We start from the raw sequence: 55119 nt of genomic DNA, 5'->3' as shown, positions 1-55119 counted from the left end.
AGGTTGAAGCCGTTCTTTTCCTGCCGCAGGTAGTACGAGACATCCACATCACGCAGCAGCGGCAGCTTGGCACCGCTTTGCTTGGTCCATGCTTCGATCTCGGGGATTTCATCGGTCAGCAGGTACTGGTGGCTCATGACCATTGCCGGAACGGTGCGGCCACCGAAGGGCTTGAACCATTCGCCCACGCGCTGCGCATAGTACCCGGCTGCGTTCACAACATAGTCACAGGCTATATCGCCTTTGTCCGTGTGCACGGTCCAGGTGCCGTCATCATGCTGCGTCACGCCAGTCGCCGGGCAGAAACGGATGATCTTCTGCCCCATATCGCGCGCGCCTTTGGCCAGCGCCTGGGTCAGCTGCGCCGGATCGATGTCGCCATCCGTCGGATCGTAGAGAACACCTTCAAGGTCATGCGTTTCCAGGAAGGGATAACGCTCTTTCGCTTCTTCCGGGGTCCACATTTCCATCGGAATCCCCTGATAGCGGCCCATCGCCATGGCGCGCTCGAATTCCTGCACACGTTCTTTCGAATGCGCCAGTCGGATCGAACCGGTCTGGTGGTAGTTCATCGGGTAATCGACTTCCTCGCCCAGACGCGCATACAGCTCGGTCGAGTAGCGCTGCATGTTCATGATCGCCCATGAGGTCGAAAAGGTCGGAACGTTCCCTGCCGCATGCCAGGTCGACCCGGCAGTCAGTTCGTTCTTTTCCAGCAGAACACAATCGGTCCAGCCTTTCTTGGCAAGGTGATACAGCGAGGAAGCCCCCACCACACCGCCACCGATTATGACCACGCGGGCTTTTGTTGGAAAATCACTCATGCGTTTTTGATCCTTGTTACTGTGCCTCTTGAGGCAGATCGTCCGTGATGTCGTAGTAGTCGCCCTTGTCAGCCACAAAGATGTGCTTCGAGAGCGAAAGACCTGTGGGTGCGTCCAGCGCGCCCATGGAAATCGAAATCGTGTCTTCCTGGTTGTGTTGCCAGAAGAGGAACGAGCCACATTTGCTGCAAAATCCGCGCCGGGCGATGTCAGACGCGCAATACCAGCTGAGTGTGTCACTGGCCGAGAAACTCAGGTTGTCCTTATGGGTCGAAGTCGAAGCCCAGACATGGCCCGACTGTCTGCGGCACTGTCCGCAATGGCAGACCGAAGGTGGCGACAGGTCTCCGTCGATCGTGAACGCGACCGAGCCGCAAAGGCAGGATCCTTTGTGCATCTGACTACCCCCTTATTGCGGGTGTGGTGCTGGTCCCCAACAACACACCGTAGATGACAAAACAGGCCGCCATGATCCGGCGCACCCAGATATTGAACACCGCGCCCAGCGCTGCCCTGCCCATCAAGGCACCCAGCGCCGTAAAGCCGGTGTAGCTGAGTGTGGTGATGACCAGCGCGGTCGGCATGATAACCCCCATCTGCTGCCAGATCGGAACCTCGGGCTGAACGAACTGCGAAAACGCGGCCAGGTATCCGGCGACGCTTTTGGGATTGATCGTGGCCACCGCAAGCGCGTGCAGATAGACATGTCGCGCCGGACGCTCGGAGGCTGGTGCGGGTCTTGTCGCATTCATCCAGCCGCGAATCCCCAACCAGATTAAAAATCCCGCGCCAATCAACTTGGCGACAAAGAACCCGGTCGGCGATGCAGCGATCAGGGCGGTCACACCCAGCGCAGACAGGATCAGAAAGGCGCTGGCCTGCGTGAGAATAGCCAATACGCCTAGCATTGCCCTTGGAAACGGAAGGCTCATCCCGTTCGAGATGCAATTGACCGCGTTCGGACCCGGGGTGGTCACGAAAACCACCCAGAACAACGCGAATATGGTCCAGGCCTCGAACGACATCAATAAACCGGCGGGGCGATAACCCAGATGGCTACAGCGGGCTCATCATAAGGGTTGGCCCATTGATAGGGTTCATGTCGGAATCGAAAGCTGTCACCCGGCCCAACCGTGAACGCGCGTCCCCCGATTGTCAGGTCCAGCTTGCCCGAGATCATGTATCCGACTTCCTGTGTCGGGCGATTGGCCGGTGTCTGCATCTGCGAGTTGGGTTTGAAGGTGGAATGCACCATTTCAAAATCATCGGTCAGATCCGGCGAGAGCAGCTCTTCGATCAACCCTTCCTCGCCCGACCCCATGGGGCGGCGCGAGCCGGCACGCACGACATATCCCTGCTCGTCCGCCGGTGCCGCCGAATGCGCAAACAACATCGACATGGGGACGCCAAGGCATTCGGCGATCTGCCTCAGGTCCGAGATCGACGGCTCGGACATGTCACGCTCAACCTGGCTGAGCCAGCCCACAGACCTGTCCAACCGGATCGCGATATCACTCAGCGTCAATCCTCGCGCCTTGCGCAGCGCGCGGATATCAGCACCGAGTGTCGCACTTTGCGGGGCCTGACTGTTCAAGGATAGCTCCAACGCTCGTGAAAATTTCACCTCTTTTTTCACGATGACTCGATTCCATGAAATTTCCAAGCATTTTTTCACGTGGATCCATATTCCGGATTGGCTATGCCCTGACGGCTCGGTCACTCAGCTAATATGGTAAACATAAATATCGGCGGTGTCCGAGGCGCGCTCCGGCCAAAGCGTAAAGCCTGTTTTTTCCAGAACGCGGGCTGAACCTGGATTGTCACGCCCGACCCCGGCAATGAGACGCACGGCAGGCCCAGGCGTCAATGCGTCCTGCAAGCCTTGCAGCAACTCGGGGGCGTAACCATTCCCCCAAGCGGTTTGAGCAATCAAATAGCCGATGTGAAGGCTTGGAATTGCCTCGGTGTCAGAACTCATGGCCAACACCATGAGGCCGATCAGGTGGTTACCGCGGCTTTGGCGCGCAAGCAGAATATCGCTTTCAGCACGTCTTTCATCAATCCAGTTCGAAATCTCCCGGCCCTGCAACTGCATCGGGGGCGGCAGGTGTTTCAGGACCTCAGGGGTCAGAAGCGTGACAAGATCATCTTCAAGCCGAACCCGCAATCGCGGATCGGCGAGTTCAACCTTCCAGTTGCGAACCGAGAGGCGCGGAGTTCGGAAATGGCCTGGGACCATGGTTAATCCAATACGGTTCGGGCTTTCCTGTTTTATCAAACCCCGAGCGAAATCGAAAAGAGGAAACCGGTAGACGCACCTTGTACAGACCGAAAATCAATCAGGCTTGCGCGAAGGTCTTTGACAGGATCGCGGACAGGTTATCCGCGTCTTCGGTTGAGAACGCGTCGGGTTGATTGCTGTCGATGTCGAAAACTGCAATCAGCTCGCCCGATGCGTTCCGGACCGGCAGAACCAGTTCGGATCGGGTGGACGAGGCGCAGGCGATGTGACCCGGAAACGCGTCCACGTCGGGCACCAGTTGCACTTCGCCGGTGCGCGCTGCCGCCCCGCAGACGCCGCGTTCGAACGGGATGACGAGGCAGCCATGGCCACCTTGATACGGGCCAATTTTAAGCAAGCCCGGTTCTGTCACCCGGTAAAACCCGGTCCAGTCGAAACGGTCGTCGGAATAGTGGACCTCGCAAGCAACGGTAGCCATCAGGGCAACCTGATCGGTTTCGCCTTCGGTCAATGCTGCAATTGTACTTGCCAGCGCGCTGTAATCGACGGTCATAGGTCCCGAACCCCTTGGAAAACTCGGGGGCGCCGCCCCCGAACCCCCGGAGTATTTCGAAAAAGATGAAGGGTCAAATGCGTTCGATCGCGATAGCTGTTCCTTCACCGCCGCCGATACAGATTGCAGCAACCCCCCGCTTGAGATTTCGTTTCTCGAGCGCGTTCAACAAAGTGACCATAATACGGGCGCCAGATGCGCCAATAGGATGGCCTAAGGCGCAGGCCCCGCCATTTACGTTTACCTTGTCGCGCGGCAATCCCATTTCGTGCATGAAAGCCATCGGCACAACTGCGAAGGCTTCGTTGACCTCCCACAGGTCGACATCATCCTTGTTCCAACCGATGCGGGACAGAAGCTTTTGCGCCGCCGGAACCGGTGCAGTCGTGAAAAGTCCGGGCGCTTGAGCATGGCTGGCATGTCCCAGAATCCGGGCCCGAATTGTCAATCCTTGCGCTTCTGCCACCTCAGCCGATGCCAGAACAAGCGCCGCCGCGCCGTCGGATATTGACGAGGAATTGGCGGCGGTCACTGTCCCGTCCTTGCGGAAAGCCGGTTTCAGTGTCGGAATTTTCTCGGGACGGGCGGATTTGGGTTGCTCATCAGTGACCTGTACGACCTCACCCTTACGCGTGCGCACTGTGACGGGGACGATCTCGCCCTCGAAAGCACCGCTTTCTTGCGCGGAAAGTGCGTTGGACAAGGATTTCAAGGCATATTCATCCTGCGCTTCGCGGGTGAACTGATACGCCTCGGCGCAGTCTTCGGCAAAGGTTCCCATCAGGCGGCCCTTGTCATAGGCGTCTTCCAGCCCGTCAAGGAACATGTGGTCGATCACCTGACCATGACCGATGCGCGCACCGCCCCGCATTTTCGGCAGCAGGTAGGGCGCGTTGGTCATGCTCTCCATCCCTCCGGCGACCATTGTGTCCGCAAGACCCAATGCGATCTGGTCGAAGGCCATCATCGCCGCCTTCATCCCGGAACCACACATCTTGTTCAGCGTGGTGGCAGGAACCTCCTCGCCTAAACCCGCCGCGAAACCCGCCTGGCGCGCCGGTGCCTGCCCCTGACCTGCGGGCAGGACACATCCCATCAACACCTCGTCAACCGTCTGCGCCCCTGCCTGCTTTAACGCGGCACGAATCGCTGCGCCGCCAAGCTCGGATGCTGCGACACCGTCGAACATGCCCTGAAAACCACCCATTGGTGTTCTGGCAGCACCTGCAATAACAACATCTCTCATCCGGATAATCCTCCTGTCGTCCGGCCCTTGAATACCGAATGGTAAGAATTCGCGTCTAGCGTATTTCTACGACTCATTTTCAGATTGGAGGCAGCCGGACCATGGGGCTGACCAGCACATCAGACGGAACGACACAGATTATCACGGTTCACTCTGACCGGATCGACGCTGCGATGGCCATTCAGTTCAAAGAAGACATGCGCGCAGAGACCGAGGCCTGCGCCGATCGGGTTGTCCTGGACCTTTCAGGCGTCGAGTTCATCGATTCAAGCGGACTGGGCGCAATCGTAGCGTCCATGAAACAACTGGGGCTGAACCGAAGGCTTGATCTGGCAGGCCCGCAGCCCGTGGTGGAAAAGGTCTTTCGCCTGACGCGCATGGATACCGTGTTCAGGTTGTTTGCAACACTGGATGACGCCCTGTCGGAACCAGACAGGTGACAACAGCAGGAGTGCGACAACGTGGAGCCCATTTGTAACGCGACCTGCCTGGAATTGAGCTTTCCCGCAACGGAAACAGAAGCCAGTGCGGGGATTGCGAAACTCAGCGCCGGACTGGCGAAACGAGGGTTGCCGCCGCACAAGGCGGACGATGTCAAGATCGCACTGGCAGAAGCAATCAACAACGTTGTGGAACATGCCTATATGGACGTGGCCCCGGCCGGGGTTCAGGTGACATGCCGATTGGACAGAAACCGGCTGGACATTCTGATTTCGGACACGGGCCATCCATTGCCCGGCTACGAACCACCAGACGGAACGCCGGCACCACTGGGAACCCGCATTCAGGATTTGCCCGAAGGCGGGTTCGGCTGGTTCCTGATTCATCAACTGACCAGCGACATCTGTTATGAGCGTCGCGACGGGTGCAATCGGCTATCCCTGCGATTTAACTTTGACAAGAACGGGTAATCAGCCGCAATTGGCCACAATAACGCCATTTTCGAAACATTGTCGCGCCGCAAATCGCCGCCATACAGTGACTCGTAGCTCAGATAGCTTCCCTCGGCGCCAATTATCACAGCCCCCACCCAGTGAACGGCGCCGAGGATCTCCCCCCAAACTTGAATTGACTGGACAACCGGCAATCAGAGAATAGCTTTCCCCTGTTTGAAGGAGAAAGAACCCACCATGCGTGATCTGCACAAACCTGGCCGGTCGGAAGTTTTTGCAACGCGGGGGATGTGCGCAACGTCGCACCCGCTAGCCGCCAAAGTGGCAATCGATATTCTTGAGCGCGGCGGCAACGCCATGGACGCCGCGATAGCAGGTGCGGTTCTGCTTGGCATCTGCGAACCGCAGATGACCGGGTTGGGGGGCGATTGTTTCGTTTTGTTCAGCCGTGCGGGCGAAAACCGGATACGCGCATTGAACGGATCGGGTCGCGCACCGGCCGCCGCGCGGGCGCAGCCCTTGCGGGACAAAGGCCTGTCGTCTGTACCGTTGAGCGGTCCGGATGCGGTGACTGTTCCCGGTGCCGTGGACGCCTTCTGTCACCTTGCAGAAACCGAAGGGCGATTGGGGCTGGACGCGATTCTGGAACCCGCAATCCACTATGCCGAGGCTGGCGTTCCGGTGGCCCCCCGGGTTGCGTTTGACTGGAAAACCGGGGCGGCCACATTACAGGGTGCTGCGCGTGACCATTATCTGATCAAAGGGCAGATACCAGCTATCGGTCAGATCTTTCGCGCCCCCGGTCAGGCTGAGGTCTTGCGCAGGATCGCCAGTCAGGGACGCGACGCATTTTATTCAGGAGACATTGCCGAGGATATGATCCGGGCCCTGTCTGCACGCGGAGGTGTCCACACCGCCGAAGACTTTCACTGCACCAAGTGCACTGAAACGCAGCCCATGCGCGGAGCCTACAAGGGTGTTGATCTGGTCGAACACCCGCCAAACGGCCAAGGCGCGACCGCGATCCTGTTGCTGAACATTCTAAAACAATTCGATCTGGCCAGTATGGATCCATTTGGAGCAGAACGGGTTCATATCGAGGCTGAAGCCACCAAGCTGGCTTATGACGCGCGCAACCGGTTCATTGCGGATCCCGATCATGTCGCACGGGCCGAGCGGTTTCTTGATTTGGATGTTGCGGTCCGGCTGGCTGCATTGATTGACCCAAAAGGCGCAATGCCCGCAGCAGCACCTTTGACGGAAGCCATTCACAGGGACACGGTCTATATCACGGTGGTCGATCGCGACCTTATGGCTGTGTCGCTGATCTATTCGATCTTTCATAGCTTTGGATCAGGGATCGCATCCGAGAAATACGGTATCTTGCTTCAGAACAGGGGCGCGGGGTTCACGCTTCAGCCGGGTCACCCCAATGAACTGGCTGGCGGCAAGCGCCCGATGCACACGATCATACCGGGGATGTTGACCGAGAATGACCGTGTCACGATGCCATTCGGCGTCATGGGCGGTGCTTATCAACCGACCGGGCACGCGCGTTTCGTTTCGAACCTTAGGGACTTTGGGCTGGAGCTACAGGAAAGCATCAACGCGCCGCGTGCCTTTTTCGATGGGAATGTCCTGAAGCTGGAGCGGGGCTATTCCGAAGAGGTAGCGAAACAATTGTCTGAAATTGGACACAATATTGAAATTCCAGAAACGCCGCTTGGAGGAGCGCAAGCGATCCGAATCCGAAAAGACGGTGTTTTGGAAGGTGCCAGCGACCCGCGCAAAGATGGGTGCGCCCTTGGATACTGATCAGCGGCAGTGCAATGCCGACCGGTTCGCCAAACCTAGTTCAGGTGGAAATGCAGAGGGTAAGCACCGTCTTCAAACGGGCCGAACATGTTGGAGATATCCGGGTGCTCGACCGGCTCTCCAGAATAGTCTGCAACCAGATTTTGTTCTGAAACATAAGCAACATAGAAGGATTGGTCGTTCTCTGCCAGCAGGTGGTAGAACGGCTGTTCTTTCCGTGGACGGCTGTCTTCCGGAATGGCCTGGTACCATTCTTCTGTGTTCGAAAATTCCGGGTCCACGTCAAAAATCACCCCTCGAAAAGGGTGTTTCTTGTGACGGACCACCTGGCCCAATCCGTATTTCGCGCGTGTCTTTAACATTGTTTCGGCCCCCACCGCATTTACTAACGGTTTTTGGCCCGAAATGCCAATCATTGATGTGAAATTCAGGGAAACAGTCTGTGAACCTAATACTGACAGTGTTCGAAATCGTGGCCCCGGTTTTTCTCTTGGCGGCCATTGGCTTTACGTGGGTCAAACTGGGGTTCGAATACCGGCTGCAATTTGTGACACGCTTTGCAACGACGCTGGCAATGCCCAGTCTGATCTTTGTTGCACTCATGCAAACCGACATTCCGGGCGGAGATTTGTCGCGTTTCACGTCGGCAACTCTGGTCGCAAATCTTCTGCTGGCTGGGGTGTTCTGGTTGATTGTTCGCGGATTGAAACTGGATCAGCGCACGTACCTGTCACCGCTGATTTTCGGCAATACCGGCAATCTTGGCCTGCCGCTATGTATCTTTGCGTTCGGGCAGATTGGTTTGGGTTACGCGGTCATCTTTCTGTCTGTAACCGCGCTGTTTTCTTTCACCTATGGGATCTACCTAGTCGCCGGAAAAGGCGCATGGGGACAGGTCTTACGCCAGCCGATGGCATGGGCGACCATTCTGGGTGCGGTGTTTTTGTGGCAGGGGTGGCAAACTCCGACATTTCTAACCAACACGTTAGAGCTTTTGGGGCAAATGGCTGTTCCGCTGATGTTAGTCACGGTGGGTGTTGCAATCGCCCGCCTGACCTCGCGTAGTCTGGGGCAAGCGCTCTGGCTGTCAGTCCTGAAACTTATCGTCTGCTTTGCGTTGGGCTGGGGGATTGGGGTGTTGTTTGATCTGGACACTGTCGCCTTTGGCGTTCTGGTATTGCAAATTTGTACACCGGTCGCTGTGACCTCATATTTGTTGGCAGAACGATTTGAAGCCGATTCCGATGCCGTTGCCGGCATGGTCATGGTGTCCACTGTGCTGTCCGTGGCGGCGTTACCGGTAATTCTTGCCATTGTTTTATAGCGATTGTGATTTCCTCAGAGCTCAATCTGCGCTAGAATAAACAAAAAAGGCATGAGGCACATGAGCAGAATTCTTATCGTACTCTTCGGGGTGCTGCTTTTGGCATCCTGTGGCGGCGGGTCAAAACAACCGCCCAGCAAGCTGAACGACGCGTGCAGCATTGCGCACGAACGACCGGATTTTATCAAGGCTTTCAAAAGCACCGAGCAGAAATGGGGTGTTCCGGTTCACGTTCAGATGGCCACGATTTATCAGGAAAGCCGATATCGCCACGACGCGCGTACCCCGCACCGTTACGTGCTGGGCGTGATCCCGATGGGGCGGCAAAGCAGCGCCTATGGGTTCAGCCAGGCACTGGACGGCACCTGGGATCAATATCAGCGCGAAACCGGCAAGCGCCGGGCCAAGCGGGATCGCATCCGCGATGCCTCGGACTTCATCGGCTGGTATATGAACAAAAGCTATGAGCGCAACGGCATCCACCCCGGCGACACACGCAATCAATACCTGGCCTATCACGAAGGTCACACGGGGTACGCTCGCGGCACCCACAACAGCAAGTCGTGGTTGTTGAGCGTGGCCAATGACGTGGACGCGCGCGCGCAACTGTATCAGGCACAGTTGGCGAACTGCCGGTATTGACCAGCAAAAAGCGGGTCAGCGATTGACTGACCCGCGTCTTTCCTTGTTCGAGAAAAGACCCTGATCAAGACCATTGCTTTCGGTCAACGCACCCAAAAGAACGGTGGTCTGGCTGCCGGCGTTGTCATGGATCACCCATTTGCGCAGCTCAACCGGATTATCGGTGAACATCAGTTCAATCCGGCCTGCTTCAGGGTTCTTGGGGTCTTGCGCGGTGACCACTGTGGCCGTGCCGTCAAAGCTGTGGCCGACAACCATATTGGCCTGATCAAGATTCACGTTGCGTGCCAGCACAATGGATAGAGGCGTGCGCTTCAGCGGGTATTGCTCGGGTGGCTGGTTCGATTTCGGATCGAAGATCTGAACACTGCCTGATCGCGCCAGCACCACAGCGCTGTTGGGCGGGTCATATTCGAACCGCATCTTGCCCGGGCGCTGCATCCACAGCTGTCCGGTGCTCAACGAGCCATCATCGTTCACCTGCGTGAACGTTGTCTGAACCGTTTTCAATCCGTTCAGGTAATTGGAAATCTGCGAAAGCGGCAGTTTTTCCGCCGCCCATGCGGCGGGTGCGGCCAGTGTCAAAGCAAGGGCAAAAGCAATCTGTTTCATGCTGTACAGATAGGCTGTCTGCCCTTGTTATTAAATATCCTATTGCTCGGGAACGAGGATTTCGCGTTTCCCGACATGATTTGCTGACGAAACAACACCTTCGTCTTCCATTTGTTCAACAAGACGCGCCGCCTTGTTGTACCCGATGGCGAGTTTTCGCTGAATATAAGAGGTCGAGCATTTGCGATCCTTGATCACAATTGCCACCGCCTGATCGTACAGCGCGTCCTCTCCGTTCGTGTTGCCGCCAGTATTCAGCCCCAGAACGGCGTCAATGTTGTCGACCTTGTCCTCGGCCGGGCCATCCAGAACGCTGCCCACGTAATCGGGCGGACCGTATTGTTTGAGGTGGTTGACGATCTCCTCTACCTCTTCATCCGACACAAACGGTCCGTGGCAACGGGTGATTTTGGCGCCACCGGCCATGTAAAGCATGTCGCCCTGCCCCAGCAGTTGTTCGGCGCCCATCTCGCCCAGAATGGTGCGGCTGTCGACTTTCGACGTCACTTGGAACGAAATCCGCGTAGGGAAGTTGGCCTTGATTGTGCCGGTAATCACGTCAACTGAGGGGCGCTGTGTGGCCATGATCAGGTGAATGCCCGAGGCCCGTGCCATTTGCGCCAGACGCTGGATACAGGCTTCGATTTCCTTGCCCGCGACCATCATCAGATCGGCCATCTCATCGACGATGACGACGATATAGGGCATCGCTTCGGGCGCGAATTGTTCCGTCTCGAACGTTGGTTCACCGGTTTCATCGTCAAACCCGGTCTGCACCGTGCGGCTGAACAACTCGCCCTTGGCCAGCGCGTCCTTCACCCGGCCGTTGTAGCCCGCAATGTTGCGCACGCCCATCTTGGACATCTTGCGATAGCGGTCTTCCATTTCGCCCACGACCCATTTCAGGGCGACGACCGCCTTCTTTGGATCGGTCACAACGGGTGACAGCAGATGCGGGATGCCATCGTAAACCGAAAGTTCCAGCATCTTGGGGTCGATCATGATCAGACGGCATTCATCCGGCGTAAGCTTGTAAAGCAGCGACAGGATCATCGTGTTGATCGCCACCGATTTACCCGAACCCGTGGTCCCGGCGATAAGCAGGTGAGGCATCTTGGCCAGGTTCGCCACAACGGATTCACCGCCGATATCTTTGCCCAGCGCCAGCGGCAGCGCCTGATTGCCATCGCCAAAATCGCGGCTGGCCAGGATTTCCCGCAGCACGACCATCTCGCGGTTTTCGTTGGGCAATTCGATACCGATCACCGAACGCCCCGGCAGGGTCGAAACCCGCGCCGACAGCGCCGACATCGAGCGGGCAATATCGTCTGCCAAACCGATCACACGGCTCGCCTTGAGGCCCGGAGCGGGCTCCAGCTCGTACATGGTCACGACCGGGCCGGGGCGTACGCTGACGATCTCACCCTTGACGCCGTAATCGTCCAGAACGTTTTCCAGCATCCGTGCATTTTCTTCCAAGGCTTCATCGCTCAGGTGATGGCGTTGGATACTGGCGGGGTTGGACAACAAGCCCAGAGGCGGCAGTTCGAAGTCAGAGTGCCGTTCCTCGAAGGACAATGCCGGTTGCGCTTCGGCCTGCGCACGACGAGACGGCAACGGTGTCCGACGCACGGGCTGCGCCACCACAGGCTTGCGCGGTTCAGCTACCGGGATTTTCATCGCGGGGCGCTGCTGCGGCGCGGCGTCAGTGACATCCTCGAAAACCGACTCATCATCGATATCCAATTCGGATGCGTAATCGTATTGTTCTGTCCCGGCCTCATAACCGAACACAGCGGGTTCTTGCGCCTCTGGCGTGTCACCAGCGGACACCTGCGGCTCGGGGCGCAGACCATACGCCGTCATCGGCGGTTCGGGTGGCAGTTCGGACGAGGTATGCTGGTTCAGGATTAGCGGATCGGGACCGCGTCCACGACCCTTGGTCAACGGCAGGTTGGGATCCGGCTCGGGTGTCATTTCACCCACGGCTACCTTGCGATTTCGCACGGCGGCCGAGATTTTGGAGCGGATGCGATCTTCTCCGGGCATGTCGTCAAAGCCGGCGATCGGTTCAGGATCCACCAACTCAGGCTCGGGCATTGGATCGGGGCGCCGGATAAGTGACGGCATTCGCGCCAACAGGCCTGATTTGACCGGAGGTTCAGGACGTCCCAATTCAGGTTCTTCAAAAACAGGATCGGCATAGACCAGTTCGTCGTCAAACATCGCCTCAGCCGCTTCAGCGCGGGCAAGCTTGCGTTCTTCCCACTGCGCCCGGCGATCCCGCGCGGCTTGCGCGGCCGAGGCCGCACCACGCCCCATCAGCGTCATCAGCATGTCATAAGACATTACAAGGCCCAGGATGAAGGCGCGGAAGCCGCGTTTCACGTCGGCCTTGGTGAAGCCCAGCACAAAAACACCCAGAGTGGTCATGCCGACGGCCATGGCCAGCGACATCAGTTTGACCAGAAAATGCGAAGAGATCGGCACCAGCGTCAGCAACGCGCCCATGACCGTGTCGCCGAACAAACCGCCCAAACCGTAGCTATGCGTTGCACGCCACTCGGCACCGGGAACAAGGGTAGCGGCATAGACCGAGGCTACAGCGATCCAGATCGGGGCAAAGATCAGGCGGGCAATGGCCCGGTCTTCACCGAAATGGCCAGCAAAACGCAGACCCCATCCAACCAGAACAAGCGCGATGCCCCAGCTTCCCCAGCCCACGATCATGAACAAGGGGGCTGCAATAGACGCGCCGACCCGTCCCATCCAGTTCTGCACCGGCGCGTCGGTCGAAACCATCCAATTAGGATCATCGGGCGTATAGGACCAGATCATCGCAGCCGCGGCCAAGCCCATCAGGATCAGCGCGATACCGATCAGTTCCTTACTGCGTCGCTCCAGGGCTGCCTGTGTTGTGCTGTCCAGTAATGGGTCGCGGTTTCGCGCGTTATATGATGCCATTTTGCCCTCGTAACTCACGTATAGATGCAGTCGCGGAGTGTAATCAAACCACGCTGCAACTCTGTTTTTGGGGCTACCAATGCAACCCGGATAAAGCCTTCGCCCGGGTTATTTCCCGGATCACCTTGTGAAAGATATGCGCCCGGAAGAACCCGAACCCCGGTTTCCTTCCAAACCTTCAATGCCGCGTCCTCGCCATTCTCGACCGGTAACCACAAAAAGAACCCGGCCTCGGGCGACATGTAGCCCTGCACGCCCGCAAACACCTTATCCGCTATGGCGTATTTCTCCTGATAGAGCGCGCGGTTTTGCTCGACATGTGTCTCATCCGCCCAGACACGGGCCGCAGCAGCCTGCAAGGGCAAAGGCAGTGGGGATCCGGCATAGGTGCGCAGCTTTTTCACCTGGCTGATGGACTTTGGTCCACCTGCAATCAGGCCCGAGCGCAAACCGGCCAGATTCGAGCGTTTGGACAGTGAATTAAACAGCGTGATCCGTTCGGGATCAGCCCCTAGTTCCTGCGCGACAGTCAGAACCCCCGTCGGGGCTTGGTCACGGTAAATCTCGGAATAGCATTCGTCGGCAAAGATCCGGAAATCATATGCCTCGGCCAGACGGATCAGGTCAGCCCAATAGTCGCGCGACGCGACTGCACCCTGCGGGTTGGCCGGGGAACAGATATAAGCCACCGCGGTTCGTTTCAGCACATCTTCGGGCAGGCCGGAATAATCCGGCAGATGACCTGTCGCGGCGGTTGCAGGAACAAAATAGGGTTGTGCACCCACCGAAATCGACGCGACCATGTAGACCTGATAAAACGGGTTCGGGCACAGGATGATTGGTTGTTTGCCGTTCTTCTGTTCCGGGCACAGCGCCATGGCCGCATTATACAGCCCCTCACGTGTGCCATTCAGCGCCATGACGTTGGCGTCAGGGTCCATTTCGACCCCGTAGCGCCGCTTGATCCAGCCCGAGATTGCACCGCGCAGGTCTTCCGAGCCTTCGTTCGGCGGATAGCCCTGAAACCCGGCCGCGTTTTCCATGATGACATCCGTCACCCAAGCCGGAAAATCATGCGTGGGCGCGCCAATCGTCATATGAACGACGTCACCGCCCGGTTGATGGTGATCCAACAGGGCGCGCAAACGCGGGAATGCATATTCCGGTAGGTTCGAAAACCGCTCGGGAAAATCCATGTTACTGCCTCAATATCGGGGTCGTTTGCGCCCCGTTTTTTTGGCAGATTACAGTCCGCATACCTCTTCGTCCAGACAAAGAGGTTCCGAATCAGTGGATTGTGGCATTCAGGCCAATGCCGATTCTGCCGCTGACCCCAGCCTCAACAGGGCCTCTTCCGAGTTCGGATACCCCATCATCATCAGCCCGCAACTGGGCGTTCCGGTGGGCAGGGTCAGCGCCGCAAGCCCCATCAGGTTGCCGATCCGCGTATTGCGAAGGGCCAGCAGGTTCTCAGTCACGTAATAGTCGTGATCGGTCATCAACCGGTCCAGATTGGGCGGCAAAATCGGTGCTGTGGGTGCCAGAACCGCATCGAACCCGGCAGTTGCCGCATCCCAGGCACTGCGGCACGCCTTGAGCCTGGCCCAGGCCGCTACATAATCGGGGCCGGAATATCCCATACCAATGCGAAACCGTTCCAGGATTTCGGGATACATTGCCCCTGGGTTGGCCTCGATCACATCCCGCCACAACCCATAGGCCTCGGTCGTGTAGACGACGCTGGACAGTGGCATCGCCTCGTTCAGTTCGGGCACGTCCAAGGGAACAATCTCAGCGCCTGCATCTGCAAGTTTCTCGATGGCCTCGTCATAAGCTTTTCGCGGTGCATCGCGCAGGTCGTCCTTGGCAATGTTCTGCAAATCGGCAAAGCGACGGCCTTTCAGCGAAGCACCCCTCAGGTCCGCAGGTGCCCCGCCTTCCAACAAGGCCAGCATATGTGCTGCATCTTCAACAGATCGCGCCAGTGGCCCAACAGTGTCAAACCGCAGACAGAGCGGCACCACACCTTCAAGGCTCAGCCGCCCGGCCGTGGTTTTCAACCCCACCAGATCATTCCATGCCGCTGGAATTCGCACCGAACCGCCGGTATCGGAACCGATCCCGCAGGCTGCCAGCCCCCAGGCAACCGACGCGCCCGCACCAGAGGAAGACCCGCCCGGCACCGCCGTTTCATCATGGATACAAGGGGGCGTTTCGGTGATCGGGTTCAATCCAAGGCCGGAAAAGGCCAGTTCGCTCATATGCGTCTTACCCAGACAGACCGTCCCCATCTGCGTTGCGGTGCGCACCACAAGCGCATCCGCATCCGGCACCCGGTCTTTCAGAAGCGCCGACCCGGCCTCGGTCGCGGTGCCGGCAGTGTCGAACAGGTCTTTCCAGCTGATCGGAACCCCATCCAGCAACGATCGCCGCAATCCCATTTTCGCACGTTGCTGCGCGGCTTCGGCCTCGGCGCGGGCGCGGTCATGGGTGACGCGGGCATAGATGCGGTCGCGGTGCGGATGGGCGTCTATTGCGGACAGGTAGGTTTCCGTCAATTCAACCGGATCGATCTGGCCCATCCCAATGCCACGGCCCAAATCACACGCCGTCATGGTCAACCAATCCTGCATCCCGCCCCCTCCTGCTTTTTGGCTTGAAAGAACGGTAGCGACAGGACTGCACATGGACAATCCCGAAAGGGCGCGCATATTGCAGGGCATGACACAGGCATCTGACATTCTGATCGTGGGCGGCGGGTTGAACGGCCCGGCTTTGGCATTGGCTCTGGCACAAACCGGACATTCGGTCACAGTGATTGATGCGCTTGATGTGAAGGTCCGCAAGAATGCAGCGTTCGACGGGCGAGCCTATGCGCTGGCCTTGGCATCACAGCGCTTGCTGGCTGCCATCGGCGTGTGGGGCCGTGTTGCGGAACACGCCCAACCGATGCTGGAAATCAAGGTCACGGACGGCCACGCAGGTACAGGCCCGTCACCGTTTTTCATGCATTTCGACCATGCCGAAATAGAAGAAGGTCCGATGGGGTTTATGGTCGAAGACCGTCACCTGCGCCGCGCCTTTCTGGACGCTATGGCCGAAGAGCCCCGCATCACTCAGCTGAGTGGCAAGACTGTTGTGTCGCAACAAGCCGGCACCACTGGAGTGACCGTGACGCTGGACGATGGTTCGACGATGAACAGCAGACTGCTGATCGGGTGCGACGGTCGCCGCAGCGGCACTGCGGACCGCGCAGGTATCAAGCGCACCGGTTGGGATTATGGCCAGACCGCACTGGTCTGCGCCATTGAACACGAGTTGCCGCATCACGGCATTGCCCATCAGTTCTTTATGCCACCGGGCCCCTTGGCGATTCTGCCGCTGACCGGCAATCGCAGTTCCATTGTATGGAGCGAACGCACCGAGGCCGCGCAGCAGATCAACGCCCTGCCTGAGGATGAGTATCTGCAAGTGCTACGCCCGCGGTTTGGCGATTTCCTCGGTGACATCCACCTGGCTGGTGATCGTTTCACCTATCCTTTGAACCTGACCATCGCCAATTCCTTTATCGCTGATCGTCTGGCACTGGTCGGGGATGCTGCCCACGGGATGCACCCGATTGCCGGTCAGGGCCTGAACGCCGGTTTGCGTGACGTCGGCGCGTTGGCAGAGGTTCTGACCTTGGCAGGACGGCGCGGCGAAGACATCGGATCGCTTATGGTGCTGGAACGCTACCAGGAATGGCGCAGGTTCGACACCGCTGCTCTTGCGATGGCAACGGATGTCTTCAACAAACTGTTCTCAAACGACAACCCGTTGCTGCGCATTGGGCGCGACGTTGGTATGGGAATTGTCGGCGCACTGCCGGGGTTGCGGCGCGGTTTCGTGCGCGAAGCCGCCGGTTTGACCGGAGATTTGCCCAAGCTGCTGCAAGGGCAACCAATTTAGTCCAGCTGGCGTGCCTCGTCGACCAACATGACCGGAATGCCGTTGCGGATGGGAAAAGCCAGACCAGCAGCCTGTGACACAAGCTCCTGCCTTTCGGCGTCATAGCGCAGGGTCGTTTGCGTCTGCGGGCAGACCAGAGCTTCGAGCATACGGCGATCAAAGGCGTGTTCAGGGTCAGTCATTGCAGTTTTTCCTCATTCGATCCGCCTCGCATTGCGAATTCTATCAATGTCATCAGCGTCTCGCGCCGTGTGCGTAGGCAAGGGGCCTCTAAGAGGGCCTGTTTATCTTCCGGGTCAAAGTCCAACAGCATGGACAGTGAGTTTACCAGCAATTCATCCTCGGCATCTTTCAGCGAATCCCAGTCAGTGGACAATTGCCGTGACGAAAAGAAACGTTCCAGCAAAGCCAGGAACTTGGTGCGATTGAACCTGTCGTCGTGTTCGGCCTTGCCAAGATCCCTGTCAAAGCCGTCCCACGAGACTTCGCATCGCCGATATGGCGTGAAAGCGTCCAGCTCTGACACCACCCGGAACCGGGACACACCGGTCAGCGTGATCAGATACCGACCATCTTCCGTTTCGGAAAACTGGGTCACGCGCCCGACACACCCGATGCGGTGCAGTTTGTTCTCATCATGGGCCGAAGGATTTGGCTGGACCATCGCGATCAGCCGTTCCTTGGTCTTGAGGGCATCGTCCAGCATCTGCAAATAGCGGGGCTCGAAGATGTGAAGCGGCAAGCGCGAGCGGGGCAACAACAGCGCCCCGGGCAAGGGGAAAACGGATACGGTGTCCGGCAAGTCGGCGGGATGCATCATGTCCCAATTCTAGCTCTGATCAGAAATTAGGCAAATATCATCGAGCTGAGTTTGCGGCGACCATTCAGAACGATCGGGTCATTGGGCTTGAGCGCGTCAAAGATCGTGAAAAGCTGGGTCTTGGCGGCCCCGTCATCCCACTCACGATCCCGACGGAACAATTCCAGCAATTGCGCCACGGCTTCTTCCACTTCGCCGTTCGCGTGCAAGGCCTGTGCCAGATCAAACCGGGCCTGAAGATTTTCGGGGTCTGCTTCAACGACCGCTGTCAGATCCGCCACCGGACCTGCATCAGCCGCCTGCTTGGCCAGCTGCAATTGCGCATGCGCAGCCTCGACCTCGGCCGAGTTGGATATTTCGGCGGGTGCACCGTTCAGGATGGCCTCGGCATGTTCCAGATCGCCAGTGGCGATATGTGCCCGCACCAGCCCGCCATATGCTGCCGCGTGGTTCGGGTCTTCGCCAAGAATGGCGGCAAAAGTCTGCGCAGCATCTGCCGCTGCGCCGTCGCTCAGCATTTCTTCGGCGGCTATTACGGCGTCATCCAATTGGCCGCCCGGGCTTTCCCCACCTGACGCCTCGATCACGCGATCCACGAAAGCCTTGATCTCGGACCCCGGCAGCGCGCCCTGAAAACCGTCGACGGGTTGCCCTTTAAAAAACGCGTAGACCGTTGGAATCGACTGGATGCGCATCTGCGAGGCGATCATCTGTGCCTCGTCCACGTTGATCTTGACCATCTTCACCGCGCCTTTGGCGGCGGTAACCGCGTCTTCCAGCATCGGGCCCAGCGTCTTGCACGGGCCGCACCAGGGTGCCCAGAAGTCAACGATAACAGGCGTTTCCTGCGAGGCTTCGATCACATCGACCATGAAAGTGGCCTCGGTCCCGTCCTTGATCAAATCGGTGGCTGGGGCGGCTGCGCCGTTCAGGATGTCCATGGCAATCACTCTTTCGTTCGAACTTGCGCTCTATATGCAATCGCTTGTCGCAGAAACCAAGGGCAGAGTTTCAGTTCAAATGTCGAAAGTCGCAAAGACCGGCGCATGATCACTGGGCTTTTCCCACCCACGCGCGCCGCGCAGAATGCGGCTGGAATGGCCCGCGTTTGAAATATCGGGCGTGGCCCAGACATGATCCAGCCGCCGCCCCTTGTCTGCCGCATCCCAGTCGCGGGCCCGGTAGGACCACCAGCTGAAAAGCTGCCCTTCGGGAATATCCTGCCGGGTGATATCTACCCAACCACCTGCGTCCTGGGTCTCGGCCAGATGTTCCACTTCGATCGGAGTGTGCGAGACGACCTTGAGCAATTGTTTGTGCGACCAGACGTCATCCTCACGCGGGGCAATGTTCAGATCGCCGACGAGGATGGATTTTTCCGGCTTTTCCGCGTGGAACCAATCGCGCATGTCCGTCAGATAGTCGAGCTTTTGGCCAAATTTCTCATTCACTTCACGATCCGGCACATCACCGCCCGCGGGGACATAGAAGTTGTGGATCGTGACACCATTCTCCAGCCGCCCGGCTATGTGGCGCGCGTGGCCGAGATCAGCGAAATCCTTGTCGCCCACCTCTTCTATCGGCAGGCGGGACAGGATGGCGACGCCATTATATCCTTTCTGGCCACGGGCAATCATGTGGGTATAGCCCAGCGCCGCGAACCCTTCGGTCGGAATCTTTTCAACCGGAGACTTGCATTCCTGCAAACACAGAACATCCGGCGCCTCTTCTTCCAACAGTTTCAGCACGATTGGTTCGCGCAGTCGGACCGAGTTGATGTTCCAGGTGGCAAGGGTGAAGGGCATGGTCAGGGAATCCTCTGTCGCGGTTGGGCGGAGGTTAACGCGGTGGGGGATGGGGTACCATCAGAAAAGAAAATCTAGGACGGGTGGCTTTCATTTTGGGGGGCATCATCGCAAATCTCGTACCAGTCCGGTTTTTCCGAAACAAATTCGTGAAACTGAACTTTCTGCTCTAACCCGGTATCCAGTGCATTTGCTGCGATTGGAAAACTATCTGCTTCTGAAATGATTTCGCCCAAAGATGTCCCGCATTTCGTGCAGAAACACCTGCCGTATTTGTAGGGCGGATCGGGCTGGTGCAGCGTTACGTTTTCCCTGCCCCGAACCCACACCAAGTCTTCTTTGTTGACAAATACGACTGTGCTGGCCCCGGCTTTTCTGCATCTTGAGCAGTGGCAGGTTCCCATCACGGATGGTTGAGACTTCAGGTTAAACTTCACCGCCCCGCACAAACAGCTTCCTTCAATCATCACGCGCTCCTCCAACCTTTCGCGAGAAATAGAACATTACAGGAACATTCAGGGTTTCGCAACGCCTGTGACGGTACAGGCGGCACATGATTTCGTCCTTCGGAAAAGAAAAAAGCCGGGCCATTCGGCCCGGCAGTCCAACAGGGAGGTGCATGTCATAACCCGGACATGCGCGGGTTGGGAGTAACCTAATTATGAGTACAGGGTATCACTTTGATCCAAGTCAATCCACACCCAGTTAAGACACTAGCCTATATCCACCGGATTCTGTGACCAAAAGGCGCGCATTTGACGGATCGGGCTCAATCTTCTGACGCAGGCGGTAGATGTGGGTTTCCAGCGTATGCGTTGTAACACCAGCATTATATCCCCAAACTTCGTGAAGCAGCACATCCCGCGCCACCACGCCGTCGGTCGAGCGGTACAGGAATTTGAGGATGTTGGTTTCCTTCTCGGTCAGGCGGATTTTTCTGTCCTCTTCCGTGATCAGCATCTTCATCGCCGGTTTGAACGTATAGGGGCCAAGTACAAATACTGCGTCCTCGGATTGTTCATGCTGGCGAAGCTGCGCACGGATACGTGCCAGAAGCACCGGGAACTTGAATGGTTTCGAAACATAGTCATTCGCGCCGGCATCCAGGCCCAGGATCGTATCGGCATCGCTGTCATGACCGGTCAGCATCAGGATCGGGCTTTTGACACCCTGTTTGCGCATGAGGCGGCACAGTTCGCGCCCGTCGGTATCCGGCAGACCCACATCAAGAATGACCAGGTCATAGATCGCTTCGCGCGCGCGCTCCATGGCAGAGTGACCGTCTGACGCCTCAAACACGTCAAAGTCTTCGGTCATGACAAGTTGCTCGCTGAGCGCCTCGCGCAGGTCCTCGTCATCGTCCACCAGCAGGATTTTCTTGAGTTGAGCCATTTCCCGGTCCTCCAAACGCTTTTCCATCACTTGCGCGTGGAATATGCAATCAACAAGATTTGCTGCAACCGTTTCACGCCTTCGTGTCAGAGTTCGCGGAAATGTTTCACATTTCCTTTCGAAAGGGCTAGGAGAAAGATTGAGCGTTATAGGGTAACATTGATGAGTCTCATCCCCGATATCACGGAACTTCTCGCCCGGGCCCGGGCCGATCTGCGCATGGGCGTTCCCGTTGCGCTGACCGATGACAGTGGCTTCAGCGTGCTTGCGGTTTCTGCCGAAACGCTCAGCCCGCAGCGTCTGGCCGACCTGAAAAAACTAGGGAATCCGGTGGTGGCCATAACTGGGCGACGCGCTGAAACCCTGAAAGCGCGGGCATACGACGGGGATCTGGCGCGGGTTTCGATCCCGGCGGATGCAGATATCGCATGGGTACAGGCGGTTGCTGATCCTTCCGACGATCTGAACGCGCCCATGAAGGGCCCGTTGATGACCGAGCGGCACGGCAATGCCAATCTGCACCGTATCGCAATAGCATTGGCCAAATCCGCGCGCATCCTTCCCGCTGTGGTCGTGGTGCCTGTCGAGGACGGCAGGGCATTTGCCGCTTCGCTCGGTTTGACCTGCATTGATCACACGCGCGCCACGCCTCATCTGGCGGATCGCAGTACTTTGCACGAAGTCGTCGCGGCCCGTCTTCCGATGGAGGTGTCCGAAGCCGGTCGGTTACACGTCTTCCGACCTGAAGACGGTGGTGAAGAGCACTACGCCGTCGAGATCGGGCGCCCGGACCGCGACAAGCCTGTGCTAGCCCGATTGCATTCTGCCTGTTTCACCGGCGATCTGATGGGAAGCCTGAAATGTGACTGCGGCCCGCAACTCCGCGGTGCCCTGGCACAGATGGGGGCAGAAGGTGCAGGCGTTCTTCTGTATCTGAATCAGGAAGGGCGCGGTATCGGTCTGGCGAACAAGATGCGCGCTTATTTCCTTCAGGATCAGGGTTTTGACACCGTTGAGGCGAACCACAGGCTGGGTTTTGAGGATGATGAGCGTGATTTTCGGCTTGGGTCGGACATATTGAAGTCGCTGGGTTTCAACTCTGTCCGCTTGCTGACCAACAACCCGGCCAAAATCGCCATGATGGAACGGACAGGTATCGCAGTAACCGAGCGTGTCCCTCTGAAGGTTGGCGAAACCTCCCACAACCGGGGATACCTGGCGACCAAGGCCAAGAAGTCAGGGCATCTGCTTTGACCCCAAACGATCTTGTTCTAACCCCACGAGGCATCCGGTTTCTTGGCAGGGTGTTTCCCTGTTCCGTGGGCAAAGGCGGGTTGAGCAACGCAAAACGCGAAGGCGATGGCGCGACCCCCACCGGATATCATCGAATCGTCGGCATGCTATACCGGGCCGACCGAATGGCCGCCCCCAGCAAATGGGCCCGTGCCATTGGCCCACGAGACTTGTGGTCTGACGACGTGTCTGAAAGCAGATACAACCACATGGTCAGCGCACCCTATGCATTCAGCCATGAAAAGCTGCGCCGCGCCGACCCGTTATATGACCTGATTCTGTTAACCGACTGGAACTGGCCAAACGCCGTTCCGGGCAGAGGGTCAGCGATTTTTCTGCACCAATGGCGCAGACCCGGTTATCCTACAGAAGGCTGCGTTGCCTTTCGCCGAGACCATCTGCACTGGATATCACAGCGCATTGCCCCCGGATCATGGCTGATCATTCCTGAGGTTTAACCCGTTCGCCAAAGATGGCCGAGCCAACACGGACGTGGGTTGCGCCCAAAGCGATGGCCTGTTCGAAATCGTGACTCATCCCCATAGACAATCCATCAAGCCCGTTACGTGCAGCGATTTTGGCCAATAGCGCAAAGTGCAAAGCAGGCTCTTCATCGACCGGAGGAATGCACATCAATCCACGCACGGGCAGATCCAACGACCTGCACTCGGCAATGAAACTGTCCGCGTCCGCAGGAAGGATACCGGCCTTTTGGTCTTCCTCACCGGTGTTGACCTGAATGAACAGGTTCGGGCAGTTTCCCATTTCCTGTGCCAAACGCGCCAGTGTGTTGGCCAGTTTGGGTCGATCTACCGAATGGATCGCATTGCACAGTTCCATTGCGTGACGAGCCTTGTTGGTCTGCAACGGGCCAATGAGGTGCAGATCAATACCCTCGAACTGTTCTTTGAAAGCGGGCCACTTGCTTGCCGCCTCCTGCACGCGATTCTCGCCAAAACATCTGTGCCCTTGCTCTAGAACTGCCTGCACCCTGTCATTCGGCTGCACTTTGGACACAGCAATCAGTTTGACGGAACCTGCCGGTCGGTTCGACTTGGCTTCGGCTTTGGCGATACGTGCGGTGACGTCTTGCAACGACATGGGACCCTCATCCTGTTTTGCGCAGAAAAACACCAAGTCGACACAAAAGAAAAGGGCGAGTCCGAAGACCCGCCCTTAAACCTTGCGGTTCAGATCAGCTTAGAAGTTGAACTGAGCACCGAAGTCAGCAACGAAGGTCGAGTCTGTGCAGCTGTCACAGTCGTTGACACCGATACCACCGCGCAGCGATGCACCGCCGCCCAGGTCGTAGATCGCGCCAAGAGCAACCTGCTGAGTATCAGCAGATGCGTTACCGTCGCCGTAAGCGAAGATCAGGGTTGTTGCGGCGCCAACGTTGTAGGTTGCCGACAGACCCCATGCGGTGCCGTCAGTTGCTGCAACCTGAGTTGCGTCGTCTGCAACAAACAGAGTACCGCCGAAGTCACCCCATTCACCACCCAGGGTCAGAACGGTCAGGCTCGGATCGCTTACACCAGCAACACCAGCGTCGGTCTGGCCGTAGGCCAAAGCAGCTGTGATGTTGTTGAAGGTGTAGGTTGCGCTGATGTCCCAACGGTCTGCGTCCATAGGCACGCCGTTCAGAGCTACAGTCGCTTGGTCGTACGATGCACCAAACGAGAAGTCACCAACCGAGTACTGGAAGAACACGGCGTTCGAACCCGAACCGGTCGAAGTGTAGCCCAGGAAGTTGTAGTTAACACCCGAGTACTGACCTGCGAACAGCTCAAGACCAACTTCGTTGCCGTAGTAGTTTGCCAGGTTGTCGAAGGCACCTGCAACGTTACCGGCGTCAACACGCAGGCCACCGTAGATGACCGAGAAGCGTGCACCGTTCAGACCAGCGCGGTTTGCTTCGCCGTTGCCGCTGTTTTCGTCAGCTTGCAGACGAACGCGGCCTTCGAAACGAACGCCACCGTCGGTTTCTGCAGAACCGTCGATGTTCAGACGGAAGCGCGAAACCAAGATCGCGTCGTCAGTTTGAACAACAGCCGTACCAACGCCTGGCGCGGTACCGGTTGTCTGGACGTTTACAACGGTACCGCTACGATCTTCAACGTAACCAATACCAAAGCGGCCATAACCGCTGAAGTTAACTTCAGCTGCTGCAACGCCTGCGGTCGCAATCAGCGCCGTCGATGCGAAGAGAACTTTTTTCATCTTGTTTCCCTCGGTTTCAAAAGAGTTATCTACTCGACATATGCCTCGGCACATGTCTCAGCACGGACACCGTTTCGCTCTTTTTGCCCCCTTTGCGCAAGCTTGGCATAAAGACGTCGGCGTCATTGAGGTCAAATTGGTGCAAGGATGCCACAGTCAGTTTTCGCCCCGATGCAGCTGATACACTTACATTTCAGAAGAATGGGCTTGTTGCAGCGGGGGTCCTTGGCTAGGAGTATCCCCTGAATACTGTAGAACAAGTGAAACAGGACCTGTTTGCAATGCGCCTGCCGACGATTTTGGGAATGATCCTGCTGACCGCTGCTCTTTCGGCATGTGGGCAGAATCGAAACGCTTCGACAACATACTCCCCCAACATCGCTGGCGGCAATTCGGACGAACAAGAGCTGAATGACCCCGATCGGGCAACTATCTGGGATATCTTTGACCGCAGCACCGCCGAGCAGACCACAAACGTAAACCGGTATCTGTGGGCGGCTTCACTGGATGTACTGAGCTTCCTGCCCGTGCAGGAGGTTGATCCGTTTACCGGTGTAATCGTAACGGGTTACGGCACACCTCCGGGCGGTGGCCGATCCTACCGGGCTACTGTTCATATCAGCGATCCGGCGCTTGCCGCGCGCTCGTTGTCGGTAGCGCTTCAATCGAGCGGAGGGGCCCCGGTGAGTGCGGCAACATCCCGCGCAGTCGAGGATGCGATTCTGTCGCGCGCCCGACAGCTACGCATAGCGGACAACAAGTTCTAGCAACCCGCCGAAAATCACAATATTACCACGCCGGGTTCCTACCCGGCGTTTTCATTCACGAAGGACCGCAAAATGTCGCGCTACTCGGCCACCGAAATCGAAGCAAAATGGCAAGAGGCCTGGGACAAGGCCGGGATCTTCACCGCCAACCACAAGGCGGACAAGCCGAAATACTATGTGCTTGAGATGTTTCCCTACCCGTCTGGCCGAATCCATATGGGGCATGTGCGCAACTACACGATGGGTGACGTCATCGCGCGGCACAAATTGGCGACGGGTCACAACGTGCTGCACCCGATGGGCTGGGATGCATTCGGGATGCCTGCGGAAAATGCCGCGATGGCTATCGGGGGTCATCCGAAGGACTGGACCTACAGCAACATCGCAGACATGCGCGATCAGATGAAACCACTTGGCCTGTCCATCGACTGGTCACGTGAGTTCGCGACCTGCGACCCCGAGTATTACGGCCAACAACAGGCGCTGTTCCTCGATATGCTTGATGCCGGGCTGGTCTATCGCAAAAACGCTGTGGTGAACTGGGACCCGGTCGATATGACCGTTCTGGCCAACGAGCAGGTTGAAAATGGTCGTGGCTGGCGTTCGGGCGCATTGGTAGAGCGGCGCGAACTGACCCAGTGGTTCTTCAAGATCTCGGACTATTCCGAAGAATTGCTGGACGCGCTGGACACTTTGGACAACTGGCCCGCCAAGGTGCGCCTGATGCAGGAGAACTGGATCGGCAAGTCGCGCGGTCTGCAATTCGGCTTTGAACGCACTGATGGCGGAGAGCCGATCACCGTTTATACAACCCGCCCTGACACGCTGCTGGGCGCATCTTTCGTTGGCATCTCGCCCGATCACCCGATCGCAAAACAGCTTGAGGCCGAAAACCCCGAAGTGGCTGAATTCGTGGCCGAATGCCGCAAAGGCGGCACCACGGAAGAAGCCATAGAAACCGCAGAAAAGCTAGGTTTTGACACAGGCATCAAGGTCAAGCACCCGCTGGACCCGAGCTGGGAACTGCCGGTCTGGATCGCCAATTTCATCCTGATGGATTACGGCACTGGCGCAATCTTTGCCTGCCCTGCGCATGACCAGCGCGACCTCGACTTTTGCCGCAAATACGGCCTGCCTGTGGTCGACACATTCTTTGCACTGGATGACGGCACGCCGGTCGACAAAATTGCATTCGTTCCGCCGAAAACCGAGAAGGTTCGCTGGGTGAATCATTTTGCAGGTTTGACCGAGGCGACAGGCGAGGAAGCCATCAACGCCACCGTCGATTTTGCTGAAAAAGCCGGTTGGGGCGAGGGTGTCACAAAATACCGTTTGCGGGACTGGGGACTCAGCCGCCAGCGCTATTGGGGGTGTCCGATTCCCGTCGTGCATTGCGAAAGCTGCGGTGTGGTGCCCGAGAAGAAAGAAAACCTGCCGGTCCGCCTGCCCGACGATGTGGCATTCGACAAACCCGGCAACCCGCTGGACCGCCACCCGACCTGGCGCGATTGTTCCTGCCCCTACTGCGGTGCTCCGGCCAAGCGCGAGACCGACACGATGGACACGTTCGTCGATTCGTCGTGGTATTTCGCGCGCTTTACCGCTCCGCGCGCGGAAACGCCTACCGATCTGGCTGAGGCCGAGTATTGGATGAATGTCGACCAGTATATCGGCGGCATTGAACACGCGATTCTGCACCTGCTTTATTCCCGGTTCTTTGCGCGGGCGATGAACCTTACCGGCCACCTGCCAAAAAAGGCTATCGAGCCGTTCGATGCGCTGTTCACGCAAGGCATGGTGACGCATGAGATTTACCAGACGCGCGACGCCAACGGTCGGCCGGTCTATCACCTGCCCGAGGATGTGACCGACGGCAAACTGGCCGATGGTACTGAGGTCGAAATCATCCCTTCGGCCAAGATGTCGAAATCCAAGAAAAACGTGGTCGATCCAGTCAGCATCATTTCAGCCTTTGGGGCCGACACGGCCCGCTGGTTCGTGCTGTCCGATTCGCCACCCGAGAGAGACGTGGAATGGACGGCGGCAGGGGCCGAAGCCGCCTATAAGCATCTGAATCGCGTTTGGAACCTGTGTGACAGGATCGGTGCCATGGAGGCCAATGCAGCGGGCGAAGGCGATGAGGACCTGTTGCGCGAGATGCATAAAACCATCCGTGACGTGACATTGGGTGTTGAAAGCTTTGGCTTCAACGCCGCCATCGCCAAGCTTTACGCTTTCACTAATACGCTGGCAAAATCCAAGGCCGGTGCGGCGGCTCAGAAACAAGCGATCAAAACACTGGCCCAGTTGATGTCACCGATGACGCCACATCTGGCGGAAGATATCTGGGCGCATCAGGGCGGTGAGGGCCTAGTGGCTGTCGCCCCGTGGCCCGTCGCGGATGAGGCGATGCTGGTTGATGACACCGTCACCCTGCCGATCCAGATCAACGGGAAGCGTCGCGCGGAAATCAGCGTTCCGAAAAATATGGACAAAGCCGAGGTTGAAAATATCGCGCTTAGCACCGAAGCTGTCCAAAAGGCGCTGGATGGCAACGCGCCGAAGAAAGTTATCGTTGTTCCGGGCCGGATTGTGAATGTCGTTGTTTGATCGCAGAACATTGCTTGTGATGCCGCTGGTACTGGCTGCCTGCGGCTTTCAACCGGTTTATGCTCCGGGCGGGTCGGGTTCTGCCTTGTTCGGCCGGGTGGCGGTGTCTGCGCCAAATACCGTCGAAAGCTATCTTCTGGTTCAGAACCTTGAACAGCAACTGGGCCGCAGCGCGGGCTCTGTCAGCGATTACACTCTGGATGTTCAGGTCTCGACCGAAATCCGCGGCGCGGCCATAACCACGACGAACGAGACAACGCGGTACACGATTGATGGACGGGCGCAATACGCTTTGAAATCCAACCAAACCGGGCAAGTCACTGCGTCCGGCACCGTAACCGATTTTGTGGGCTATTCTGCTTCGGGTTCCACCGTGTCGACGCTGGCTGACGAACGCGATGCGAAAGAACGCCTGATGGTGATCCTGTCCGGGCATATCGTGAACCGCCTGTATTCAACACCGGGCTTGTCCAAATGAAGTTGAGCCCGCGCGAGGCTGACGGGTATTTCGCCAAGCCGGATGCGGACAAGACCGGGCTGCTGATCTATGGTGCGGATGCCATGCGGGTGGCGCTTAAGCGGCAACAGGTTCTGGCCGCACTGCTTGGTCCCGGCGCGGAAGAGGAAATGCGCCTGACCCGCCTGCCGGGTGGTGACTTGCGCGGCGATCCGGCGTCGCTGCTGGACGCGGTCAAGGCGGTTGGGTTTTTCCCCGGCCCGCGCGCGGTGTTTGTGGAAGACGCCACCGAAACCGCCGCGCCTGCGATTCTGGCCGCGCTTGAAGATTGGGTCCCCGGCGACGCTCAGATCATCGTGACGGCTGGTCAGCTGAAACCAAATTCGAAAATCCGCAAAGCGTTCGAAGGGCATCCCGCGGCCTATGCGATAGGTATTTATGACGACCCGCCATCGCGCGCAGAGGTCGAACGGGTTCTGGCCGAAGCACATCTGAATAACATCCCCCGCGATGTCATGTCTGCCATCAACGAACTGGCCAACAGTCTCAGCCCTGGTGACTTCACCCAAACCATTGAGAAACTGTCGCTTTACAAGCGCGGTGACAACTCTGAGTTGACCATGGAAGACATCGAAGCCTGCGCCCCGCGTTCGACCGAGGCGGCGCTTGACGACGTGCTGAACGTGGTTGCAGAAGGCCGCTCCGGTGAGATCGGGCCGCTGATCCGGCGGTTGCAGGCACAAGGCACCAACGGGGTAACCCTGTGTATTGGGGCAACCCGGCATTTCCGCACACTTTATGCCTGCGCCTCGGATCCCGGTGGTGCTGCGCAGGGTATCGGTAAGTTGCGTCCGCCAGTATACGGGAAACGCCGTGACCGTATTCTGCGTCAGGCACAGGGCTGGGGGGCGCCCAAGCTGCAAACTGCGCTGACCGTTCTGACGGATACCGACCTCTCCCTGCGATCCGCCGGACAGACAGCCCCCTCAATGGCTCTGGTTGAGCGTGCTATGATTCGTCTGGCGATGCTTGCGCGGTCGCGCTGAGTTATCTGACCTGATCCAGCCTATCGGCAGCGGCCCGACCGGCCCAGCGACCCGTGGCAAGACAGGCCGTCAAAAGATAGCCCCCGGTTGGCGCTTCCCAATCCAGCATCTCACCTGCGCAGAATACACCCGGAATGGTTTTCAGCATCAACCCGTCATCCAACGCGGATCGTTTCACGCCGCCTGCCGTCGAAATGGCCTCATCCATCGGTCGCAGCCCCGCGTGCAGGATTGGCAGTTTCTTGAGAACCTCCACTTCGCCGGGCAGCGGCAACTGACTGCGTTTTGCCATCTCGTGAAACACGGCAATCTTCTGCGGTGACAGGTTCAACGATTTTCTCATCCATTGCGAAAACGTGGTTTTCGACTTTCTGGACGACCATCTCGCCCGCAAGGATTGCAGGTCCAGATCAGGTGCCAGATCGACATAAAGTGGCTGCCCATTGCGCAAAGCAGGGGTGAGGGTGTAAAGCCCGCCTCCCTCCAGCCCGGTTGCCGAGATTGCGGCCTCGCCGCGGCTATCCTGGTCACCGGCCATCCACCGAACCGATTTCAGCGCCGCCCCGAAATGTGGCTGCATATGAGGGCTCCAGTCCACCGACAGGGCTGAATTCGCAGGTTCGAACCGTGCCAGTTCCACGCCCCTGCTGGACAAGATTTGCGCCCACTGACCATCCGACCCAAGGCGGGCCCAGCTTGCCCCGCCCAGTGCCAAAACGGTTACAGAAGCAATCAGGTTTTGCGGCCCGTCCGGGGTCTCAAATACCAGCGCATCAGCTTCCCAACCTTTCCATCGCCAACGGGTTTTGATCTCAACCCCGGCTGCGTCCAGTCGCGCAAGCCATGCGCGCAACAAGGGCGACGCCTTCATGGTCTCGGGAAAAACCCGCCCGGTGGAGCCCGTGAATAATGTCTGGCCCAATCCACGCGCCCAGTGCTGCACGGCTTGCGCATCAAAGGCGGTGATCATCGGGCGCAACCAGTCCGCCGCATTGGCATACGACCGCATCAGTGTCTCAGGCGGTTCGTCCTTTGTCAGGTTCAGCCCCGATTTACCTGCCATCAGAAATTTGCGCGCAACCGAAGGCTTGGCTTCGGCAACCAGCACGGAATGCCCGGCCTCGGCCAGTTGCTCGGCCGCCATCAACCCTGCGGGGCCTGCTCCGATCACGACTGCCTGCGCCATTCGCACCCTCTTGCCTTCGCCGTCCATCGACGCAAGTTTCAAACCATCATGGCGAACAACGATCCGATCTGCCCGCTCTGCGACCGCCCAATCCCCAGCGGGGGTGGCAGCCTGCATCATCTGATCCCAAAACTCAAAGGAGGCAAGGGCGGACCCACCGTTCTTCTGCACCAGATTTGCCACAAAGAGGTCCATGCCACCCTGACCGAGGCCGAACTGGCGCGCAGTTACAACACGGTCGCAGCCTTGCGCGCGCATCCCAGGCTTGAGAAATTCCTGATCTGGGTGCGTAAACGCCCACCCGGATTTCGGTCGAAAGTTCCGGGCAAGCGACGCAACAGGTGATCAGCCAGGCAGGACCGGATCGCCAAAGGCGTCTTTCAAAGGTGCGGCCAACCCCTCGACTACTATTCCCCGGTAATCCGGTACGGGCGCAAACTGCGCACCCGCAAGATGCTGGAACTCCAATGTCGTATACGGTCGCTTCCACAACCATTCGCGATTCTCGACGGCCCACAAATCGGGGTTTGGAGGGGTTTCGTCGGTAAAAGCGTAGAAATGCAGATCAAAGCCATGGGGGGCCACCTCCTGCATCGACAGCAAGGACACACCTTGCGCGCGCCAAAACGCGTCTTCACCTGCGATATCACCGGTCCGAAGGGTTATCTGACCGATCCCGGCCTGCGCAAACGGAGCGTCCCGGTCCGCCGCCTGCGCCGGTTTGTTACCTTCGAAATCATGTTGCAGCAATTCGATGACAAACCCTTCGGGATCAGCCAGATGGCACATGTACCCGATATCCAGAAACTGGCTCGGCGTGCTTACCGCAGTACCCAGCGCGCGCAGATGCGCTGCCGCAAGATCGACATCAGGAACGGTAATTCCGATCTTCCAATATCTTTGGCCCCGGTCATGGGTGTATCCGCCACCACCCGGCAATAGCAGAAGGTCCGCATCTTCCGAGTTGTAGCCGACGCGGTAACCTGACCCCTGCCGGTCAACCCGCATACCCAGAACGTCGCGATAGAATACGGCCAGTCTTTCCGGGTCAGCGACCCGCAACCGAACGGCCGAAATCCTCATGAACACATCCTTGCGATGTCCGCGGCGACAACGGGGTCAGCGTTCACGCAGTCTGTCACAAACTCACGCGCGGTTTGCATCAGGTGATCGGGCTCGACGATCCGGTCAACCAGACCAAAGTCATAAGCCTCTTGCGCGGTGATCTTCTGACCTGCCATCAGGATCAACTTGGTTCTGGCCGGGCCCACCAAAGCCGCCAACCGTTTCGGATCGGACGGTTGCGGCAGAAACCCCAGCTTCATCACCGGATAGAAAAACTTGGCCGTTGGCACCGCAATGCGAAGGTCACAGGCCAAAGCCATGCCATTGGCCCCGCCAGCCAGAGTACCGTTCAATGCCGCAATGGTCAGGCAGGGCAATGCGGCGATGGCACCGGACAGTCTTTCCCAGACGTCAGAGGTGGCCAGACCGGCGCGCGCCTCGTCCAGATCGGCCCCGGCGCTGAACACTTTGCCCGCGCCGGTCAGGATCAGCGCCCGCGCGCTGGTTGCGGCCTCGGCAATCCCGGCCAGTTCATTCAGCATCGCTCCGGTCAGGGCGTTTGCCTTTTCGGGATTGTTGATCGTAACGACCCACAGGCCATCCTCTTTCCTCAGGTCGATCATATCAACCCGACCCTTTTTCGGATGTCTTCCAGACGCAGCGAGATTTCCGTTCCCAAATACTCATCCGCGTCCTTGGAACACATCCACAACAAGGCACGTGCTGGCCAGTCTGCGGGAATATGCGCGTCCCAGTCCAGTTGACTGACCGGATTGATACCGCTTGCCTTGATGGACCGCTGCATATCCGTGGCAACCGTCCCCGGCGACAGCCCCATGGCGCGAATACCGTGTTGGGCTTCTTCCAGATGCAGGCATTCCGTCAACATTTTTGCCCCGGCCTTTGACGCGCAATAATGGCTCCACGCCTCAACCGGGTTGGACGCCGCGCCGGACGAGACGGTCAGAATGCTTCCACCCCCGGCGGCCCGCATCACAGGCAATGCCGCACGCATCCCGTAGAAAACACCTTTGAGGTTGATGTCGATGGCTTTGCTCCAGGCCTCAGGATCGGCGTTGGAAAGATGAAAGATTGGATCGATCACACCGGCATTGCCAATCAGAACATCCAGCCCACCGAACCGATCCACACATGTGGCCACAGCCTGCTCGACCTGCGCGAAATCGCTGACATCGCAGGCCAGCGCAATGGCCTGATCACCCAGTTCAGCGGCCAAGGCATCAATCTGATTTCGGCCGCGGGCCACTAATGCGATATTGGCCCCGGCTGCGGCAAAAACGCGCCCCGCTTCGGCCCCTATGCCACGACTGGCCCCGGTTATCAGAACTGTTTTCCCCTGCATTCGCCTCTCCTCACGCATTGTTATCGATCCCGGCAACAGCCGTAACGCGGAAACGGGGAAATGGTCCAGCCCTTGCCCCCTTGACGATAGGTGCCGCAACCCCGACCATGCGCCGCAAATTGATCAAGAAGGGTTACCTTATGTCCGTTTTCTTCCACCGCAGCTGCGGTGCCGTTCTGGCTTACGCCGTTGCGACCCAGGGCGCGTTCGCCGACCTTACTGCAAATGATGTCTGGTCCGACTGGAAAAGCTATTTCACTTCAATGGGCTACACCGTTACAGGTGACGAAAGCATCGCCGGTGACGTCACCACTATTTCGAACATGACACTTTCTTTGACCTTTCCGGAAGAAGACGGGCAGTTCCAGATGGTCATGCCGGAAATGACGCTGACCGAAAATGGTGACGGAACCGTTACCATCGGATTGCCCGAAAGCTTTCCCTTGGACGTCACGGGAACAGCCGACGATGAAGAGTTTGCAGCCAAAGTGATTTATTCGCACAGCCAGCTGAACATGGTCGTTTCGGGTACACCCGAAGACATGACCTATGACTACACTGCTGACAAACTGGGCATTGCGCTGGATTCGATTGAAGTTGATGGCGAACCGCTGCCGAACGAGGTTTTCAGCATCGCGGTCGAGGCAGGTGATCTGGCCGGTCGGTCGCGGATGCAAATCGGCGAACACCGAAGCATCACCCAGACATTCAACAGCGATACACTGACCTATGACCTGAACTTTCAGGATCCGGAAAACGGTGAAAGCGGGCTGATCAATGGCCAACTGGGCCAACTGGCCTTTGAAGGCGAAAACGTGATCCCGCTGGATTTTGACATGTCTGATCCGCAGGCGTTTTACCAAGCGGGTTTCGCCTTTGATGGCACGTTTACCTATGCATCCGGCAGCACCGATCTGAGCGGGACCAGCGAAGGCCAGGCGTTCTCGATGAACAGCACCTCGGAAGGTGGACGCTTTGCCGCCAGCATCGACGCCGAGCGTATCGCCTATGACATCGCGCAGAACAGCACCAAACTGGCGGTTACAACAGCAGACCTGCCATTCCCGATCGAGTTGTCCATGGCCAGCGCAGGGTTGAATTTCGAATTCCCGATCCAGCAATCGGACGAAATACAGCCCTTTGCATTTGGCCTCAACATGACCGAATTCACCATGTCTGATGTCCTGTGGGGCATTTTTGACCCGGCAGGCGCGCTGCCCCGCGATCCGGCGACAATTGCGCTGGACACGACCGGCACGGCAAAAGTTCTGATGAACATCTTCGATCCAGAAATCGACGTCGAGTCGGACGAAGCTCCGGGTGAGCTGCATTCGCTGAAAATCAGCCAGCTTCTGGTTTCGTTGGTTGGTGCCAAACTGACAGGTGATGGCGATTTCGCCTTCGACAATTCGAACACAGAAGAGTTTGGGGGAATGCCCAGCCCAAGCGGCGTGGCGAACCTGAAACTTGTTGGCGCCAATCAGCTGATCGATACGCTGATCGGCATGGGCCTCATTTCGGATGACGATGCGCTGGGCGCGCGGATGATGATGGGTCTGATGGCGGTCCCCGGCGATGAGCCTGACACCCTGAACTCGACCATCGAATTCACCGAAGACGGCCAGATTTTGGCGAATGGCCAGCGTATCAAGTGATACCTATCTGAAAGGGCCGCGAAGTGCGGCCCTTTCCATTCCTGGGAACCTTGTGCAAAACTTGGTAGCGGCATGGATTAATCACGATCCACACAGCCCAATCCGGTCATAGGTCTTGCGGGGCGGGCAGTGCGAGGCTAGGTCCTTGGCAATCAACCCGGAGACCTCATGACCCGCACGCCAGAAGAAATCAGCCAACAATTGCTCGATGTCGCTCGCCGGGCAGGCGCAGAGGCAGCAGATGCCATCGTTCTCGAAGGGTCCTCGGTCTCGGTCGATGTGCGGGGCGGCGCACTGGAACATGCGGAACGCTCTGAAGGCGCCGATCTGGGTTTGCGCGTGTTTCTGGGTAAACACTCAGCCATTGTGTCCAGCTCTGACAGCCGCCCGGAAACCCTTGCGGCGATGGCCGAACGCGCCGTGGCCATGGCAAAAGAGGCGCCCGAGGACCCCTATTCCGGGCTGGCGGACAAAAGCCAACTGGCCAGTGACTGGGATATTCAGTCACTGGAATTGCTGGACACTGCCCCGGCCCCGTCCGCGGAAAGCCTGATGCAGGATGCGCTGGCCGCCGAGGCCGCAGCACTGGCGGTAAAAGGCGTCACGCAGGTGTCGGATGCTGCTGCAAGCTACGGAACGCACCGGGTGCATCTGGCGGCTACAAACGGGTTTTCCGGTGGGTATGAGCGCAGCAGCCGATCCATCTCATGCGTTGCGATCTCGGGTGAAGGCACCGGGATGGAGCGCGACTATGACGGTGACAGCCGGACGTTTCAATCCGACCTGCGCGACGCGGCTGAGATTGGGCGCACCGCTGGGGAACGCGCTGTGCAACAGGTTGGAGCGCGCAAACCGGCGACCGGCAGTTTCCCGGTGTTGTTTGATGAACGTATCTCGTCTTCGCTGATCGGGCATCTGCTGGCCGCCAGCAATGGGGCCGCTATTGCGCGGGGCGCGTCTTGGCTCAAGGATTGTCTTGGGCAGGATGTTCTGCCCGCGCATCTGTCGCTGATCGAAGATCCGCACCGCCCGCGCATCTCAGGCTCGCGCCCATTTGATGCTGAAGGCTTGCCGACGCAGCGCCGGGTGATTGTGGAAAACGGTGTCCTGACGGGGTGGACGCTGGATCTGTCGAGTGGCCGCAAGCTGGGCATGGGCTCCACGGGCAACGCTGCGCGCGGTGTGTCCGGCCCACCCTCGCCCAGCAACTGGAACCTGAGCCTGACGCAAGGGGCCCGCAGTCGCGAAGATCTGCTGCGCGATATGGACACCGGTTTGCTGGTCACTTCCATGATCGGATCGACGATCAACCCCAATACAGGCGACTATTCCCGTGGTGCATCAGGGTTTTGGGTCGAAAACGGTGTGATCACGCATCCTGTCAACGAATGCACCATCGCAGGTAATCTGCGTGATATGTTGCGGCGGATCATTCCCGCCAATGACGCGCGCCCATATTTGTCGCGCGTGGTCCCGTCGCTGTTGATTGAAGGAATGACACTTGCCGGCAACTGATCTGCCCCTTCTGATTGAGGCCGCGATTGAGGCCGGCAAGATCGCTACACGCTATTCCGGAACGCAAGCACAGCGTTGGGACAAACCTGGTGGCGCCGGTCCGGTGACCGAGGCCGATCTGGCCGTCAACGCGATGCTGGAAGAAAAGCTGTGCGCTGCGCGGCCGGGCTATGGCTGGCTCAGCGAGGAATCCGAGGATTCGCCCGAGCGCTTGGACCGCAGCAACGCCTTTATCGTTGATCCGATTGACGGCACCCGCAGCTTTACCGAAGGCGCGCGCACCTGGGCGCATTCGCTGGCCGTTGCAGTCGATGGCATTGTGACTGCCGCTGTAATCTACCTGCCGATGCGCGACTTGCTTTATGCTGCGGCACAGGGTCAGGGCGCCACTCTCAACGGGCAAAGGATTACGACGTCGAAAACGCCTGAGCTATTGCAATCTCAGGTTCTGGCCGCCAAACCAAATCTGGACACACAGCACTGGCGCAATCAGAATGTTCCAGCCTTCCACCGCGCATATCGACCCTCGCTTGCCTATCGCATGGCGCTGGTCGCACAGGGGCGGTTCGATGCTATGCTGACCCTTCGCCCCAGCTGGGAATGGGATATTGCCGCTGGCGATCTGATCATCCGAGAGGCAGGCGGCGTCTGTTCAGACCGTTTGGGTCAACCGCTGATCTTCAACAATGCCCACCCCAGGCTGAATGGCGTAATCGCCGCCAGCACCGCGATCCACGGGCAACTGTGGGCTCAGCTGGACCCGATCGGGCCCGGAATCGGCGCATGAGCAAACCGCGCTCATTAAGCCTTGCCGCTTATCGGGTGCTGTCCTGGAGAATGCGGAACGGCGTTGGTGTAAAAACCGACCTGCCACGCCCCGAAGGCGAGGTCGTGTGGATGCACGTCGCCACGCCAGACCGCCTGCGGGCGGTGAGTGATTTTTGCCGCCGGTTGCTTCAGTCCCGATCCGAGCTGCACTTTCTATTGACCGCCCCGCCGGACGCGGATCTGTCAGCCTGGCCGGAATGCAGTTTTCCCCTGATCAACCTGCCTCAGGAGCAAAGCGGGGCCGCGCGTGACTTTATCGAATACTGGCGCCCAGGTATCGGGATTTGGGTCGGTGGTGATCTGATGCCCAACATCATAACCCGAGCCGATGAACAGGCCGTACCCTTGGTGTTGTTCGACGCCCAATTTACCGTTGCACTGTCCCGGAACGCGCGCTGGCTGCCAGACATAACCAGAGTGACCTTTAGCTGCTTTCGCAAGATACTGACTGCAAATTCTGAAACCGCCCGACACATCCGGAGACTTGGCATCCCGTTTTCAACAGTCGAAGAATCGCCACCTTTGCGCATCAGCCCAAATCCAAGACCTTGGCCAGAAGACGAGCTGATCGAAACCAACCACACGCTGGCAGGGCGACCCGTTTGGCTGGCTGCCTGGGTGCAGGACAAAGAGTTCATTTCGGTTCTGACAGCACATCGTCAGGCATTGCGCCTGTTGCACCGGCTGGTTCTGGTACTTCACGTCGCCGACGTTCACGAGGCTGCCCCCCTAAAACGGCGGCTGGAGACGATGGATTTACGCTGTGTCAACTGGGACGATGGTGACTTGATCGAAGACAGCACGCAGGTCGTTCTGACTGCAGACCCCGAAAATCTGGGGTTGTGGCACCGCGTGTCGGCAGTGACGTTCATGGCCAGTTCAATGGAACGCGGCGCAGGTGGTCAGGACCCGTCCGACGCAATCGCGCTGGGGTCCGCCATAATTTCTGGACCATTCGTGCATCGCCATCACGAGCTTTACGCCCACCTTCAACAGGCAGGGGCAGCCAATGAGGTCAAGTCAGCAACCGAGTTGGGCGATGCAGTCGTACAGCTTCTGGCACCAGACCGCGCCGCTGACATGGCTTTGGCTGGATGGCAGATAATCACCGAAGGTGCGCCGCAGGCAGACACCCTTATCGAAATGGTGCAGGATATTCTGGACCAGCGGAGCGCAGATCATGCGGGCACCTGATTTCTGGAACACTCCTCCGGACCAGCCGGGTCTGAGGGCGCGGCTGCTGGCCCCGCTGGGCCGCCTTTATGCCGCGGCGACGGCCCGCAGGATTGCCTCGAAATCAGGGGAAAATCCCGGTGTGCCCGTGATCTGCATCGGCAATCTCAATGCAGGTGGAACCGGGAAAACGCCCACCGTGATCTGGACCCTCGAACAATTGGGTAATGCCTGGCACAAACCGCATGTCGTGACGCGAGGACATGGCGGGTCACTGGAAGGCCCGGTGCAGGTCGATCCGGGCAGGCACACCGCCGCCGAGGTGGGGGACGAGCCGCTGTTGCTGGCGATGTTTGCCGAGGTCTGGGTCGCCAAGGATCGGGCGGCGGGCGCGCGTGCAGCGGCCGCAGCGGGGGCTACGGTGATCGTTCTGGATGACGGCTTTCAGAACCCTTCGGTCGCCAAGGATTTCTCGATTATCGTTGTGGACGCCCAGCGCGGATTTGGAAACGGATTATGCCTGCCAGCCGGTCCACTGCGAGAGCCCGTCGATACCGGCCTGCAACGGGCCGATCTTGTACTGTCCTTGGGGGAAGAGGCGGCGCAAAAGGTGTTTGCCGACAACTGGAAACGCCGGTTGACCGTTCCCCACGTCACCGGGGCGGTCGAACCCCTGCAAACCGGTATGGATTGGTCGGAAACGCGTGCGTTGGCGTTTGCAGGCATCGGCTATCCCGAAAAGTTCTTCCAAACCCTGCGGCGGCTGGGTGTGGATCTGGTACGGGCCGAGGCGTTGGACGATCACCAACCGTTGACACAGGCCCTGATGACCCGACTGGAAAACGAGGCGCGTTTGCTGGGCGCTCAGATGGTCACCACCGAAAAAGATGCCGTTCGCCTGCCGCCCGCGTTCCGAAGCAAAGTGATCACTTTGCCGGTTCGGCTTCAGGTTTCAGACGCCGACAGGGTCAGGGACATGCTTTTGAAAGCCGCCCCTTCACCAAAGTAAACCAGGCTGGCCCCCGGCGGGGTCAGCTGGGGTCGGGTCAGCTGCCTAGCTCTGCTTCGATCAGCTTTTTGAAATCCGCGTAGGACTGATTGTCGACTTTCTTGCCGTTCACGATGAAGGACGGGGTTGCCTGAATTCCATCGCGTTCGGCGTTTTCCTGATACCACGCGGCCAATGTCCGCGCTTTGGTGCCATCCTGCAAACAGGCCTCAAGCTGGTCGCCATCGATACCTGCCAGACGACCGATCTTGCGCAGTTCATCGACGATCTCGGCCGGGCCTCCTGCGCGCGTCCATTCTGCCTGACCTTCGTAAATCAGATCAGTGATGCCAAAGAATTTCTCGGGACCGGCGCAGCGGGCCACCATTGACGCCCACAGACCATAGCGATCAAAATAGACCTCACGATAGGTGAACTTGACCTTACCAGTATCAATGAAATCCTTCTTGAGCTGTTTATACGCGCTCTTGTGGAAATTCGCGCAATGCGGGCAGGTGTAGGATGCGTATTCGATGATTTCGACAGGCGCGCCCTCGGCGCCCTGAACCATGTCAATGATGGTGGATGTATCCAGGTCCGCCTCTTGCGCCTCGGCGGCGCTGACCAGCGGAAAACTTGTGTTGGAATTTGACAGCGACACCCAATAGCCGCCTGCGGCCACGGCGACGGCCGCACAGATTACGGTTGCAATACGGCTCATTCTCAGCCCTTTCTCAGCGTTTCTGTTTGGATAAAACGTTGCGCCCAAGACGTTCAAGGGCCGCGCGCAAATCTTCATCATTTACACTGCGTGACACTTTGTCTGCCTCGGCTGCAATTTCAGGTGCAATCTCGGGTTTTGCTTGCTTCGGTTTATGGTCGAAACTGGCCTGCCCCTCGGCAAATCCGGTCGGAGCGGTCTGAGTAATGCGGACACGGCTAATGGCATTGTAACCGTAAACCGCGTTCACTTTACCACGCAGCTGTTCCTTCTGCATTTCCAGCATCGGGGCCTGCGGGCCTGTGGTCAGAACGGTCAGGGTCGCGCCAAAACCGCCTTTGCCATAGCCGACACTGACTGGGCGCGCGATAGCGGCGGTATCCTGACCCACGATCTCGGCCCAATGGGTCAACAGACGTGACACAGCAAAGCCCCGGCTTTCCCCGGCGCGCCTGATCTGGTCATTCAGCAAAGACGCGGTGCGCTTGAACCCGCGGGTTGACGAACGTCTGCGTTGCATCTGGTTTCCAACTCCTGCGCCGCTATTGTAATAGGCAGAACACCGGGTGCCAGCGAAACCTGACAGGGAGACGAATAAAACTTGCGTGATTCCTTTGAATTCACCGTCAGCGCTGCGCTTCTGGAGTGGTATGACCACAACGCTCGCGCCATGCCATGGCGCACAGGACCGGCAGAGCGCGCCGCCGGGGTGCGCCCTGACCCTTACAGGGTCTGGTTATCCGAAGTGATGTTGCAACAGACGACTGTAGCAGCGGTGCGGGATTACTTTTTGCGCTTCGTGACACGTTGGCCTACGGTTCAGGCGCTGGCCGCCGCACCGGATGAGCAGGTCATGGGGGAATGGGCCGGCCTTGGGTATTACGCACGTGCGCGCAACCTCTTGAAGTGCGCCCGCGTTGTGACGCGGGATCACAATGGTCAGTTCCCCGAAACTTATGATGCGCTGCTGAAATTACCCGGAATCGGCCCTTATACAGCTGCGGCAATCTCGGCCATCGCCTTTGATCAGCCTGAAACGGTTCTGGATGGCAATGTCGAACGCGTCATGGCCCGATTTTACGACATTGATGCGCCGCTGCCCGGCTCGAAACCCCTGCTGAAGGAAAAAGCTTCAGCGCTGACACCCTCTTCTCGGCCCGGTGACTACGCACAGGCAGTCATGGATCTGGGGGCCACGATCTGCACACCGAAATCCCCGGCATGTGGCATTTGCCCGCTGCGCGATCCATGCCAAGCGCGGCTTGCGGGAACACAGGCTGATCTTCCCCGAAAAACACCGAAAAAGCCCAAACCCACCCGTCACGGTCACGTTTACATCGCGCGCATGCCAGATGGGGCCTTGCTGCTGGAGCGCCGACCGGACAAAGGTTTGCTGGGCGGAATGCTGGGCTGGCCCGGATCGGAGTGGGCTGACGATCCGGGCGAGCACCCCCCGCTTGCGGCAGATTGGAAGATGGTGCCGGGCGAGGTGCGCCACACTTTTACGCATTTTCATCTGATTTTAAGAATCTGGACCGCAGAAACCACCGGTCAGTATGTTCCCGATCATCTGATCGCAGTGGGAAAGCACAGCTTCAAACCCAGCGACCTGCCCACGGTGATGCGCAAAGCCTATGATCTGTGGAAAGGACAATAAGACCGCTGTGCATTCCCTGGCCTCGCGGCTAGGCTGTCCCCATCTAGTAGGAGCACCAGAGATGAGCGCAACAGTCTCGTTGGCACGCTGGCAATCGGCATCACCCTTCTGGGTGTCCCTGCTGTTGATCCCACTGATCTGGTTCACTGCTTTCGCGGGCGGATGGTGGGTTCTGCTGATCCCGATCTCGACCTGGTGGGTCTTTGCCGTGCTGGACCGGATCACCGGGCTCAACGTGGAAAATGCGGACCCCGAGACGCCGGACGATGCTCTACAACGGTACATCCTGCTGACCAAGCTTTGGGCACCCCTTCAGTTCCTTACCCTGTTTGGCCTGATCTGGTACGCGAGCCACGGCAGTCAGCTTTCGACGCCTGAGAAAATCGGCCTGTTCTTTGGTATGGGTGTTATCTCGGGTACGGTCGGTATCAACTACAGCCACGAGCTGATGCATCAGAAAAGCCGTTGGGAACGCTGGCTTGGCGATATCCTTCTTGCCATGGTGCTGTATTCTCATTTCCGGTCCGAGCATCTGCTGGTCCATCACCGTCATGTGGGAACGCCACGCGATCCGGTGACGGCGCGATACAACGAAGGGTTTCACCGCTTTTACCCTAGGGTGTTGCGGCAAAGTCTGGTCTCGGCCTTCAACGCCGAACGCGGAAAACTGGCCCGCAAGGACCGCCCCTGGACCGACCGCTCCAACCCGTTCTGGCGGTACTGGGCGTTGCAAGGGGGGATGCTGGCACTGGCGGCGCTGATCGGAGGATGGTCCGGTCTGGCCCTGTTTCTGTTGCAGGCCGGGGTCGCGATCTGGCAGCTGGAACTGGTCAACTACGTGGAACATTACGGCCTGACCCGGAAACATCTGGGGGACGGGCGGTATGAGCACGTCCTACCCAGACATTCCTGGAATGCCTCGCAGAAAGCTTCAAACTGGTTGTTGATCAATCTGCAACGCCATTCGGATCACCACTACAAACCAAACCGCCGGTTCCCGCTGCTTCAACACCACACGCCCGAAACGGCACCGCAACTGCCCTATGGCTATCCCGTCATGACTGTGGCTGCGATGATCCCACCGCTGTGGCGGCGGGTCATGAACCCACGGGTCCGGGAATGGCGGCGCCAGTACTACCCCGAGATCACCGATTGGCACGCCTATAACAAGGCCCTGAACCCGGTACCTGATGCGTAACCAATGCGCCGCCCGGCCCATCAGGTTCGGCGCTTTGGGTGCTGTTACGGTAGGACATACCGTCTTCAGCCTTTCATCACCCAGATATCCATCGGTGTATCTACACCGCGCACGGATTGATCGGTAAGCTCTGTAAAGCCATTCATGGCGACAGACGCAGACTGGTTCTCCTCTGCAATCCGCGCGCGCACGGCATCGCTGACCACGATACGCGCCTGCAAATCACGCGTCAGCGCCTCGAGCTTGGCCGCGACATTGACCGCATTCCCGATGACAGCAAATTCAAGCCGGTTCGCGCCAATGTCGCCCAGCACGACCGAGCCATAGTGCACCCCGATCCCGACGCGGATTTCAGGCTCTCCCGCCCGGCGACGGTCCAGATTCCATCGGTCGATCACGCTGACCATCGCGCGTGCACATCCCAGCGCATTGCTTGCATCCAACGGCGTGGGCACCGGGGTGCCAAAGGTCGCCATCAGACCATCCCCCAGATACTTGTCCAGGGTTCCGTGGTGGCGAAAAACTTCGGTTTCCATGCGGGCGTGAAAGCCCCGCAGCACTTCGATTACGTCATAGGCGTCGCGCCCGGCGGCGTATTTTGTAAACCCGACGATGTCGATGAACAGAACGGCCACATTCTCTTTTCGGACCTGTTTCAGCGGCTCGTCATTCTGGCTCAGCTCCTCTACCACGTTGGGCGAAAAATAGCGTGACAGGTTGGCCCGTTCCCGTTCCAGCCCTGCATTGCTCATCAATAGCCGGTTCAGCCGCTGCATCGAAAGGCCCAAAGTCACGGCCACCATCATAAACACGATCACCTGCTGGATGCGCTGAGGCGCCATGAAACTGTTCGGATCCAGAAGCTCGGCAACATCCGGGTAGCCTTGCAAGGCGGCTGTAACTTTTTCGCTGAGCCCCGGAATAGGCGTTGCGACCCACCAGGCAACGATCCACCCGATCGTCCACATCATCGCCGTCCAGGTTCCAATGGCGATCACGGTCCGCCAGGAATAGGCCAATGTGCCTGCCGCCAGAATGATGAAGAAGTACTGAAAGTTGTCGAACCGGTATTGCATGGCCAATGGCCTGACATCATCGCTGAAGGGATTGGGTACGATCATCCCGAGCGTCATGATCAGCAGGTCGACGAAAATCAAAAACAACTCGCCCCGCGATTGCCCGACACGACCTGCTCTGCGGATCAACCATCCGTTGGCGCAGATCAGCAGCAGAATGAAGTGATACCAAAGCACCTCCCATTGCGGGTTCAGAAAAATGAGCAGCACCGCAGTCAGCGCCATCGCCACCCATCGCGCACGCACAGCCAGTTCCAGACCCTCGCGCTTGTGCCGTTCCAACGCAGCCTCGGTATATTTGTTGTCCAGATCAAACGCATCGGGCTGGGTGAAAAACAGGCTTCGGCGGGGCTGTGCGGTCGTCTCGGTCATGGCCGTGGTCTTTCTTGCGGAGGCTTGGCAGCCTTATGCAATCACTGTTGAAGGCAAAACAAAAGACCCCGCCGGTTGATCGGCGGGGCAAGGCATAGTGCCATGTGTCAGGCCACAGGCACCGGCGGTGTTCGTGAATTCAGTTGTGCATCTCTGCGCGGATCTGTTGCCGCAAGATGTCAATCGGTACGGTCTTGCCGTCCCGCTTGAAGCACCAGTATGTCCAGCCGTTGCAGGACGGGGCGTTTTCCAGATGCGCGCCGACCTGATGGATTGACCCTTTGACATTGTCACCCACCAGCGTTCCATCCGCACGCACCTTTGCCTTGTGGCGCTGGTTCATGGAATAAAGCTCTTCACCCGGGCGCAACATCCCGCGTTCGACCAGCTGGCCGAATGGCACGCGTGGCTCGGCACGTTTGCTGGCACTGACTTCCAGAGCTTCGCGATCAAACTTGCGGACCTTGGCGATGCGTTTTTCAGCCACCTTGCGATAGCTTTCCTCTCGCTCGATACCAATGAACTCGCGCCCCAGCATCTTGGCGACGGCCCCGGTGGTGCCGGTGCCAAAGAACGGATCCAGCACCACATCGCCAGGGTTGGTCGAGCCGACCAGCACGCGGTGCAACAGCGATTCCGGTTTTTGCGTCGGATGCGCCTTGTCGCCGTTTTCATCCTTGAGCCGCTCATGCCCGGTGCAGATCGGCAGCACCCAGTCGCTGCGCATTTGCACACCCTCGTTCAGGGCTTTCAGCGCCTCATAGTTGAAGGTGTATTTCGCGCCTTCGCGCTTGGACGCCCAGATCATCGTCTCATGCGCATTGGTGAACCGTTTGCCGCGGAAATTCGGCATCGGGTTCGACTTACGCCAAACAACGTCGTTCAGGATCCAGTATCCGGCATCCTGCAGCGCTGACCCCACGCGGAAAATGTTGTGATAAGACCCGATCACCCAGATCGCGCCATTGGGTTTCAGCAGACGATGCGCCGCCTTCAGCCATTCGCGCGTAAACTGGTCATACGCCCCGAAGCTTGCGAACTGATCCCAGTGATCATCCACCGCATCGACCTGCGAATTATCCGGACGATGCAACTGACCTTTCAATTGCAGGTTATACGGCGGGTCCGCAAAAATCAGATCCACTGACGCCTCGGGCAGACTGTTCATCACATCGATGCAGTCCCCGGATAGAATCGTGTTTAAAGGGAGCGCTCTTGCGCCCTTTTTGGTGGTTGTTGTCATATCACTGCCTCAAGTGTCCACGGCGCTTTTGCGCTCATTTGGTTGAGACAAGGATGAGTCAAAGTCGATTCGCCGTCAAATTCTTTTTTGAATCAGCAGCTTACGATTTACTCTTGATACAAGATGTTGTGCACCGGTTTGAATGAACGCCTATGGTGTGGGGTCACGCCAAGATTTCGCAGCGCTTCCTTGTGTTGTTTTGACGGATAGCCTGCGTTGGTTTCCCACCCATAACCCGGGTGCTGTTGCGCTAAATCCACCATCACCTGATCGCGCCAGTTTTTCGCCAAGATCGAAGCAGCCGCGATCGACACCGATCGTGCATCGCCCTTCACAACGGCCTGTGACGGAAATCTCAGACCCTGCGGAATCAGGTTGCCGTCGATCAACAGGAAATCAGGTGCCGGGGTCAACGCCTCCACCGCGCGCATCATCGCCAAGTGCGACGCCCTCAGGATATTGACCTCATCAATTTCGGCGACAGAGGCTTCGGCCACCGCAAACTCAGAAGCGTCCCGAATCTCAGCGTCCAACGCGGCCCGGCGTTTTGCGGTCAGCTTTTTTGAGTCATTCAACCCGTCAGGAATGTGCTGCGGGTTCAGAATCACGGCGGCGGCTACAACCGGCCCGGCCAATGGGCCGCGCCCGACCTCATCCACACCGGCGATACGGATGTGGCCCATGTCCAGCAGCGCCTGCTCAAGTTCGAAGTTTGGCATTGTCATGCCCTTGGAAAACCGCGTTTCGCGCAGCACCGCAAGAAGAAAAGAGAGGGCGGCCCACACCACCCTCTCACTCACGGCACTTCTTTGGCACCGTTCCTGCTCAACCCGAACTACTGATAAACGACGCGGTATCCCTTCTGGCGCAGGCATGCAGGTTCATAGGCCTGCCTGACCTTTTTGCCGTTCCAGAAACCGACCTTGCACTCTTGCGGCAGGCTATTGGCATGTTTGTAATGTTTCTCGAGGCATTTCGGCCCAAGCAGCGGATGGTCCTGCGAATACCCATCATAGGTGCGCAGGCAGCGCTGGGGCAGGTCGTAACGCGCCACATGCGGCGGCAACGGGCGCACCGGCTGCGCCACATGTGGTGTATGGGTATAGGTCTGGTGGCGCGTCGCCCGATCCTTTTTCTTTTCTTTGTTATAGTAATGAACGCCGGCACCGATGATCGCGATGGCCGCCAGCCCCCCAAGAATGTCCTTTGCGTCGGCCGCCTTCGCCTGAGAAGCTGACACACCGGTAATCGCAACTGCGGCCGCAATGATTAAAGCGATGAATTTCTTATGCATGATGCCTGTCCTTTCGGATGTTCGTGCGACCGCATGACGGACCGCGTGCTGATTGCCCTGAAAGTGGGGGCACCTGCCCCAGACAAGCAATAACGGCCCGGTGTTATCGGATATCAGGTGCCGCAAACCCCTTGGGTTATTGAATATCGCGACAACTCATGCGCAGGATGCGGCCTATGAAACAGATCCTCTCTTCTCTGACCTTTGCGGCCCTGTTATCGCTTGGTTCTGCTGCGACCGCGGCAGATTGTTACGCGGACTACAAAGCCAAGAAGGACAACCCGCTGCGTTTGCATTACGGCGTCATGCAGGTCACAAACTGCGACAAGGGGCAGGCCCGGGCAGAAATCGCCCAGCGCCTGAACGCATCAGGTTGGACCTTGCTTGAAGTGCAGTCCGTTTTCGGGCCGGAAGGGTTGGATCAGAGGAAAGGCAATGCCGGACAATTCTATCTCCGTTTCTGAAGCACGCCGGTCGGGTGTCCGGCTGGTTGTGCTGGGCATCGCGGCCATTGTCGTCATTCTGATCACCGCTGCCGTTTTCCTGTTCTGGACCTTGCCGGACGCAAATGCGTTCAACGCTCGTGTCGAGCGGCTGTTTGTCGAGGCCGATCTGACGTCACAGACCGAGATTCGCCTGCTTGAAATTCTGGCCCAGTCTGGCACCGCCTTTGCCGACACCCTGTCCAGTTATCGGATGGTGATTTATGTGCTGCTGGTTTTTGCCAGTGCGATGATGATCTCGGCACTGGTCTTTCTGGTGATGCTGGTCTTGTTGAACCGGCGCATGGCACAGATCGAACGTACCGGCATTCAGGTAACGTCGCTGCTGATCAGTCGCGAAGAAAACACTGTCTACCTTAACAACATGGATTTCAAGCTGACACCTGCCGCCATGGAAACCCTGTCGATTCTGGCGGAATCCCGGTTGGATGACGAGGTTTTGTCCGGCGCTCAGATCGAGGCCATGATTTCCGGTCGCGATGCCGCCGATTGTGACGAAGCCGCTGGCGCAACACGGATCAAACGGTTGCGCGACGCGCTTGGCAACCAGATGGTCAGCGAACTGCTGGTCAAGAATATTGCCAAGAAGGGGTATATGCTGTCGATCGAGAAGGACGTCATTCAAATGGTCTGACGTTTTGGCGCGTCGCTCGCGCCCGGTAAATTCCCGTTGCAGCCTCTTGGAATGTCAGGTGGAAAGCCCCATTCTAAACAAACCCCAGGCAGAGGAGGTCGCTTATGAACGTCCACGCCGCGCCACAGATGAATGGATATGGAATCTCAGTTGAGCCGCTGGAAGGCAGGATTGCCATTTACCGGAACGACATTCTTCTGGCTGAAAGCACAAACGCAAAGGTGATGTATGAAACGCGTTTGCCGCCAACGATTTACGTTCCCCGCGCAGATGTATGTGTGGATCTGAGCGAAGAAACAGACCTGCAAACATTCTGCCCGTTCAAAGGCACCGCCACTTACCACGACATCCAACTGGCCGCGGGGCCCCTGACCAATTCCGTCTGGGCTTATGAACAAGCCCTGCCGGAAAGCGCGGACATCCGGGGCTGTATCGGGTTTGTGTCCGGCGCCTACACCCGGATTGACCTGGGCAACAATCGCCTGCGCGAGCCTGACGACGGCAATATCAGCGGACCACTGATCGACTGGCTGATGCGCGGTGCTTCCGCCGCGACCACGCCCGAAAGCTTTACCCAGGCATTGGCCGAGAAGATGCTGGAGCACGGCATCGCCATCCAGCGGCTGAGCATTCTGGCATGGTCCTTGCACCCCCTGATCGCGGGCAAACACTATATCTGGGAAAAGGATCAGGACGAGATTCTGACCCGCGCCCCGACCTACGAAATCTATGATCACCCGGCTTTCATCAACAGCCCGTTGCGCCATGTCTCGAACGGGTTGGGCGGCGTACGGCAAAGACTGAACGACGATAACCCGCATTACAGCTTCCCAATCATGGAGGAGTTGCGGGCAAAGGGTGCCACCGACTATGTCGCGATGCCGTTGCCCTTCTCTGACGGTCGGACCAACGTTCTGACCCTGACCTGTGACCATCCCAACGGGTTCACCACCGAGAATCTGGGCCTTGTATTCGAATGCTCTTCGGTAATCGCACGCTTTTACGAAGTGTTCATGCAACGCGAGAATGCACAGGTTTTGCTGGAAACATATGTTGGAAAACGCTCTGGCGCACGCGTGTTGGGGGGTGAGATCCGGCGCGGTGACGGGGATGAAATCGACGCTGCAATCATGTTCTGTGACCTCCGCAACTCGACAAGCCTCGAAGAGAAACTGGGGCGGGGCACATATATCAGTGTTTTGAACGAGTTTTTTGAAACCGTCTCGGGTATCGTTCACGAAAACGAAGGCGAAGTTTTGAAATTCATTGGTGACGCTGTTCTGGCGGTATTTCCGGCAGCTGATGAAAACGCCAGCGCGGCCCGTGCCAACGCCCAGCGCTCGGCAATCAAAATCGTCGAAACGTTGGGAGAGTTGCGTAAAGCAGGTACCGGCATACATTGCGACTGTTCTATTGGCGTGGCTTATGGGCGCGTCACCTATGGCAATGTGGGCTCTCGTGAACGACTTGATTTTACGGTTATTGGACAAGCGGCCAACATAGCAGCGCGGTTGGGCGAATATGGGAAAACCGAAGGCCATCGCATAGTCGTGTCCGAAGATATTGAGCCTGCCTGTTCCAACGCCTTACCATTGGGCGCGGTCAACCTGCACAACGTGACTCGACCCGTTATATGCTACGCATTGCAAACCACAGCCGACGAGATTTTGAACGGTTAACTTTTGGTTTGTGCAGGTCAAACGAGAGATGTCGGGTACTAGATTGCGACCAGGGCTTTTGCCCGCGTCTTCTGATTACACAGCCCCAAGCAAGATCAAAGCGGTCTGCGCTGACGAGATCGTACTTTGAAGACCCGCGATTTGACTTCTGGCCAGATAGGTGTCGGTGAGTTTCTCAACCGCCTTCTGGTCGGAAAACTGTGCCAGATCATCCGATCCAGTCAGACGGAATAACCGGCTTTTGAACTCGACCAATTGCTTGTCGATATCCAGTTGGGCGAATGACGGTGGTAGCCCAAGCGCCGTTTCCATCATTTTGCGCAGCGGTGGCAATCCCATAAGATCGAACCATTTCGTATCTGTACTGCTTCCGCTTTTCGCCAGATCAGACAGCTCGCGCTGGGCATAAAGCGAAATGCGCATCGTCTCATCTGACTGTCCGACCGCGATCTCAAACCGCGCTGAAAGGCTGGCCTGAGCTATCTCTTCCATATTTGTGACCAGCACCGTTTTTCGAACAGCTCCCGGACCAAACCCGAAAGCATCCGAAAACTCCCGGTAACGTTTATCCGCCAAACGATTGGACAAAGCGTCATCCGCCTGTGTTCCATCCTCCAGGATTTTCCGGATAAAGAACCGGTTATCCACATCCCCTTCCAACCCAAAGGCACCCAAAGCGACCTGCAACAATCTGCGGTCAGAAACCAACTGTTCGGCGGTCTTCACTTTCCCAATGTTGTCCAGGAAATACTTTGTCTCCCTCTCATTCACTGCCGAAGACGAGAAACTTTGAAACTGTCCTTGGTAAGTACGTTGCAGAAACCGCCAGCCGACGATCCCGCCAGTCGGAATGACAGGTTGAAAGCTCATTGCTGATAGGCCATCAACCGATCTTCGCGCGGGAGAAGCGAGCGAAGTGACTTGAGGCATTTATAGTATTGCTCGGCCACCAGCGCGTCTGTCGCCTCGGACAATACACGACGGCTATCTGTATCCGTAAAAACTTGGCTCAGCTCTTCTACGCTGCGCAACAGGTGTTGACGCGCCCGAGCCGGATCCATGTCTCCGGACAGAACAAGTTGCGTGGCATAGCAGACACGGCGCACCGGAGTATTTACTTCATCCGGATGTATCGCATCGCGCAACCGCAGGACATTGGCCTGTGGCGTCATGATCGAAAACCGGCCACGTCGGTCGCCGTTTTCAATCACAACACCATTGATCAGCACCCTTTCCTTCGGGGCGAGTTTCAAAACCAGCCCGCTCATCAGGTTGCCCTCATCTGGCGCAATCCGCGCAAAATCGCCGTGTTTATTTCAAGCAATGGTTCGATGGACGCGCCGTCCGCCAAAATGCGGCTGCTGTGCAGTTCCGTAAACTCGGCAAGGTAGAAAATCCTGGCGCGAATATCGTTCGGCAAAGCGTTTGCCGAATCCGCGACACCTGTCGCCAGCACCCCCCATAACCGGCGGTTCTCGTGCACGGCCTGAACAAACGCCGAGAAATCCGTTGCCTTGCGCGCCGTGGCCGCCTTGAGACGCCGAGTAATTCTGGAAATTGCCTCATATTCAGTGTCACGGGGCGTTCGCGTCGGCGCGGCGGCTTGCGCATAGGTGTATTGAGCGAGGGTTTGCGGGGTCACTTGAAATCCTTCCAAAAAGCCGTCGTCAGATAGTCACGACCGGGGCGCGAAAACCGCGCCCCGGACCGCGTTGCGTATTAGCGGAACAGCGACAGGATCGACTGCGGCGCCTGGTTGGCGATCGAAAGCGACTGTGTTGCCAGCTGCTGCTGCACCTGAAGGGCCTGCAAACGCGCCGAGGTTTCTTCCATGTCAGCGTCGACCAGCGCACCGATACCGGATTTGAACGAGTTAGAGAGATTCGAAATGAACTCTTTCTGGGTCTCGATACGACCCTGCGCCGAGCCAAAGGCGGCCGAGGCATCAATCGAAGTATCGATAAGCGATTCGACAGCCGCCAACGCAGCGGTTGCCCCCGCACCTGTCGACACATCAATACCTGCCAGCGCGCCCAAACCACCGGCACCCGCATTCACGAACTGAGCCGAGAACGAGATGTCAGATCCTGTGCCGTTTGTAACCGACAACGTACCCGCAGTGCCGGAGTCGTAATCGACAGTCAGACCGGTAATTCCCAGCTCTTCGATCTTCGATTTCAATCCGACAGCAACAAGGTCACCGGTCGTTGTCGCGGCAGCATCTTCCGCAGAAACGGTATAGGACACAACCTGATCGTTAATGGCGACGACAACCTTGTCTCCGGCCGCGAAAGCACCGCTGGATTCATCGGTCACCAACGCCGTCGCGGCCGTTGCACCATTGTCAATGGTTGCCCCCACACGGTCATTGCCGGTCGATGCGCCGGTAGAGCCGTCGAAAACCTGTTTGGTGACATATCCACCGGTCGACAGGTTCTGCCCCGAGACCGAGATTGACGACGCAGTCACCGCCCCGGTGTTGTCCCGATCCAGCGATGCGAGGATCGATGCAGAGCCGGTCGAGCCGTCAACAAGGTTCAGACCGTTGAACTGGGCCGCGCTGACAACCGATGCGATCTGATCCTTCAGTGCGGTCACATCGTCATTGATCTTACCGCGATCAACGTTGTCTTCCTGCGCCGCGACAATCTTGCTTTTCATCTGGGTCAAGAGGTCGGTGACTGTTTCAGACGCATTTCGCGCAACCGCAACAGTCGATTCGCCCAGCGCGAGGCTGTCTTTGATCGCGTTGAAGCCCTTGACGTCGGATTCCATCACCTTCGAGATCGCCCAAACCGCCGAGTTATCCTTGGCAGTCGCGACGTCCTTACCGGTCGAAATCGCGTTCTGGGTCATCGCCAGGTTCTTGTTGACCGACTTGAGAGTTTGCAGCGCAACCATCGCGCCATTGTTTGTCAGAATGCTGGACATAGCTTTTATCCTTTTGCCTTCGGGCGATTTTCGCCCATGTTCACCCCACAATATCTGCGGGCATTGGTGTCTTTCTGACTTGTGCGACGCGCCGCGTGGCTGTTCGCGCCACCTGATGTTTCCAGGTGCAGCATCACTTTTGAGCCCGATCCCCTAACGGAGTGCTAAAACGCCCGAACCAGGTGTTTCAGATTTGAATCAAACCCAAGCCTATGCGCGTTTTTCCAGCTTTGCCGTATTTCGAACGGAAAACTCACTTCGTTGCCCATCCGCGCCGTACGTGCTGAATTCCTGCCGAACCCGTCGCAGTTCAGCCATGCGGCTGGCGACGGCCCGAATCCCGTCGGCGGCACTGTTCAGCAATGCCTGATTGCGTTCGACTTTCTGCTGCACTCGAACCAATGCATCGCTGTCAATCACCTGAAGGTCGTTGATCGCGCCGATCAGTTTTTCTTTTTCCGGCACCATATGCGTCAGGCGATCCAGATCGCCCTGGACAAGCGCCGCACGCTCCAGATCCAGAACTTCTTCCAGAGATTTGATCAGTGCCATGTCGACTTCAGATGTCATCGGTTTTCTCCATCAGTGATTTCAGCAGAATTTCTGACAAACCCACCCCTCCAGCCCGGGCCAGTTCGCGTGCCTGATGCTGAACAAGAAACGAAGAGAACTGGTCTTCACCGGCTCCTCCTCCAAAAGACTGGCGCGTTTTGCCCAATCCGGCCGACTTCATCATTTCGCTGAGGAATGCGGCCTCCAACTCTATGGCCGCGTCTTTCAGTCGTGTCTGGGCCAATGGCGTTTGAGCCACCTGGGAAATTGCTGAGACGTGCATGGTTTTCTCCGAAAATGCTTCGAACTTTCTCGATCAAAGGTGAAAGCGGTTAAAATAAACGTAACTTCCTGCGGGCAGAGTTCTGATCAATCACACGGAGCCAGAGCAAAATGCCCAACCCACTAACGCTGGCGGCCGCAGCGCCAACAGCAACTGCGAAACCCAATTCGCCCGCCAAAGAACCGGGTCGTACTGCCGGGTCGGACAGTTTCGAGGATATCCTTGAACAGGGAAACCAAACACATCCTCTCCCCGGCACCACGGCTTTGGCCACTTCTATCGAAACCACCGACGAAACTGCCGAGATTGAGGTTGAGGCCGTTCTGTCAAACACGGCTGAGGCATCTGTCGAGGCGATTTCACCTCGGGCACCAGAGCTGGCAAACAACATTTCATCGCAGACCGAAATGGCCGGGACATCCGAAACGCCTGGGGCAGATACAACGCATCCCGCGCCGTTTGTTCCTGCTGCAGCGGATATCCCCGCAACGGGTACGACAGAACCGGAACAAACCGTTGCGTCAACGGGTTTGCCCCGTCAGACCGACATTCAACCCTTTGTGCCCGGGCAACCAATCGAAGAGCAGGTTCACACCGCTTCGACCCAGGTCACGCCAGCCCAAAAACCCTCAGAGGCTTTGCCTGTGCTGAGCCAGCCAACCCGATCAAAGGACCAGACAGCCGGGTTGACAGCCGAACCCCTCCTTGAAGGCGCAAAGACGGTGCCCGAGACAGCGGAAGTCGCTGCCACGCCCAATCCGACAAGTCCAAACCGCGCGACACCCGTTGCACAGCTTCAACTGATCCTCAACTCAATCGAAGCGGAACAGGCGGCACCGGTTCAAGAGGTTGACTCTGTGCCCATCGCCTTAGACGAACCCGTTCAGCAAGCCCCCCGCGAGGTGGCACAACACTCGGCGATGCCCTCTCCGTTCGCCCGTGCTGAAATTGCCCGTGCCATAGCCGGGCAATTGGCGGCAACGATCCAGACCCGACCGGGAACCGGCATCATGGAAATCTCGCTAAGCCCCGAAGAATTGGGGCGCGTATCCATTGTGCTGAACGGTCGGGATGACGGGCTCCAGATGACAATCGCCACCGAACGCCCGGACACGATGGAACTTTTGCGCCGCCACCTGTCCGTTCTTACGGAGGAGTTTCAGAAACTGGGCTATGGGAACCTGAACATCGATCTGGGGACTCCGTCGGATTCAGGTGCTCGGGATCAGTGGACAGATGAATTCGACGCTCAGGCCGCACCGGAATCCGAACCGGTTCAGAACGTACACCTCGCGCAAGCCACGCCGCTTCCACAAACTCCTGCTCCGGTCAGGGGCATCGATATGAGATATTGAAAATGATCACACCCATCACCGCCACACAGGCTGCCACCTCTCAGCATACTGCCGGTCCGTCCCGGAGTTCTGCGATCACTTCGGATTTCGAAACGTTTCTGCTGATGCTGACCGCGCAGGCCCAAAATCAGGACCCGCTGGAGCCGATGGATTCAACCGAATACGCATCGCAACTTGCGCAGTTTTCGATGGTTGAACAACAGGTTCAAACCAATGACCTGCTTTCCGCCCTGACCAGCACGCTTGGCAGTGTCAATCTGAACGACCTTGCAAGCTGGGTCGGAATGGACGTCCGATCTGCCTCGGGTTTCCATTTCAACGGCCAGCCAGTGACCCTGTTCTCGAACGCGGATTCTGACGCGGACGCAACCAGAC

61 protein-coding genes (2 of these 61 only partly in view) are annotated in these 55119 nt (G+C 57.9%); 25 read left to right on the top strand and 36 right to left on the bottom strand.

What is annotated here, in order from left to right:
- The 7 genes from ACR0DY_RS15395 to ACR0DY_RS15365 all read right to left on the bottom strand — a co-directional run.
- Nucleotides 1-824: the start of a GcvT family protein gene (locus ACR0DY_RS15395; protein WP_209598332.1), read on the bottom strand. Its footprint begins 1630 nt before the window's first position; the window shows 824 of its 2454 coding nt (coding positions 1-824); the start codon lies at nt 822-824; its stop codon lies beyond the left edge, outside the window.
- 16 nt (nt 825-840) lie between these two features.
- Entirely contained in the window at nt 841-1221 is a 381-nt protein-coding gene (locus tag ACR0DY_RS15390) for a GFA family protein (protein WP_267365883.1), read from the bottom strand.
- 4 nt (nt 1222-1225) lie between these two features.
- Nucleotides 1226-1849, bottom strand: coding sequence for a LysE family translocator (locus tag ACR0DY_RS15385; RefSeq protein ID WP_480898623.1), 624 nt, complete (start codon nt 1847-1849; stop codon nt 1226-1228).
- Entirely contained in the window at nt 1849-2418 is a 570-nt protein-coding gene (locus ACR0DY_RS15380) for a helix-turn-helix domain-containing protein (RefSeq protein WP_267365885.1), read from the bottom strand. The genes ACR0DY_RS15385 and ACR0DY_RS15380 overlap by 1 nt, the downstream gene beginning before the upstream one ends.
- Before the next feature lie 126 nt (nt 2419-2544).
- Complete coding sequence (locus ACR0DY_RS15375; RefSeq protein WP_480484097.1) at nt 2545-3063, bottom strand: GNAT family N-acetyltransferase; 519 nt, start codon at nt 3061-3063, stop codon at nt 2545-2547.
- Nucleotides 3064-3163: 100 nt separating this feature from the next.
- On the bottom strand, nt 3164-3619 hold the full coding sequence (locus tag ACR0DY_RS15370; protein WP_267365668.1) for a GAF domain-containing protein: 456 nt from the start codon (nt 3617-3619) through the stop codon (nt 3164-3166).
- Nucleotides 3620-3692: 73 nt separating this feature from the next.
- Nucleotides 3693-4865: a thiolase family protein gene (locus ACR0DY_RS15365; protein ID WP_480484098.1), complete on the bottom strand. Its 1173-nt coding sequence runs from the start codon at nt 4863-4865 to the stop codon at nt 3693-3695.
- Between the two features lie 101 nt (nt 4866-4966).
- Between ACR0DY_RS15365 and ACR0DY_RS15360 the strand changes: the two genes are divergently transcribed.
- The 3 genes from ACR0DY_RS15360 (at nt 4967) to ACR0DY_RS15350 (ending at nt 7573) form a co-directional block, all read left to right on the top strand.
- Nucleotides 4967-5305 (top strand): STAS domain-containing protein, encoded by a 339-nt coding sequence (locus ACR0DY_RS15360; protein ID WP_480484099.1) that lies wholly within the window; start codon nt 4967-4969, stop codon nt 5303-5305.
- A gap of 21 nt (nt 5306-5326) precedes the next feature.
- Nucleotides 5327-5776, top strand: coding sequence for an ATP-binding protein (locus ACR0DY_RS15355; protein WP_267365664.1), 450 nt, complete (start codon nt 5327-5329; stop codon nt 5774-5776).
- Between the two features lie 219 nt (nt 5777-5995).
- Nucleotides 5996-7573: a gamma-glutamyltransferase family protein gene (locus tag ACR0DY_RS15350; protein ID WP_480484100.1), complete on the top strand. Its 1578-nt coding sequence runs from the start codon at nt 5996-5998 to the stop codon at nt 7571-7573.
- Between the two features lie 35 nt (nt 7574-7608).
- Here the strand turns inward: ACR0DY_RS15350 and hspQ are convergent, their stop codons facing one another.
- Nucleotides 7609-7935, bottom strand: a complete 327-nt coding sequence (gene hspQ, locus ACR0DY_RS15345; RefSeq protein WP_209504966.1) for a heat shock protein HspQ — start codon at nt 7933-7935, stop codon at nt 7609-7611.
- 80 nt (nt 7936-8015) lie between these two features.
- Between hspQ and ACR0DY_RS15340 the strand changes: the two genes are divergently transcribed.
- Together ACR0DY_RS15340 and ACR0DY_RS15335 are read left to right on the top strand one after the other, a co-directional pair.
- Nucleotides 8016-8897 (top strand): AEC family transporter, encoded by an 882-nt coding sequence (locus tag ACR0DY_RS15340; protein ID WP_480484101.1) that lies wholly within the window; start codon nt 8016-8018, stop codon nt 8895-8897.
- 60 nt (nt 8898-8957) lie between these two features.
- Nucleotides 8958-9539: a transglycosylase SLT domain-containing protein gene (locus tag ACR0DY_RS15335; RefSeq protein ID WP_209504968.1), complete on the top strand. Its 582-nt coding sequence runs from the start codon at nt 8958-8960 to the stop codon at nt 9537-9539.
- 15 nt (nt 9540-9554) lie between these two features.
- Here ACR0DY_RS15335 and ACR0DY_RS15330 read toward each other — a convergent pair whose 3' ends face one another.
- The 4 genes from ACR0DY_RS15330 to ACR0DY_RS15315 all read right to left on the bottom strand — a co-directional run bounded on the left by ACR0DY_RS15330 (nt 9555) and on the right by ACR0DY_RS15315 (nt 15748).
- Entirely contained in the window at nt 9555-10151 is a 597-nt protein-coding gene (locus tag ACR0DY_RS15330) for a LolA family protein (RefSeq protein WP_209504969.1), read from the bottom strand.
- A gap of 39 nt (nt 10152-10190) precedes the next feature.
- On the bottom strand, nt 10191-13115 hold the full coding sequence (locus tag ACR0DY_RS15325; RefSeq protein WP_480898620.1) for a DNA translocase FtsK: 2925 nt from the start codon (nt 13113-13115) through the stop codon (nt 10191-10193).
- A gap of 14 nt (nt 13116-13129) precedes the next feature.
- On the bottom strand, nt 13130-14311 hold the full coding sequence (locus ACR0DY_RS15320) for an aminotransferase class I/II-fold pyridoxal phosphate-dependent enzyme (RefSeq protein ID WP_480898617.1): 1182 nt from the start codon (nt 14309-14311) through the stop codon (nt 13130-13132).
- A gap of 108 nt (nt 14312-14419) precedes the next feature.
- Nucleotides 14420-15748 carry an amidase gene (locus ACR0DY_RS15315; protein ID WP_480898615.1) on the bottom strand — a complete coding sequence of 443 codons (1329 nt, stop codon included), beginning with the start codon at nt 15746-15748 and terminating at the stop codon, nt 14420-14422.
- Between the two features lie 52 nt (nt 15749-15800).
- Between ACR0DY_RS15315 and ACR0DY_RS15310 the strand changes: the two genes are divergently transcribed.
- Nucleotides 15801-17063, top strand: coding sequence for an FAD-dependent monooxygenase (locus ACR0DY_RS15310; protein ID WP_480616773.1), 1263 nt, complete (start codon nt 15801-15803; stop codon nt 17061-17063).
- On the opposite strand, the gene ACR0DY_RS15305 is transcribed toward ACR0DY_RS15310, so the two are convergent.
- From ACR0DY_RS15305 to ACR0DY_RS15280, 6 genes are all read right to left on the bottom strand, one after another.
- Nucleotides 17060-17245, bottom strand: a complete 186-nt coding sequence (locus ACR0DY_RS15305) for a Trm112 family protein (protein ID WP_209504973.1) — start codon at nt 17243-17245, stop codon at nt 17060-17062. The genes ACR0DY_RS15310 and ACR0DY_RS15305 overlap by 4 nt on opposite strands.
- Nucleotides 17242-17883 carry an LON peptidase substrate-binding domain-containing protein gene (locus ACR0DY_RS15300; protein WP_480506416.1) on the bottom strand — a complete coding sequence of 214 codons (642 nt, stop codon included), beginning with the start codon at nt 17881-17883 and terminating at the stop codon, nt 17242-17244. The genes ACR0DY_RS15305 and ACR0DY_RS15300 overlap by 4 nt, the downstream gene beginning before the upstream one ends.
- A 26-nt stretch (nt 17884-17909) precedes the next feature.
- The gene (gene trxA / locus ACR0DY_RS15295) at nt 17910-18824 is read right to left on the bottom strand and encodes a thioredoxin (protein ID WP_480539615.1); all 915 of its coding nucleotides are present in this window, start codon (nt 18822-18824) and stop codon (nt 17910-17912) included.
- A gap of 75 nt (nt 18825-18899) precedes the next feature.
- On the bottom strand, nt 18900-19688 hold the full coding sequence (locus ACR0DY_RS15290; RefSeq protein WP_480546589.1) for an exodeoxyribonuclease III: 789 nt from the start codon (nt 19686-19688) through the stop codon (nt 18900-18902).
- Nucleotides 19689-19762: 74 nt separating this feature from the next.
- Complete coding sequence (locus tag ACR0DY_RS15285; protein ID WP_267364337.1) at nt 19763-20155, bottom strand: GFA family protein; 393 nt, start codon at nt 20153-20155, stop codon at nt 19763-19765.
- 238 nt (nt 20156-20393) lie between these two features.
- Entirely contained in the window at nt 20394-21080 is a 687-nt protein-coding gene (locus ACR0DY_RS15280; RefSeq protein WP_171724917.1) for a response regulator transcription factor, read from the bottom strand.
- A gap of 162 nt (nt 21081-21242) precedes the next feature.
- Here ACR0DY_RS15280 and ribA point away from each other — a divergent pair, with 162 nt between their 5' ends.
- Together ribA and ACR0DY_RS15270 are read left to right on the top strand one after the other, a co-directional pair.
- Nucleotides 21243-22334, top strand: coding sequence for a GTP cyclohydrolase II (ribA, locus tag ACR0DY_RS15275; protein WP_480484109.1), 1092 nt, complete (start codon nt 21243-21245; stop codon nt 22332-22334).
- Nucleotides 22331-22831, top strand: coding sequence for a L,D-transpeptidase family protein (locus ACR0DY_RS15270; RefSeq protein WP_480484110.1), 501 nt, complete (start codon nt 22331-22333; stop codon nt 22829-22831). The genes ribA and ACR0DY_RS15270 overlap by 4 nt, the downstream gene beginning before the upstream one ends.
- Here the strand turns inward: ACR0DY_RS15270 and ACR0DY_RS15265 are convergent.
- Both ACR0DY_RS15265 and ACR0DY_RS15260 read right to left on the bottom strand, forming a co-directional pair.
- Complete coding sequence (locus tag ACR0DY_RS15265) at nt 22815-23474, bottom strand: YggS family pyridoxal phosphate-dependent enzyme (protein WP_480484111.1); 660 nt, start codon at nt 23472-23474, stop codon at nt 22815-22817. The two genes, ACR0DY_RS15270 and ACR0DY_RS15265, sit on opposite strands and share 17 nt — an antisense overlap.
- 99 nt (nt 23475-23573) lie before the next feature.
- The gene (locus ACR0DY_RS15260; protein ID WP_480484112.1) at nt 23574-24593 is read right to left on the bottom strand and encodes a porin; all 1020 of its coding nucleotides are present in this window, start codon (nt 24591-24593) and stop codon (nt 23574-23576) included.
- Nucleotides 24594-24874: 281 nt separating this feature from the next.
- On the opposite strand from ACR0DY_RS15260, the gene ACR0DY_RS15255 reads away from it, so the two are divergent.
- The 4 genes from ACR0DY_RS15255 to holA all read left to right on the top strand — a co-directional run bounded on the left by ACR0DY_RS15255 (nt 24875) and on the right by holA (nt 29473).
- Nucleotides 24875-25360 (top strand): DUF3576 domain-containing protein, encoded by a 486-nt coding sequence (locus tag ACR0DY_RS15255; RefSeq protein WP_480484184.1) that lies wholly within the window; start codon nt 24875-24877, stop codon nt 25358-25360.
- A 72-nt stretch (nt 25361-25432) separates the two neighbouring features.
- Complete coding sequence (leuS, locus tag ACR0DY_RS15250; RefSeq protein ID WP_480484113.1) at nt 25433-27970, top strand: leucine--tRNA ligase; 2538 nt, start codon at nt 25433-25435, stop codon at nt 27968-27970.
- A complete protein-coding gene (lptE, locus tag ACR0DY_RS15245; protein ID WP_480484114.1) occupies nt 27957-28448 on the top strand; it encodes an LPS assembly lipoprotein LptE in 492 nt (163 codons plus the stop codon). The genes leuS and lptE overlap by 14 nt, the downstream gene beginning before the upstream one ends.
- The gene (gene holA, locus ACR0DY_RS15240; RefSeq protein ID WP_480484115.1) at nt 28445-29473 is read left to right on the top strand and encodes a DNA polymerase III subunit delta; all 1029 of its coding nucleotides are present in this window, start codon (nt 28445-28447) and stop codon (nt 29471-29473) included. The genes lptE and holA overlap by 4 nt, the downstream gene beginning before the upstream one ends.
- A 1-nt stretch (nt 29474) precedes the next feature.
- On the opposite strand, the gene ACR0DY_RS15235 is transcribed toward holA, so the two are convergent.
- Complete coding sequence (locus ACR0DY_RS15235) at nt 29475-30659, bottom strand: TIGR03862 family flavoprotein (RefSeq protein ID WP_480539623.1); 1185 nt, start codon at nt 30657-30659, stop codon at nt 29475-29477.
- Between the two features lie 48 nt (nt 30660-30707).
- Here ACR0DY_RS15235 and ACR0DY_RS15230 point away from each other — a divergent pair, with 48 nt between their 5' ends.
- Nucleotides 30708-31004, top strand: coding sequence for an HNH endonuclease (locus tag ACR0DY_RS15230; RefSeq protein WP_209599595.1), 297 nt, complete (start codon nt 30708-30710; stop codon nt 31002-31004).
- Here the strand turns inward: ACR0DY_RS15230 and ACR0DY_RS15225 are convergent, their stop codons facing one another.
- The 3 genes from ACR0DY_RS15225 to ACR0DY_RS15215 are packed head-to-tail and all read right to left on the bottom strand — an operon-like array spanning nt 31005 to nt 33087.
- A complete protein-coding gene (locus ACR0DY_RS15225) occupies nt 31005-31742 on the bottom strand; it encodes a VOC family protein (protein ID WP_480493885.1) in 738 nt (245 codons plus the stop codon).
- Nucleotides 31739-32347 (bottom strand): enoyl-CoA hydratase/isomerase family protein, encoded by a 609-nt coding sequence (locus ACR0DY_RS15220; RefSeq protein WP_480493886.1) that lies wholly within the window; start codon nt 32345-32347, stop codon nt 31739-31741. The genes ACR0DY_RS15225 and ACR0DY_RS15220 overlap by 4 nt, the downstream gene beginning before the upstream one ends.
- The gene (locus ACR0DY_RS15215; protein ID WP_480484119.1) at nt 32344-33087 is read right to left on the bottom strand and encodes an SDR family oxidoreductase; all 744 of its coding nucleotides are present in this window, start codon (nt 33085-33087) and stop codon (nt 32344-32346) included. Before ACR0DY_RS15215 ends, ACR0DY_RS15220 begins: the two co-directional genes overlap by 4 nt.
- Nucleotides 33088-33227: 140 nt before the next feature.
- Here ACR0DY_RS15215 and ACR0DY_RS15210 point away from each other — a divergent pair, with 140 nt between their 5' ends.
- The 5 genes from ACR0DY_RS15210 to lpxK all read left to right on the top strand — a co-directional run bounded on the left by ACR0DY_RS15210 (nt 33228) and on the right by lpxK (nt 39267).
- Nucleotides 33228-34742, top strand: coding sequence for a DUF2125 domain-containing protein (locus tag ACR0DY_RS15210; RefSeq protein WP_480826874.1), 1515 nt, complete (start codon nt 33228-33230; stop codon nt 34740-34742).
- 168 nt (nt 34743-34910) lie between these two features.
- Complete coding sequence (locus tag ACR0DY_RS15205) at nt 34911-36257, top strand: TldD/PmbA family protein (protein WP_480484121.1); 1347 nt, start codon at nt 34911-34913, stop codon at nt 36255-36257.
- Complete coding sequence (locus tag ACR0DY_RS15200; RefSeq protein WP_480484122.1) at nt 36244-37044, top strand: inositol monophosphatase family protein; 801 nt, start codon at nt 36244-36246, stop codon at nt 37042-37044. The genes ACR0DY_RS15205 and ACR0DY_RS15200 overlap by 14 nt, the downstream gene beginning before the upstream one ends.
- Nucleotides 37041-38279 (top strand): 3-deoxy-D-manno-octulosonic acid transferase, encoded by a 1239-nt coding sequence (locus tag ACR0DY_RS15195; RefSeq protein WP_480484123.1) that lies wholly within the window; start codon nt 37041-37043, stop codon nt 38277-38279. Before ACR0DY_RS15200 ends, ACR0DY_RS15195 begins: the two co-directional genes overlap by 4 nt.
- Nucleotides 38266-39267, top strand: a complete 1002-nt coding sequence (lpxK, locus tag ACR0DY_RS15190) for a tetraacyldisaccharide 4'-kinase (protein WP_480484124.1) — start codon at nt 38266-38268, stop codon at nt 39265-39267. Before ACR0DY_RS15195 ends, lpxK begins: the two co-directional genes overlap by 14 nt.
- Nucleotides 39268-39304: 37 nt before the next feature.
- On the opposite strand, the gene ACR0DY_RS15185 is transcribed toward lpxK, so the two are convergent.
- Nucleotides 39305-39967, bottom strand: a complete 663-nt coding sequence (locus tag ACR0DY_RS15185) for a DsbA family protein (protein WP_267365070.1) — start codon at nt 39965-39967, stop codon at nt 39305-39307.
- Nucleotides 39968-39980: 13 nt separating this feature from the next.
- Nucleotides 39981-40487 (bottom strand): DUF721 domain-containing protein, encoded by a 507-nt coding sequence (locus tag ACR0DY_RS15180; RefSeq protein WP_480484125.1) that lies wholly within the window; start codon nt 40485-40487, stop codon nt 39981-39983.
- A gap of 81 nt (nt 40488-40568) precedes the next feature.
- On the opposite strand from ACR0DY_RS15180, the gene mutY reads away from it, so the two are divergent.
- Both mutY and ACR0DY_RS15170 read left to right on the top strand, forming a co-directional pair.
- The gene (mutY, locus tag ACR0DY_RS15175; RefSeq protein ID WP_480484126.1) at nt 40569-41624 is read left to right on the top strand and encodes an A/G-specific adenine glycosylase; all 1056 of its coding nucleotides are present in this window, start codon (nt 40569-40571) and stop codon (nt 41622-41624) included.
- Between the two features lie 61 nt (nt 41625-41685).
- A complete protein-coding gene (locus ACR0DY_RS15170) occupies nt 41686-42822 on the top strand; it encodes an alkane 1-monooxygenase (protein ID WP_480484127.1) in 1137 nt (378 codons plus the stop codon).
- 65 nt (nt 42823-42887) lie between these two features.
- Here ACR0DY_RS15170 and ACR0DY_RS15165 read toward each other — a convergent pair whose 3' ends face one another.
- The 4 genes from ACR0DY_RS15165 to ACR0DY_RS15150 all read right to left on the bottom strand — a co-directional run bounded on the left by ACR0DY_RS15165 (nt 42888) and on the right by ACR0DY_RS15150 (nt 46807).
- The gene (locus tag ACR0DY_RS15165) at nt 42888-44270 is read right to left on the bottom strand and encodes an adenylate/guanylate cyclase domain-containing protein (protein WP_480484128.1); all 1383 of its coding nucleotides are present in this window, start codon (nt 44268-44270) and stop codon (nt 42888-42890) included.
- Between the two features lie 139 nt (nt 44271-44409).
- Nucleotides 44410-45513: a DNA methyltransferase gene (locus tag ACR0DY_RS15160; protein WP_480484129.1), complete on the bottom strand. Its 1104-nt coding sequence runs from the start codon at nt 45511-45513 to the stop codon at nt 44410-44412.
- A 107-nt stretch (nt 45514-45620) separates the two neighbouring features.
- Entirely contained in the window at nt 45621-46238 is a 618-nt protein-coding gene (locus tag ACR0DY_RS15155) for a ribonuclease HII (RefSeq protein WP_480546595.1), read from the bottom strand.
- Nucleotides 46239-46348: 110 nt separating this feature from the next.
- The gene (locus ACR0DY_RS15150; protein ID WP_480546597.1) at nt 46349-46807 is read right to left on the bottom strand and encodes a hypothetical protein; all 459 of its coding nucleotides are present in this window, start codon (nt 46805-46807) and stop codon (nt 46349-46351) included.
- Nucleotides 46808-46983: 176 nt separating this feature from the next.
- On the opposite strand from ACR0DY_RS15150, the gene ACR0DY_RS15145 reads away from it, so the two are divergent.
- From ACR0DY_RS15145 to ACR0DY_RS15135, 3 genes are all read left to right on the top strand, one after another.
- On the top strand, nt 46984-47271 hold the full coding sequence (locus tag ACR0DY_RS15145) for a hypothetical protein (protein ID WP_209505003.1): 288 nt from the start codon (nt 46984-46986) through the stop codon (nt 47269-47271).
- Nucleotides 47243-47944 (top strand): winged helix-turn-helix domain-containing protein, encoded by a 702-nt coding sequence (locus ACR0DY_RS15140; RefSeq protein ID WP_209598366.1) that lies wholly within the window; start codon nt 47243-47245, stop codon nt 47942-47944. Before ACR0DY_RS15145 ends, ACR0DY_RS15140 begins: the two co-directional genes overlap by 29 nt.
- 104 nt (nt 47945-48048) lie before the next feature.
- On the top strand, nt 48049-49623 hold the full coding sequence (locus ACR0DY_RS15135) for a DUF427 domain-containing protein (RefSeq protein ID WP_480898611.1): 1575 nt from the start codon (nt 48049-48051) through the stop codon (nt 49621-49623).
- A gap of 75 nt (nt 49624-49698) precedes the next feature.
- Here the strand turns inward: ACR0DY_RS15135 and ACR0DY_RS15130 are convergent, their stop codons facing one another.
- The 6 genes from ACR0DY_RS15130 to ACR0DY_RS15105 form a co-directional block, all read right to left on the bottom strand.
- Nucleotides 49699-50493 (bottom strand): DUF1217 domain-containing protein, encoded by a 795-nt coding sequence (locus ACR0DY_RS15130; RefSeq protein ID WP_480546599.1) that lies wholly within the window; start codon nt 50491-50493, stop codon nt 49699-49701.
- On the bottom strand, nt 50490-50891 hold the full coding sequence (gene flbT, locus ACR0DY_RS15125) for a flagellar biosynthesis repressor FlbT (RefSeq protein ID WP_480484134.1): 402 nt from the start codon (nt 50889-50891) through the stop codon (nt 50490-50492). Before flbT ends, ACR0DY_RS15130 begins: the two co-directional genes overlap by 4 nt.
- Entirely contained in the window at nt 50891-51265 is a 375-nt protein-coding gene (gene flaF, locus ACR0DY_RS15120) for a flagellar biosynthesis regulator FlaF (RefSeq protein WP_267366590.1), read from the bottom strand. Before flaF ends, flbT begins: the two co-directional genes overlap by 1 nt.
- Before the next feature lie 77 nt (nt 51266-51342).
- Nucleotides 51343-52554 carry a flagellin N-terminal helical domain-containing protein gene (locus tag ACR0DY_RS15115; protein WP_480898608.1) on the bottom strand — a complete coding sequence of 404 codons (1212 nt, stop codon included), beginning with the start codon at nt 52552-52554 and terminating at the stop codon, nt 51343-51345.
- Nucleotides 52555-52764: 210 nt separating this feature from the next.
- A complete protein-coding gene (locus tag ACR0DY_RS15110; protein ID WP_480484135.1) occupies nt 52765-53124 on the bottom strand; it encodes a flagellar biosynthesis protein FlgN in 360 nt (119 codons plus the stop codon).
- The gene (locus tag ACR0DY_RS15105; RefSeq protein WP_480484136.1) at nt 53114-53389 is read right to left on the bottom strand and encodes a rod-binding protein; all 276 of its coding nucleotides are present in this window, start codon (nt 53387-53389) and stop codon (nt 53114-53116) included. The genes ACR0DY_RS15110 and ACR0DY_RS15105 overlap by 11 nt, the downstream gene beginning before the upstream one ends.
- A 110-nt stretch (nt 53390-53499) precedes the next feature.
- Between ACR0DY_RS15105 and ACR0DY_RS15100 the strand changes: the two genes are divergently transcribed.
- Both ACR0DY_RS15100 and ACR0DY_RS15095 read left to right on the top strand, forming a co-directional pair.
- Entirely contained in the window at nt 53500-54744 is a 1245-nt protein-coding gene (locus ACR0DY_RS15100; protein ID WP_480484137.1) for a flagellar hook-length control protein FliK, read from the top strand.
- 2 nt (nt 54745-54746) lie between these two features.
- Nucleotides 54747-55119, top strand: the 5' portion of a protein-coding gene (locus ACR0DY_RS15095) for a flagellar hook capping FlgD N-terminal domain-containing protein (RefSeq protein ID WP_480484138.1). The gene runs 290 nt beyond the window's last position; the window shows 373 of its 663 coding nt (coding positions 1-373); it begins with the start codon at nt 54747-54749; the stop codon falls past the right edge of the window.

Source organism: Ruegeria sp. O6 (assembly GCF_056535045.1).
The sequence above is the reverse complement of the archived record's forward strand: the minus strand, read 5'-3'. Positions and strand labels throughout refer to the sequence as shown.

Excerpts from the sequence above, each read along its gene's own strand:
- ribA (WP_480484109.1), top strand. The coding sequence starts at position 21,243 with ATGAGTCTCATCCCCGATATCACGGAACTTCTCGCCCGGGCCCGGGCC.
- ACR0DY_RS15330 (WP_209504969.1), bottom strand. The coding sequence starts at position 10,151 with ATGAAACAGATTGCTTTTGCCCTTGCTTTGACACTGGCCGCACCCGCC.
- lpxK (WP_480484124.1), top strand. The coding sequence starts at position 38,266 with ATGCGGGCACCTGATTTCTGGAACACTCCTCCGGACCAGCCGGGTCTG.
- ACR0DY_RS15210 (WP_480826874.1), top strand. The coding sequence starts at position 33,228 with ATGTCCGTTTTCTTCCACCGCAGCTGCGGTGCCGTTCTGGCTTACGCC.
- ACR0DY_RS15390 (WP_267365883.1), bottom strand. The coding sequence starts at position 1,221 with ATGCACAAAGGATCCTGCCTTTGCGGCTCGGTCGCGTTCACGATCGAC.
- flbT (WP_480484134.1), bottom strand. The coding sequence starts at position 50,891 with ATGAGCGGGCTGGTTTTGAAACTCGCCCCGAAGGAAAGGGTGCTGATC.
- ACR0DY_RS15135 (WP_480898611.1), top strand. The coding sequence starts at position 48,049 with ATGAACGTCCACGCCGCGCCACAGATGAATGGATATGGAATCTCAGTT.
- ACR0DY_RS15280 (WP_171724917.1), bottom strand. The coding sequence starts at position 21,080 with ATGGCTCAACTCAAGAAAATCCTGCTGGTGGACGATGACGAGGACCTG.
- ACR0DY_RS15130 (WP_480546599.1), bottom strand. The coding sequence starts at position 50,493 with ATGAGCTTTCAACCTGTCATTCCGACTGGCGGGATCGTCGGCTGGCGG.
- ACR0DY_RS15310 (WP_480616773.1), top strand. The coding sequence starts at position 15,801 with ATGGACAATCCCGAAAGGGCGCGCATATTGCAGGGCATGACACAGGCA.
- ACR0DY_RS15235 (WP_480539623.1), bottom strand. The coding sequence starts at position 30,659 with ATGGCGCAGGCAGTCGTGATCGGAGCAGGCCCCGCAGGGTTGATGGCG.
- hspQ (WP_209504966.1), bottom strand. The coding sequence starts at position 7,935 with ATGTTAAAGACACGCGCGAAATACGGATTGGGCCAGGTGGTCCGTCAC.
- ACR0DY_RS15180 (WP_480484125.1), bottom strand. The coding sequence starts at position 40,487 with ATGCAACGCAGACGTTCGTCAACCCGCGGGTTCAAGCGCACCGCGTCT.
- ACR0DY_RS15115 (WP_480898608.1), bottom strand. The coding sequence starts at position 52,554 with ATGTCCAGCATTCTGACAAACAATGGCGCGATGGTTGCGCTGCAAACT.
- ACR0DY_RS15350 (WP_480484100.1), top strand. The coding sequence starts at position 5,996 with ATGCGTGATCTGCACAAACCTGGCCGGTCGGAAGTTTTTGCAACGCGG.
- ACR0DY_RS15110 (WP_480484135.1), bottom strand. The coding sequence starts at position 53,124 with ATGACATCTGAAGTCGACATGGCACTGATCAAATCTCTGGAAGAAGTT.
- ACR0DY_RS15335 (WP_209504968.1), top strand. The coding sequence starts at position 8,958 with ATGAGCAGAATTCTTATCGTACTCTTCGGGGTGCTGCTTTTGGCATCC.
- ACR0DY_RS15150 (WP_480546597.1), bottom strand. The coding sequence starts at position 46,807 with ATGCATAAGAAATTCATCGCTTTAATCATTGCGGCCGCAGTTGCGATT.
- ACR0DY_RS15195 (WP_480484123.1), top strand. The coding sequence starts at position 37,041 with ATGAGCAAACCGCGCTCATTAAGCCTTGCCGCTTATCGGGTGCTGTCC.
- ACR0DY_RS15300 (WP_480506416.1), bottom strand. The coding sequence starts at position 17,883 with ATGATGCATCCCGCCGACTTGCCGGACACCGTATCCGTTTTCCCCTTG.
- ACR0DY_RS15375 (WP_480484097.1), bottom strand. The coding sequence starts at position 3,063 with ATGGTCCCAGGCCATTTCCGAACTCCGCGCCTCTCGGTTCGCAACTGG.
- ACR0DY_RS15230 (WP_209599595.1), top strand. The coding sequence starts at position 30,708 with ATGGCGAACAACGATCCGATCTGCCCGCTCTGCGACCGCCCAATCCCC.
- ACR0DY_RS15285 (WP_267364337.1), bottom strand. The coding sequence starts at position 20,155 with ATGATTGAAGGAAGCTGTTTGTGCGGGGCGGTGAAGTTTAACCTGAAG.
- trxA (WP_480539615.1), bottom strand. The coding sequence starts at position 18,824 with ATGGACATCCTGAACGGCGCAGCCGCCCCAGCCACCGATTTGATCAAG.
- ACR0DY_RS15215 (WP_480484119.1), bottom strand. The coding sequence starts at position 33,087 with ATGCAGGGGAAAACAGTTCTGATAACCGGGGCCAGTCGTGGCATAGGG.
- ACR0DY_RS15385 (WP_480898623.1), bottom strand. The coding sequence starts at position 1,849 with ATGTCGTTCGAGGCCTGGACCATATTCGCGTTGTTCTGGGTGGTTTTC.
- holA (WP_480484115.1), top strand. The coding sequence starts at position 28,445 with ATGAAGTTGAGCCCGCGCGAGGCTGACGGGTATTTCGCCAAGCCGGAT.
- ACR0DY_RS15305 (WP_209504973.1), bottom strand. The coding sequence starts at position 17,245 with ATGACTGACCCTGAACACGCCTTTGATCGCCGTATGCTCGAAGCTCTG.
- ACR0DY_RS15220 (WP_480493886.1), bottom strand. The coding sequence starts at position 32,347 with ATGATCGACCTGAGGAAAGAGGATGGCCTGTGGGTCGTTACGATCAAC.
- ACR0DY_RS15105 (WP_480484136.1), bottom strand. The coding sequence starts at position 53,389 with ATGCACGTCTCAGCAATTTCCCAGGTGGCTCAAACGCCATTGGCCCAG.
- ACR0DY_RS15155 (WP_480546595.1), bottom strand. The coding sequence starts at position 46,238 with ATGACAATGCCAAACTTCGAACTTGAGCAGGCGCTGCTGGACATGGGC.
- ACR0DY_RS15265 (WP_480484111.1), bottom strand. The coding sequence starts at position 23,474 with ATGTCGTTGCAAGACGTCACCGCACGTATCGCCAAAGCCGAAGCCAAG.
- ACR0DY_RS15370 (WP_267365668.1), bottom strand. The coding sequence starts at position 3,619 with ATGACCGTCGATTACAGCGCGCTGGCAAGTACAATTGCAGCATTGACC.
- ACR0DY_RS15290 (WP_480546589.1), bottom strand. The coding sequence starts at position 19,688 with ATGCCCTTCACCCTTGCCACCTGGAACATCAACTCGGTCCGACTGCGC.
- ACR0DY_RS15185 (WP_267365070.1), bottom strand. The coding sequence starts at position 39,967 with ATGAGCCGTATTGCAACCGTAATCTGTGCGGCCGTCGCCGTGGCCGCA.
- ACR0DY_RS15160 (WP_480484129.1), bottom strand. The coding sequence starts at position 45,513 with ATGACAACAACCACCAAAAAGGGCGCAAGAGCGCTCCCTTTAAACACG.
- ACR0DY_RS15320 (WP_480898617.1), bottom strand. The coding sequence starts at position 14,311 with ATGGATTTTCCCGAGCGGTTTTCGAACCTACCGGAATATGCATTCCCG.
- ACR0DY_RS15100 (WP_480484137.1), top strand. The coding sequence starts at position 53,500 with ATGCCCAACCCACTAACGCTGGCGGCCGCAGCGCCAACAGCAACTGCG.
- ACR0DY_RS15170 (WP_480484127.1), top strand. The coding sequence starts at position 41,686 with ATGAGCGCAACAGTCTCGTTGGCACGCTGGCAATCGGCATCACCCTTC.
- ACR0DY_RS15165 (WP_480484128.1), bottom strand. The coding sequence starts at position 44,270 with ATGACCGAGACGACCGCACAGCCCCGCCGAAGCCTGTTTTTCACCCAG.
- lptE (WP_480484114.1), top strand. The coding sequence starts at position 27,957 with ATGTCGTTGTTTGATCGCAGAACATTGCTTGTGATGCCGCTGGTACTG.
- ACR0DY_RS15360 (WP_480484099.1), top strand. The coding sequence starts at position 4,967 with ATGGGGCTGACCAGCACATCAGACGGAACGACACAGATTATCACGGTT.
- ACR0DY_RS15205 (WP_480484121.1), top strand. The coding sequence starts at position 34,911 with ATGACCCGCACGCCAGAAGAAATCAGCCAACAATTGCTCGATGTCGCT.
- ACR0DY_RS15225 (WP_480493885.1), bottom strand. The coding sequence starts at position 31,742 with ATGAGGATTTCGGCCGTTCGGTTGCGGGTCGCTGACCCGGAAAGACTG.
- ACR0DY_RS15140 (WP_209598366.1), top strand. The coding sequence starts at position 47,243 with ATGCCGGACAATTCTATCTCCGTTTCTGAAGCACGCCGGTCGGGTGTC.
- ACR0DY_RS15315 (WP_480898615.1), bottom strand. The coding sequence starts at position 15,748 with ATGCAGGATTGGTTGACCATGACGGCGTGTGATTTGGGCCGTGGCATT.
- ACR0DY_RS15260 (WP_480484112.1), bottom strand. The coding sequence starts at position 24,593 with ATGAAAAAAGTTCTCTTCGCATCGACGGCGCTGATTGCGACCGCAGGC.
- leuS (WP_480484113.1), top strand. The coding sequence starts at position 25,433 with ATGTCGCGCTACTCGGCCACCGAAATCGAAGCAAAATGGCAAGAGGCC.
- ACR0DY_RS15365 (WP_480484098.1), bottom strand. The coding sequence starts at position 4,865 with ATGAGAGATGTTGTTATTGCAGGTGCTGCCAGAACACCAATGGGTGGT.
- ACR0DY_RS15145 (WP_209505003.1), top strand. The coding sequence starts at position 46,984 with ATGAAACAGATCCTCTCTTCTCTGACCTTTGCGGCCCTGTTATCGCTT.
- ACR0DY_RS15325 (WP_480898620.1), bottom strand. The coding sequence starts at position 13,115 with ATGGCATCATATAACGCGCGAAACCGCGACCCATTACTGGACAGCACA.
- ACR0DY_RS15255 (WP_480484184.1), top strand. The coding sequence starts at position 24,875 with ATGCGCCTGCCGACGATTTTGGGAATGATCCTGCTGACCGCTGCTCTT.